Origin of the sequence: Microbispora sp. NPDC049633 (assembly GCF_040675265.1) — a bacterium.
GTDB lineage: Bacteria > Actinomycetota > Actinomycetes > Streptosporangiales > Streptosporangiaceae > Microbispora > Microbispora maris.
Genome location: NZ_JBFAOO010000035.1, coordinates 1 through 52,117 on the forward strand (window position 1 = coordinate 1; position 52,117 = coordinate 52,117).

The 52,117-nt window shown below is 71.4% G+C and carries 51 protein-coding genes; 28 read left to right on the forward strand and 23 right to left on the reverse strand.

What is annotated here, in order from left to right; all coding sequences use genetic code 11:
* The 11 genes from infB to AB0J39_RS12100 form a co-directional block, all read left to right on the forward strand.
* Positions 1-1,979: translation initiation factor IF-2 (gene infB, locus AB0J39_RS12050; protein ID WP_363463548.1), on the forward strand; the 1,979-nt coding region annotated here is incomplete at its 5' end.
* Positions 1,980-2,047: 68 nt separating this feature from the next.
* Positions 2,048-2,347: a DUF503 domain-containing protein gene (locus AB0J39_RS12055; protein ID WP_346227619.1), complete on the forward strand. Its 300-nt coding sequence runs from the start codon at positions 2,048-2,050 to the stop codon at positions 2,345-2,347.
* 47 nt (positions 2,348-2,394) lie between these two features.
* Positions 2,395-2,883 carry a 30S ribosome-binding factor RbfA gene (gene rbfA, locus AB0J39_RS12060; protein WP_363463551.1) on the forward strand — a complete coding sequence of 163 codons (489 nt, stop codon included), beginning with the start codon at positions 2,395-2,397 and terminating at the stop codon, positions 2,881-2,883.
* Complete coding sequence (locus tag AB0J39_RS12065) at positions 2,880-3,899, forward strand: bifunctional oligoribonuclease/PAP phosphatase NrnA (protein ID WP_363463553.1); 1,020 nt, start codon at positions 2,880-2,882, stop codon at positions 3,897-3,899. Before rbfA ends, AB0J39_RS12065 begins: the two co-directional genes overlap by 4 nt.
* Positions 3,896-4,810 carry a tRNA pseudouridine(55) synthase TruB gene (gene truB / locus AB0J39_RS12070; RefSeq protein WP_363463555.1) on the forward strand — a complete coding sequence of 305 codons (915 nt, stop codon included), beginning with the start codon at positions 3,896-3,898 and terminating at the stop codon, positions 4,808-4,810. Before AB0J39_RS12065 ends, truB begins: the two co-directional genes overlap by 4 nt.
* Positions 4,811-4,950: 140 nt before the next feature.
* Complete coding sequence (locus AB0J39_RS12075) at positions 4,951-5,895, forward strand: bifunctional riboflavin kinase/FAD synthetase (RefSeq protein WP_363463557.1); 945 nt, start codon at positions 4,951-4,953, stop codon at positions 5,893-5,895.
* 166 nt (positions 5,896-6,061) lie between these two features.
* A complete protein-coding gene (gene rpsO / locus AB0J39_RS12080) occupies positions 6,062-6,331 on the forward strand; it encodes a 30S ribosomal protein S15 (RefSeq protein WP_030510715.1) in 270 nt (89 codons plus the stop codon).
* A 282-nt stretch (positions 6,332-6,613) separates the two neighbouring features.
* Positions 6,614-8,938, forward strand: coding sequence for a polyribonucleotide nucleotidyltransferase (locus tag AB0J39_RS12085; RefSeq protein WP_363463559.1), 2,325 nt, complete (start codon positions 6,614-6,616; stop codon positions 8,936-8,938).
* Positions 8,935-10,245, forward strand: coding sequence for a pitrilysin family protein (locus AB0J39_RS12090; RefSeq protein ID WP_363463561.1), 1,311 nt, complete (start codon positions 8,935-8,937; stop codon positions 10,243-10,245). The genes AB0J39_RS12085 and AB0J39_RS12090 overlap by 4 nt, the downstream gene beginning before the upstream one ends.
* Before the next feature lie 210 nt (positions 10,246-10,455).
* Positions 10,456-11,193 (forward strand): 4-hydroxy-tetrahydrodipicolinate reductase, encoded by a 738-nt coding sequence (gene dapB, locus AB0J39_RS12095; RefSeq protein ID WP_363463563.1) that lies wholly within the window; start codon positions 10,456-10,458, stop codon positions 11,191-11,193.
* A gap of 394 nt (positions 11,194-11,587) precedes the next feature.
* The gene (locus AB0J39_RS12100; protein ID WP_363463565.1) at positions 11,588-11,965 is read left to right on the forward strand and encodes a hypothetical protein; all 378 of its coding nucleotides are present in this window, start codon (positions 11,588-11,590) and stop codon (positions 11,963-11,965) included.
* Between the two features lie 36 nt (positions 11,966-12,001).
* On the opposite strand, the gene AB0J39_RS12105 is transcribed toward AB0J39_RS12100, so the two are convergent.
* The 4 genes from AB0J39_RS12105 to AB0J39_RS12120 all read right to left on the reverse strand — a co-directional run bounded on the left by AB0J39_RS12105 (position 12,002) and on the right by AB0J39_RS12120 (position 16,488).
* Positions 12,002-13,897: a hypothetical protein gene (locus AB0J39_RS12105; RefSeq protein ID WP_363463567.1), complete on the reverse strand. Its 1,896-nt coding sequence runs from the start codon at positions 13,895-13,897 to the stop codon at positions 12,002-12,004.
* Positions 13,898-14,197: 300 nt separating this feature from the next.
* Positions 14,198-15,070 carry a 1,4-dihydroxy-2-naphthoate polyprenyltransferase gene (locus tag AB0J39_RS12110; RefSeq protein WP_363463569.1) on the reverse strand — a complete coding sequence of 291 codons (873 nt, stop codon included), beginning with the start codon at positions 15,068-15,070 and terminating at the stop codon, positions 14,198-14,200.
* Between the two features lie 231 nt (positions 15,071-15,301).
* Complete coding sequence (locus AB0J39_RS12115) at positions 15,302-15,904, reverse strand: GNAT family N-acetyltransferase (RefSeq protein WP_363463571.1); 603 nt, start codon at positions 15,902-15,904, stop codon at positions 15,302-15,304.
* Between the two features lie 38 nt (positions 15,905-15,942).
* Positions 15,943-16,488 carry a CGNR zinc finger domain-containing protein gene (locus AB0J39_RS12120; RefSeq protein WP_363463573.1) on the reverse strand — a complete coding sequence of 182 codons (546 nt, stop codon included), beginning with the start codon at positions 16,486-16,488 and terminating at the stop codon, positions 15,943-15,945.
* A gap of 102 nt (positions 16,489-16,590) precedes the next feature.
* Between AB0J39_RS12120 and AB0J39_RS12125 the strand changes: the two genes are divergently transcribed.
* Entirely contained in the window at positions 16,591-16,722 is a 132-nt protein-coding gene (locus AB0J39_RS12125; protein WP_363463575.1) for a hypothetical protein, read from the forward strand.
* A 2-nt stretch (positions 16,723-16,724) separates the two neighbouring features.
* Here the strand turns inward: AB0J39_RS12125 and AB0J39_RS12130 are convergent, their stop codons facing one another.
* Together AB0J39_RS12130 and AB0J39_RS12135 are read right to left on the reverse strand one after the other, a co-directional pair.
* Positions 16,725-17,522: a hypothetical protein gene (locus tag AB0J39_RS12130; protein ID WP_363463576.1), complete on the reverse strand. Its 798-nt coding sequence runs from the start codon at positions 17,520-17,522 to the stop codon at positions 16,725-16,727.
* A gap of 88 nt (positions 17,523-17,610) precedes the next feature.
* The gene (locus AB0J39_RS12135; RefSeq protein WP_363463578.1) at positions 17,611-19,023 is read right to left on the reverse strand and encodes a PLP-dependent aminotransferase family protein; all 1,413 of its coding nucleotides are present in this window, start codon (positions 19,021-19,023) and stop codon (positions 17,611-17,613) included.
* On the opposite strand from AB0J39_RS12135, the gene AB0J39_RS12140 reads away from it, so the two are divergent.
* The gene (locus AB0J39_RS12140; protein ID WP_363463580.1) at positions 19,022-19,960 is read left to right on the forward strand and encodes a DMT family transporter; all 939 of its coding nucleotides are present in this window, start codon (positions 19,022-19,024) and stop codon (positions 19,958-19,960) included. The genes AB0J39_RS12135 and AB0J39_RS12140 overlap by 2 nt on opposite strands.
* Before the next feature lie 97 nt (positions 19,961-20,057).
* Entirely contained in the window at positions 20,058-21,080 is a 1,023-nt protein-coding gene (locus AB0J39_RS12145) for a hypothetical protein (RefSeq protein ID WP_346227603.1), read from the forward strand.
* Positions 21,081-21,109: 29 nt separating this feature from the next.
* On the opposite strand, the gene AB0J39_RS12150 is transcribed toward AB0J39_RS12145, so the two are convergent.
* Positions 21,110-22,033: a LysR family transcriptional regulator gene (locus AB0J39_RS12150; protein WP_363463582.1), complete on the reverse strand. Its 924-nt coding sequence runs from the start codon at positions 22,031-22,033 to the stop codon at positions 21,110-21,112.
* 79 nt (positions 22,034-22,112) lie between these two features.
* Between AB0J39_RS12150 and AB0J39_RS12155 the strand changes: the two genes are divergently transcribed.
* From AB0J39_RS12155 to AB0J39_RS12180, 6 genes are all read left to right on the forward strand, one after another.
* Positions 22,113-22,979 carry a 4-hydroxy-tetrahydrodipicolinate synthase gene (locus AB0J39_RS12155; RefSeq protein WP_363463584.1) on the forward strand — a complete coding sequence of 289 codons (867 nt, stop codon included), beginning with the start codon at positions 22,113-22,115 and terminating at the stop codon, positions 22,977-22,979.
* 45 nt (positions 22,980-23,024) lie between these two features.
* Positions 23,025-23,510 (forward strand): MarR family winged helix-turn-helix transcriptional regulator, encoded by a 486-nt coding sequence (locus tag AB0J39_RS12160; RefSeq protein ID WP_363463586.1) that lies wholly within the window; start codon positions 23,025-23,027, stop codon positions 23,508-23,510.
* Between the two features lie 77 nt (positions 23,511-23,587).
* Entirely contained in the window at positions 23,588-25,018 is a 1,431-nt protein-coding gene (locus AB0J39_RS12165; RefSeq protein WP_363463588.1) for an MFS transporter, read from the forward strand.
* Between the two features lie 234 nt (positions 25,019-25,252).
* Positions 25,253-25,540, forward strand: coding sequence for a hypothetical protein (locus tag AB0J39_RS12170; protein ID WP_363463590.1), 288 nt, complete (start codon positions 25,253-25,255; stop codon positions 25,538-25,540).
* 123 nt (positions 25,541-25,663) lie between these two features.
* Positions 25,664-26,029, forward strand: a complete 366-nt coding sequence (locus tag AB0J39_RS12175; protein WP_363463592.1) for a ClpX C4-type zinc finger protein — start codon at positions 25,664-25,666, stop codon at positions 26,027-26,029.
* A 104-nt stretch (positions 26,030-26,133) separates the two neighbouring features.
* Positions 26,134-26,541, forward strand: a complete 408-nt coding sequence (locus AB0J39_RS12180; protein ID WP_363463594.1) for a VOC family protein — start codon at positions 26,134-26,136, stop codon at positions 26,539-26,541.
* A gap of 101 nt (positions 26,542-26,642) precedes the next feature.
* Here AB0J39_RS12180 and AB0J39_RS12185 read toward each other — a convergent pair whose 3' ends face one another.
* On the reverse strand, positions 26,643-27,959 hold the full coding sequence (locus tag AB0J39_RS12185; RefSeq protein ID WP_363463596.1) for an RNA polymerase sigma factor: 1,317 nt from the start codon (positions 27,957-27,959) through the stop codon (positions 26,643-26,645).
* A 5-nt stretch (positions 27,960-27,964) separates the two neighbouring features.
* Positions 27,965-28,306, reverse strand: coding sequence for a YciI family protein (locus tag AB0J39_RS12190; protein WP_363463638.1), 342 nt, complete (start codon positions 28,304-28,306; stop codon positions 27,965-27,967).
* A 195-nt stretch (positions 28,307-28,501) separates the two neighbouring features.
* On the opposite strand from AB0J39_RS12190, the gene AB0J39_RS12195 reads away from it, so the two are divergent.
* Both AB0J39_RS12195 and AB0J39_RS12200 read left to right on the forward strand, forming a co-directional pair.
* Positions 28,502-29,476, forward strand: coding sequence for a GlxA family transcriptional regulator (locus AB0J39_RS12195; protein WP_363463598.1), 975 nt, complete (start codon positions 28,502-28,504; stop codon positions 29,474-29,476).
* A complete protein-coding gene (locus AB0J39_RS12200; RefSeq protein WP_363463600.1) occupies positions 29,473-30,096 on the forward strand; it encodes a DJ-1/PfpI family protein in 624 nt (207 codons plus the stop codon). The genes AB0J39_RS12195 and AB0J39_RS12200 overlap by 4 nt, the downstream gene beginning before the upstream one ends.
* A gap of 76 nt (positions 30,097-30,172) precedes the next feature.
* On the opposite strand, the gene AB0J39_RS12205 is transcribed toward AB0J39_RS12200, so the two are convergent.
* The 3 genes from AB0J39_RS12205 to AB0J39_RS12215 all read right to left on the reverse strand — a co-directional run bounded on the left by AB0J39_RS12205 (position 30,173) and on the right by AB0J39_RS12215 (position 31,371).
* On the reverse strand, positions 30,173-30,355 hold the full coding sequence (locus AB0J39_RS12205) for a hypothetical protein (protein ID WP_363463603.1): 183 nt from the start codon (positions 30,353-30,355) through the stop codon (positions 30,173-30,175).
* A 94-nt stretch (positions 30,356-30,449) separates the two neighbouring features.
* Complete coding sequence (locus AB0J39_RS12210) at positions 30,450-30,842, reverse strand: alpha/beta fold hydrolase (RefSeq protein WP_363463605.1); 393 nt, start codon at positions 30,840-30,842, stop codon at positions 30,450-30,452.
* A gap of 196 nt (positions 30,843-31,038) precedes the next feature.
* A complete protein-coding gene (locus tag AB0J39_RS12215; protein ID WP_363463607.1) occupies positions 31,039-31,371 on the reverse strand; it encodes a DUF2306 domain-containing protein in 333 nt (110 codons plus the stop codon).
* Positions 31,372-32,232: 861 nt separating this feature from the next.
* On the opposite strand from AB0J39_RS12215, the gene AB0J39_RS12220 reads away from it, so the two are divergent.
* On the forward strand, positions 32,233-32,487 hold the full coding sequence (locus AB0J39_RS12220; protein ID WP_363463639.1) for a MerR family transcriptional regulator: 255 nt from the start codon (positions 32,233-32,235) through the stop codon (positions 32,485-32,487).
* A 228-nt stretch (positions 32,488-32,715) separates the two neighbouring features.
* Here the strand turns inward: AB0J39_RS12220 and AB0J39_RS12225 are convergent, their stop codons facing one another.
* The 6 genes from AB0J39_RS12225 to AB0J39_RS12250 all read right to left on the reverse strand — a co-directional run bounded on the left by AB0J39_RS12225 (position 32,716) and on the right by AB0J39_RS12250 (position 37,717).
* Complete coding sequence (locus AB0J39_RS12225; RefSeq protein WP_363463609.1) at positions 32,716-34,155, reverse strand: DEAD/DEAH box helicase; 1,440 nt, start codon at positions 34,153-34,155, stop codon at positions 32,716-32,718.
* 343 nt (positions 34,156-34,498) lie between these two features.
* The gene (locus AB0J39_RS12230; RefSeq protein WP_020545593.1) at positions 34,499-34,705 is read right to left on the reverse strand and encodes a cold-shock protein; all 207 of its coding nucleotides are present in this window, start codon (positions 34,703-34,705) and stop codon (positions 34,499-34,501) included.
* A 435-nt stretch (positions 34,706-35,140) separates the two neighbouring features.
* On the reverse strand, positions 35,141-35,620 hold the full coding sequence (locus AB0J39_RS12235) for a GntR family transcriptional regulator (RefSeq protein ID WP_363463612.1): 480 nt from the start codon (positions 35,618-35,620) through the stop codon (positions 35,141-35,143).
* A 44-nt stretch (positions 35,621-35,664) separates the two neighbouring features.
* The gene (locus tag AB0J39_RS12240) at positions 35,665-36,147 is read right to left on the reverse strand and encodes a GntR family transcriptional regulator (RefSeq protein ID WP_363463614.1); all 483 of its coding nucleotides are present in this window, start codon (positions 36,145-36,147) and stop codon (positions 35,665-35,667) included.
* A gap of 105 nt (positions 36,148-36,252) precedes the next feature.
* On the reverse strand, positions 36,253-36,927 hold the full coding sequence (radC, locus tag AB0J39_RS12245) for a DNA repair protein RadC (RefSeq protein ID WP_363463616.1): 675 nt from the start codon (positions 36,925-36,927) through the stop codon (positions 36,253-36,255).
* A gap of 52 nt (positions 36,928-36,979) precedes the next feature.
* A complete protein-coding gene (locus AB0J39_RS12250; RefSeq protein ID WP_363463618.1) occupies positions 36,980-37,717 on the reverse strand; it encodes a GntR family transcriptional regulator in 738 nt (245 codons plus the stop codon).
* A 733-nt stretch (positions 37,718-38,450) separates the two neighbouring features.
* On the opposite strand from AB0J39_RS12250, the gene dapA reads away from it, so the two are divergent.
* The 3 genes from dapA to AB0J39_RS12265 all read left to right on the forward strand — a co-directional run bounded on the left by dapA (position 38,451) and on the right by AB0J39_RS12265 (position 41,714).
* Positions 38,451-39,365 carry a 4-hydroxy-tetrahydrodipicolinate synthase gene (gene dapA, locus AB0J39_RS12255; protein WP_363463620.1) on the forward strand — a complete coding sequence of 305 codons (915 nt, stop codon included), beginning with the start codon at positions 38,451-38,453 and terminating at the stop codon, positions 39,363-39,365.
* A 101-nt stretch (positions 39,366-39,466) separates the two neighbouring features.
* Positions 39,467-41,152: a ribonuclease J gene (locus AB0J39_RS12260; protein WP_363463622.1), complete on the forward strand. Its 1,686-nt coding sequence runs from the start codon at positions 39,467-39,469 to the stop codon at positions 41,150-41,152.
* A 49-nt stretch (positions 41,153-41,201) separates the two neighbouring features.
* Complete coding sequence (locus AB0J39_RS12265; RefSeq protein ID WP_363463624.1) at positions 41,202-41,714, forward strand: DUF402 domain-containing protein; 513 nt, start codon at positions 41,202-41,204, stop codon at positions 41,712-41,714.
* Here AB0J39_RS12265 and AB0J39_RS12270 read toward each other — a convergent pair.
* From AB0J39_RS12270 to AB0J39_RS12290, 5 genes are read right to left on the reverse strand one after another with little or no spacing between them, the layout of a single operon-like run.
* A complete protein-coding gene (locus tag AB0J39_RS12270; RefSeq protein WP_363463626.1) occupies positions 41,707-43,251 on the reverse strand; it encodes a DHA2 family efflux MFS transporter permease subunit in 1,545 nt (514 codons plus the stop codon). The two genes, AB0J39_RS12265 and AB0J39_RS12270, sit on opposite strands and share 8 nt — an antisense overlap.
* Before the next feature lie 31 nt (positions 43,252-43,282).
* Positions 43,283-46,534, reverse strand: a complete 3,252-nt coding sequence (locus AB0J39_RS12275; RefSeq protein WP_363463628.1) for a BTAD domain-containing putative transcriptional regulator — start codon at positions 46,532-46,534, stop codon at positions 43,283-43,285.
* A 51-nt stretch (positions 46,535-46,585) separates the two neighbouring features.
* On the reverse strand, positions 46,586-47,707 hold the full coding sequence (locus tag AB0J39_RS12280; protein WP_363463630.1) for a hypothetical protein: 1,122 nt from the start codon (positions 47,705-47,707) through the stop codon (positions 46,586-46,588).
* Positions 47,704-48,963, reverse strand: a complete 1,260-nt coding sequence (locus tag AB0J39_RS12285; protein WP_363463632.1) for a glucarate dehydratase family protein — start codon at positions 48,961-48,963, stop codon at positions 47,704-47,706. Before AB0J39_RS12285 ends, AB0J39_RS12280 begins: the two co-directional genes overlap by 4 nt.
* Positions 48,960-49,862 (reverse strand): 5-dehydro-4-deoxyglucarate dehydratase, encoded by a 903-nt coding sequence (locus AB0J39_RS12290; RefSeq protein WP_363463633.1) that lies wholly within the window; start codon positions 49,860-49,862, stop codon positions 48,960-48,962. Before AB0J39_RS12290 ends, AB0J39_RS12285 begins: the two co-directional genes overlap by 4 nt.
* Before the next feature lie 390 nt (positions 49,863-50,252).
* Here AB0J39_RS12290 and AB0J39_RS12295 point away from each other — a divergent pair, with 390 nt between their 5' ends.
* Both AB0J39_RS12295 and AB0J39_RS12300 read left to right on the forward strand, forming a co-directional pair.
* Positions 50,253-51,056 carry an NAD(P)-dependent oxidoreductase gene (locus AB0J39_RS12295; RefSeq protein ID WP_363463635.1) on the forward strand — a complete coding sequence of 268 codons (804 nt, stop codon included), beginning with the start codon at positions 50,253-50,255 and terminating at the stop codon, positions 51,054-51,056.
* Positions 51,057-51,069: 13 nt separating this feature from the next.
* Positions 51,070-52,117, forward strand: a 1,048-nt coding sequence (locus AB0J39_RS12300) for an aldehyde dehydrogenase family protein (RefSeq protein ID WP_363463636.1), incomplete at its 3' end; no start/stop codon positions are given.

Consider the following 52,117-nt stretch of genomic DNA (forward strand, 5'->3'; position numbering starts at 1 on the left):
GCGGCTTCGCCGGCCGTCCGGGTGGCGGCGGCGGCCGTGGTCGCGGTGGCGGCACGGCGGGCGCGTTCGGGCGTCCTGGCGGCCGTCCGACCCGTGGCCGCAAGTCCAAGCGCCAGAGGCGCCAGGAGTTCGACAACATGCAGGCCCCGGCGATCGGTGGCGTGCAGGTTCCGCGCGGCGGTGGGCAGACCATCCGTCTTCCGCGGGGCGCGTCCCTGTCGGACTTCGCCGACCGGATCGGCGCCAACCCCGCGTCGCTGGTGCAGATCATGCTGCACCTCGGCGAGATGGTGACGGCGACGCAGTCGGTCAACGAGGAGACCCTGCAGCTGCTCGGCGCCGAACTGGACTACGACGTCCAGGTCGTCAGCCCGGAGGAGGAGGACCGCGAGCTCCTCGAGTCCTTCAAGATCGAGTTCGGCGAGGACGAGGGCGACGAGGCCGACCTCGCGCCGCGTCCGCCGGTCGTGACCGTCATGGGTCACGTCGACCACGGTAAGACGAAGCTGCTCGACGCGATCCGCCACACCAACGTGGTGGCCCGCGAGGCCGGCGGCATCACCCAGCACATCGGCGCCTACCAGGTGGGCACGACGCACGAGGGTGAGCCGCGGAAGATCACCTTCATCGACACCCCGGGTCACGAGGCGTTCACCGCCATGCGTGCCCGCGGTGCGCAGGCCACCGACATCGCGGTGCTGGTGGTCGCGGCCGACGACGGTGTGAAGCCGCAGACCATCGAGGCGCTCAACCACGCCCAGGCGGCGAACGTCCCGGTCGTGGTGGCGGTCAACAAGATCGACAAGGAGGGCGCGGACCCGACCAAGGTGCGGGCCCAGCTCACCGAGTACGGCCTGGTGGCCGAGGAGTTCGGTGGTTCCACCCTGTTCGTCGACATCTCCGCCAAGCAGAGCCTGGGCATCGACAACCTGCTCGAGGCCATCCTGCTGACCGCCGACGCCGAGCTGGACCTGCGGGCCAACCCGGAAATGGACGCCCAGGGCCTCGCGATCGAGGCGCACCTCGACAAGGGCCGCGGCCCGGTCGCGACCGTGCTCGTACAGCGCGGCACGCTCCGGGTGGGCGACTCGATCGTCTGTGGTGAGGCGTTCGGCCGCGTCCGCGCCATGCTGGACGACAACGGCGAGACGGTCGAAGAGGCCGACCCGTCGCGTCCGGTCCTGGTCCTCGGTCTGACGGCCGTCCCGCGCGCCGGTGACAACTTCATCGTCGTCACCGACGACCGGATGGCCCGCCAGATCGCCCAGCAGCGGGCGGCCAGGCAGCGGATCGCCGACATGGCGAAGTCCGGCCGCCGCCGCACTCTCGAGGAGCTGTTCAAGGACCTCGAGAAGGGTCAGGTCGACGAGCTCAAGCTCATCATCAAGGGTGACGTCTCCGGTTCCGTCGAGGCCCTGGAGGACGCGCTGCTCAAGATCGACGTCGGCGACGAGGTGCGCCTGCGGGTGCTCCACCGCGCGGTCGGCGCCATCACCGAGCACGACGTCAACCTGGCGATGGGCGACGACAACGCCGTCATCATCGGCTTCAACGTCCGGCCCGAGGTGCGGGCGCGGGACCTGGCCGAGCGCGAGGGCGTGGACATCCGGTACTACTCGGTCATCTACCAGGCGATCGAGGAGATCGAGGCGGCCCTCAAGGGCATGCTCAAGCCGGAGTTCGAGGAGGTCAGGACCGGCACCGCGGAGATCCGCGAGGTCTTCAAGGTTCCGAAGATCGGCAATGTCGCCGGTTCGATCGTCCGCTCGGGCGTGATCACCCGCAACAGCAAGGCCCGGCTCATCCGCGACGGCGTCGTGGTGGCCGACAACCTCACCGTCTCGTCGCTGCGCCGCTTCAAGGACGACGCGACCGAGGTCCGCGAGGGCTTCGAGTGCGGTATCGGTGTCGGCTACAGCGACATCAAGATCGACGACGTCATCGAGACGTTCGAGATGCAGGAGAAGCCGCGCGTCTGACGCATCGTGCCGCCGCCTCCGCCACGTGCGGGGGCGGCGGCCCGGCGTTCGGGACGTGGTGACAACCCATGTTCATCGGTGCTCTTACTCTGGACATCCTGCTGGGCGACGTCCGTTCGCTGAAGCAGAAGCGCTCGCTGGTCCGGCCGCTCATCGCCGAGATCCAGCGCAAGTACCCCGCCATCGCCGTCGCGGAGGCGGGGCATCTCGACCTTCACCGGCGCGCCGAGATCGGCGTGGCCGTCGTGTCGGCGTCCGCGGCCAACTGCGACGAGGTGCTGGACGCCTGCGAACGCCTGGTCGCCTACCACCCCGAGATCGAGTTGCTGTCCGCGCGACGGCGGCTCTTCAACGACCACGAGGAATAGACGGCCCGGCCCGCGCGTCAGCCGTACAGATACGAGGGAGCGTGAGCATGGACGCAGCGCGTGCCAGAAAGCTGGCCGACCGCATCCAGCAGGTGGTCGCGGAGATGCTGGAGCGGCGGATCAAGGATCCGCGGCTGGGGTTCGTGACGGTGACCGACGCGAAGGTCACCGCGGACCTGAGCGACGCGACCGTCTACTACACGGTGTTCGGCTCCGAGGCGGAGCGGGCCGACACGGCCGCCGCCCTGGAGAGCGCGAAGGGCATCATCCGGTCCGAGGTCGGCCGCCAGACCGGCCTGCGGCACACCCCCGGTCTCACGTTCGTGCACGACCCCCTCCCCGACAACGCGCGTCACATGGACGACCTGTTCGCGCTCGCCAAGGCCAAGGACGCCGAGGTCGCCCGCCAGGCGGAGGGCGCGAAGTTCGCCGGGGACGCCGACCCCTACCGCTTCGAGGAGGACCTCGACGCCGAGGCGGCCGAGGAGGAGGGCGAGGACGAGCCCTCCGGCCGGGCGGGACGCCCCGCACGGTGACCGCGATCGACGAGACGGCGATCGGCGAGACGGACTGGCGGCGGGCGGCCGATCTGATCGACGCCGCCGGCTCCCTGGCCCTGGCCTGCCACGTGTCCCCGGACGGGGACGCCCTCGGCTCGATGCTCGGTCTGGGGCTGGCGCTCGCGCGCACCGGGAAGAAGGTCGTGGCGTCCTTCGGCGATCAGGCCTTCGCGGTGCCCCGGCTGCTGCGGTTCCTACCCGGGCAGCGGCTGCTGGCGGAGCCGTCGGCCTACCCCGCCGAGCCCGCCCTGATGGTCACCTTCGACGCCTCCACGATGGAGCGGCTGGGCCTGCTCGCGCCCCACGCGGGCAAGGCCGGCGAACTCGTCGTGATCGACCACCACGTGTCGAACACCCGCTTCGGGACGGTCCACCTCGTGGACCCCACGGCGGCCTCGACCACGATGGTCGTCGAGGAGCTCATCCGCCGGCTCGGGCTCACGGTGGACCGGGAGGTCGCCACCTGCCTGTACGCCGGCCTGGTGACCGACACCGGCTCCTTCCGGCACTCCATCACCACTCCGGCCGCCCACGCCATGGCCGGGCGGTTGCTGGCCACGGGACTGCGCCCTGAGGAGATCGCCAGGGAGCTGTGGGACCGCTCGCCGTTCGCGTACCTGCGGGTGCTCGGCACGGCGCTCGGGCGGGCCGCTCTGGAGCCGGACGCCGCGGGCGGCCTCGGGCTGGTGTGGACCTACGTGAGCCGCGCCGACCGCGCCGCGGAGGGCCTGCCGTACGACGAGGTGGAAGGCATGATCGACGTCGTGCGCCGGGTCGACGAGGCGGAGGTCGCGGTCGTCCTCAAGGAGGACGACGAGGGCGGCTGGAACGTCTCGACCCGATCGAAGGGCGCGGTGGACGTGGCGCGGGCCTGCGCCGCGCTCGGCGGCGGCGGCCACCCGCGTGCCGCCGGATTCTCCTCGGCGCTGTCGGCGGCGGACACGCTGGCCGCCCTGCGTCCCCACCTCGCCCCGGAAGGGAGCCGGCCGTGAGCCCGGCCCAGCCAAGAAGGACACAGCCCAGAAGAACTCCTCCGCCGAGCGGTCTGATCATCGTGGACAAGCCGTCCGACTGGACGTCGCACGACGTGGTGGGCAAGATGCGCGGCGTCGCGGGCACCCGCAAGGTCGGCCACGCGGGCACGCTCGACCCGATGGCCACCGGCGTGCTGGTGATCGGGGTGGAGAAGGCGACCCGCCTCCTCGGACACCTCGCGCTGACCGAGAAGGTCTACGAGGCGACGATCCGCCTCGGCGTGACGACGAACACCGACGACGCCGAGGGCGAGGTGATCGCCACCACCCCGGCGGGGCACGTGACCGACGAGCAGGTGCGCAAGGGCGTCGCCGCGCTCACCGGCGAGATCATGCAGGTCCCGCCGCAGGTGAGCGCCATCAAGGTGGACGGTCAGCGGGCCTACAAGCGGGCCCGCGCCGGCGAGGAGGTCGAGCTGGCCGCCCGGCCGGTCACGATCCACGCGTTCGAGGCCGGGGAGATCAGGCGGACCCCGGAGACGGTGGACCTGGACGCCGTGATCACCTGCTCCAGCGGCACCTACATCCGGGCGCTGGCTCGCGACCTCGGCGCGTCGCTCGGCGTCGGCGGCCACCTCACCCGGCTGCGCCGCACCCGGGTCGGGCCGTACGGCATCGAGGCGGCCCGCACGATCGAGGACCTCGCCCGGGAGTGCGTGATCATGCCCATGGCCGACGCGGTGGCGGCGGCCTTCCCCCGCAGGGACGTGGGCGAGGACGAGGCGCGGCTGGTCGCGCACGGCGGCAGGCTGCGCGCGGCGGGGCTCGGGCCCGGCCCGATCGGCGTCTTCGGGCCGGACGGAGCGCTGCTCGCGCTCGCCGAGGAGCGCGGCGGGACGGCCCGGCCCCTGGTCGTCTTCGCCTCCTGACGCCGGGGCTGGTTCCCCGGCACCCTGGTTCCCCGGCACCCCCTGGGGCATGGCAGTCTTGTCTACTGCGCGCTTCCCACGCGAGGCGACTCAGGCGCCGTGCCGGAGACGCGGCAGATGAACACAGAAGCGAGGTCGAGGTGCAGAGCTGGCACGGGCTGGACGAGGTCCCCCAGGACTGGGGCAGGTCCGTCGTCACGATCGGTGTGTTCGACGGCGTGCATCTCGGTCACCAGCGGATGGTGGCCCGCGCGGTGGACATGGCCCGCGATCTGGGGCTGCCGGCCGTGGCCGTCACCTTCGACCCGCACCCCGACGAGGTCGTACGGCCCGGGAGCCACCCGCCGCGGCTCACCACCACCGCCCGCCGGGCCGAGCTGCTCTTCGCGCTCGGCGTGGACGCGGTGTGCGTGCTGCCGTTCACGCTGGAGTTCTCCCGGATGTCGCCGGACGAGTTCGTCCAGACGGCTCTGGTCGACCGGCTGCACGCCGCGGGGGTCGTGGTGGGGGAGAACTTCCGCTTCGGCCACAAGGCGTCGGGCGATCTGGAGACGCTGCGGACGCTGGGGGAGAAATACGACTTCACGGCCGAGGGAGTGCCTCTGGTCAGCGACGGCGACGCCATCTCCTCCACGTTGATCCGGGAGCGGCTGGCCACCGGCGACGTCGCGGGCGCGGCCGCCCTGCTGGACCGCCCGCACCGGGTGGAGGGCGTGGTGGTCCGCGGTCACCAGCGCGGCCGGGCGCTCGGCTTCCCCACCGCCAACGTCGAGTCGCCGCAGCACACGGCAATCCCCGCCGAGGGCGTCTACGCCGGGTGGCTGCAGTGCGTGCAGAGCCCCTCGCCGTACGAGGGAGAGCGCTGGCCGGCCGCGATCTCGATCGGGACCAACCCCACGTTCGACGGAGTGGAGCGCACGGTCGAGGCGTACGCGCTGGACCGCGACGACCTGGACCTGTACGGCGCGCACGTGGCGGTGGACTTCGGCGAGCGGCTGCGCGACACGCTGCGGTTCGACTCGATCGAGGCGCTGATCGAGCAGATGCACGCCGACGTGGCCCGGGCCCGGGAGCTCACGTCCTGAAGGGCCGGCGTGACGCGGTGTGTCCTACGGGCTGGTAGGATTGTATGTCAGCCATGTTCAGGTGGCGTTAGCCACCCGGCTGTCCTGTCACGGCGACTGTAGGCACGCACGGTCGTTCGCGGGCTGGGAAACGTTGCGCGTGCCATTTCACCAGAACGGAGAAGCAGTGTCGCTTGACGCCGCTACCACCAAGTCCATCATCGGCGAGTACGGCACCAGCGAGGGTGACACCGGGTCGCCGGAGGTCCAGATCGCGCTTCTGAGCAAGCGGATCAGCGACCTCACCGAGCACCTGAAGACGCACAAGCACGACCACCACAGCCGTCGTGGTCTGCTTCTGCTGGTGGGCCGCCGTCGCCGGCTGCTGAAGTACCTGCAGGCCAAGGACATCACCCGTTACCGCTCCCTCATTGAGCGGCTGGGCCTTCGCCGATAAGGTGAGGAAGGAGCGGCGATTCTTCGCCGCTCCTTTTCCATAACGGGCCACAATGGCCTGAGTGAACAACTGAATAGCCGAGACCAACTGCCCCGCGTCCGCAAGCAAGCCGCAGCGCGATCCCGCGGCGTGAGAGGGCCGGTCCTCGGTAGTGGCCCCCGGTCGGCACGGCGACAGCCGTTTGTACGGACCGGGCGCTTCGATCGAAGACCGGCACTGCACCTGAACGGGGAGCCCGGCAACCGAGGACGCGGGAGACCGACCCGAAAGAGGAGGTCCCCCGTGGAGGGTGTCCACAGCACAGAGGCCGTCATCGACAACGGTCCCTTCGGCACGCGCACGATCAGGTTCGAGACCGGGCGGCTCGCCCGGCAGGCGGCGGGAAGCGCCGTCGCGTACCTGGACGACGAGACGATGATCCTGTCCGCGACCACCGCGTCGAAGCATCCCAAGGAGAACCTGGACTTCTTCCCGCTCACGGTCGACGTCGAGGAGCGGATGTACGCGGCCGGCCGCATTCCCGGCTCGTTCTTCCGCCGGGAGGGCAGGCCGTCCGAGGACGCGATCCTCACCTGCCGCCTCATCGACCGGCCGCTGCGCCCGTCGTTCGTGAAGGGCCTGCGCAACGAGATCCAGATCGTCGCGACGGTCATGGCCCTGCACCCCGAGCACCTGTACGACGTGATCGCGATCAACGCCGCGAGCATGTCCACGCAGCTCGCCGGGCTGCCGTTCTCCGGCCCGATCGGTGGCGTCCGCGTCGCGCTGATCGACGGCCAGTGGGTGGCGTTCCCGACCCACACCGAGCTCGAGCGCGCCACGTTCGACATGGTCGTCGCCGGGCGCGTCCTGGCCGACGGCGACGTCGCGATCATGATGGTCGAGGCCGAGTCGACCCGCGACACGCTCAAGCTGGTCGCCGAGGGCGCGGTGGCCCCGACCGAGGAGGCCGTGGCCCAGGGCCTGGAGGCCGCCAAGCCGTTCATCAAGGTGCTCTGCGAGGCGCAGTCGAAGCTGGCCGAGGTCGCGGCCAAGCCGACCGCCGAGTACCCGATCTTCCTCGACTACCAGGACGACGCCCTGGAGGCCGTGGCCGCCGCCGTCAAGAGCGAGCTCGCCTCCGCGCTGACGATCGCCGGCAAGCAGGAGCGCGAGCTTGAGATCGACCGCGTCAAGCTGCTGGCGGCCGAGAAGCTGCTGCCGGACTTCGAGGGCCGCGAGAAGGAGATCGGCGCCGCGTTCCGGTCGCTCACCAAGAAGCTGATGCGCGAGCGCGTCATCAGCGAGGGCGTCCGCATCGACGGCCGTGGCCCGAAGGACATCCGGCAGCTCAACGCCGAGGTCCACGTGGTGCCGCGGGTGCACGGGTCGGCCCTGTTCGAGCGGGGTGAGACGCAGATCCTCGGCATCACGACGCTGAACATGCTGCGCATGGAGCAGATGATCGACACGCTCAACCCTGAGCGGACCAAGCGCTACATGCACAACTACAACTTCCCGCCGTACTCCACCGGCGAGACGGGCCGCGTGGGCTCGCCGAAGCGCCGCGAGATCGGCCACGGCGCGCTGGCCGAGCGGGCGCTGATCCCGGTGCTGCCGTCGCGCGAGGAGTTCCCGTACGCCATCCGGCAGGTGTCGGAGGCGCTCGGGTCGAACGGCTCGACCTCCATGGGGTCGGTCTGCGCCTCCACGATGGCCCTGCTCGACGCGGGCGTGCCGCTCAAGGAGATGGTCGCCGGCATCGCGATGGGCCTCATCGGCGAGGGTGACACCTACGTCACGCTGACCGACATCCTCGGCGCCGAGGACGCGATGGGCGACATGGACTTCAAGGTCGCCGGCACCAAGGACCTGATCACCGCGCTCCAGCTCGACACCAAGCTGGACGGCATCCCGGCCCACGTGCTCGCCGCCGCGCTGAAGCAGGCGCGCGGCGCCCGGCTGGCGATCCTCGACGTGATGCAGGAGGCCATCGACTCTCCGGCGGAGATGAACCCGACCGCGCCGCGCATCATCACGATCAAGGTGCCGGTCGACAAGATCGGCGAGGTCATCGGCCCCAAGGGCAAGATGATCAACCAGATCCAGGACGACACGGGCGCCGAGATCACCATCGAGGACGACGGCACGATCTACATCGGCGCCACCGACGGCCCGTCCGCCGAGGCCGCCCGTACGCTGATCAACGGCATCGCGAACCCGCACATGCCGGAGGTCGGCGAGCGTTACCTGGGCACGGTCGTCAAGATCGCCGCCTTCGGCGCGTTCGTCTCGCTGCTGCCGGGCAAGGACGGCCTGCTGCACGTCTCGCAGATCCGCAAGCTGCACGGCGGCCGGCGGATCGAGAACGTCGAGGACGTCATGAACGTCGGCGAGAAGATCCAGGTGGAGATCGCCGAGATCGACTCGCGCGGCAAGCTCTCCCTGGTGCCGGTCGAGGTGGTCGAGAAGGAGGCCGCCGAGAAGGAGGCCGCGGCCGAGAACGGCGAGGCTCCGCCCGCTCCGGCCGAGGCCGCCGACGCTCCGGCGGCGGAGGAGGAGCAGCCGCGGACGCCGCGCCGCAGCCGCAGCCGCACCCGTGGCGGACGTGACGAGCGCAACTCGTGACGACCGAGACGCTGTTCCCGGGCAAGGACGGTGCGGGGGTCATCCGCCGCACCGTCCTTCCCGGCGGCCTCCGGGTCGTGACCGAGACGATGCCGACCGTGCGCAGCGTGGCGGTCGGCCTGTGGGTGGGCATCGGTTCGCGTGACGAGGCCCCCGAGCACATGGGGGCCACCCACTTCCTGGAGCACCTGCTCTTCAAGGGCACGCCCACGCGCGACGCCATGGAGATCTCGGCGTCCATCGAGGGCATCGGCGGTGAGATCAACGCGTTCACCGCCAAGGAGTACACCTGCTACTACGCCCGGGTGCTCGACGAGGACCTGCCGCTGGCGATCGACGTGCTCGCCGACGTGGTGACCTCCTCGCTGATCACCGAGGAGGACGTGGAGTCGGAGCGCGGCGTGATCCTGGAGGAGATCGCCATGCACGACGACGATCCCTCGGACGTGGTGCACGAGCAGTTCTCCGCCGAGCTGTACGGCGACACGCCGGTGGGCCGCCCGATCCTCGGCAACGAGGAGTCGATCAACGCGCTCACCCGTGACCGCATCCACGAGTACTACCAGCGGTTCTACGTCCCGCCTCGCACGGTCGTGTCGGTGGCGGGCAACATCGACCACGAGCGGGTGGTCGCGCTGGTCGCGGCGGCGTACGAGCGGGCGGGCGCCCTGGGCGGCTCCGCCGCGCCCGCGCCCCCGCGTCTCGGCGGTCCCGGCGTGGACGTCCGCAGCGGTGTCCGGGTGCTCGACCGGCCCACCGAGCAGGCCAACCTGGTGCTGGGCATGACCGCCGTCGACCGCAACGACGACCGGCGCTTCGCCCTCGGCGTCCTGAACGCGGCGCTCGGCGGCGGCATGTCGTCGCGCCTGTTCCAGGAGATCCGGGAGAAGCGTGGCCTGGCCTACAGCGCCTACAGCTACACCTCCCAGTACGCCGACACCGGGCAGTTCGGCATCTACGTGGGCTGCCTGCCCTCGAAGGTGGACGACGTGCTCAAGATCTGCCGCGACGAGGTGGCCAGGGTCGTGGCCGAGGGCATCTCCTCCGAGGAGATCGCCCGCGGCAAGGGCCAGATGCGCGGCGGACTGGTTCTCGGCCTGGAGGACACCGGATCGCGCATGTCCAGGATCGGCAAGAGCGAGCTCGTGTACGAGCGCCTCATGACGGTCGACGAGGTGCTCGCGCGGATCGAGGGGGTCACCCCCGAAGAGATCGCCGCGATCGCCGAGGACATCCTCAACCGGCCGCTGACGCTCGCGGTGATCGGGCCCTACTCCGACAAGGACTTCGGCTTCGCCATCGCCTGACCGTGCCGCTGGAGGCCGCGCCGGCGCCGTCGTGCGTCGCGCGGCCTCTCGCGTCCCCGCGGCATGCGGGCCGCCCGCTCGTCGCGGCCCGGCCACGCGCACGCCCGTCACGGCTCTCGCCGCGGCGGCGCCTCCCGCCGTCGCGGCGACGGACGCGCCGGCCCGCTCCTCGCCGTCCCGGCTCCGGCCGTCACGTATAGCCTTGGGCGCGTGATTAAGGTCGGTGTTCTTGGCGCCCGAGGGCGCGTGGGTGTGGAAGTGTGCAAGGCCGTCGAGGCGGCCGACGACCTGGAGCTCGTGGCGGAGGTCGACAAGGACGACCCGCTCGACGCCCTGACCGGCGCCGAGGTGGTGGTGGACTTCACCCACCCCGACGTCGTCATGGGCAACCTCGAGTGGTGCATCTCCCACGGGATCCATACGGTCGTGGGCACGACGGGCTTCGACGCCGGACGGCTGGAGACCGTGCGGGGCTGGCTGGCCGCCAACCCGGGGACCAACGCGCTGATCGCCCCCAACTTCGGCATCGCCGCCGTGCTGATGATGCACTTCGCCGCGCAGGCGGCCAGGCACTTCGAGTCGGTCGAGATCGTCGAGCTGCACCACCCGCACAAGGCCGACGCCCCCTCCGGCACCGCCCGCCGTACGGCGGAGCTGGTGGCGAAGGCGCGGCACGAGGCGGGGCTCGGTCCCTCTCCCGACGCGACGACCACCGCCCTCGACGGCGCCCGGGGCGCGACGGTGGGCGACGTCCACGTGCACGCCGTACGGCTCGCCGGGCTGATCGCCCACCAGGAGGTCATTCTCGGCGGCGAGGGGGAGACCCTCACGATCCGGCACGACACGATGAGCCGGGCGTCGTTCACGCCGGGCGTCCTGCTGGGCGTACGCCGCGTGCCGGAACTCGACGGCCTCACCGTGGGCCTGGAGCGCCTTCTCGACCTGTAGCGCGCCCGGAGCGGCCGCGCCGCCCGGCCTGTCGTCGAGGGGACGGGCCGGGCGGCCGTTTCGACGACCTCGTCGCGGCGTGCCGGAAGCCTTCGAGGGCGGCGCCGGTCGGCGGTGCGATCCGCAGGTGGGAGCAGGTCAGAACCTGACGTCTTCGCGCGAAAGTCATGGTCGTGGGCATGGGTCATCCAGGGCAGTTCGTCGTGGTCTCCGGCGGAACGTGGACGCCGTATCGTGTCTCGACGCTGTATCTGCCCACCTGGTCAGCGTCGGACGGGCGGGCGGGGCCGTCACCGTGCACGCGGTAGGCCGGCCTCCGCTGAACTCATTGCTCGCCCGCGGACCCGAGCTCCTCCACCAGCTACCCGCGGCGCTGCCTCCGGGGCGGTTCCCGGTGCCGGTACCGCTCACCGCAGTGCACGTCGACCCGTCCGGCAGGCAGGTCACGGTGTGGGGGTACGAAGCCCCGCGCGGCGCGGACGCACGCTGGCCGGGCTGGCGGGTGGAGTTCCGGGGTGACCGCTTCGACGAACAGAACACCGCCTGCGGCGCCGTGGTCGTCGCGCCCCTGTCGCCGGCCTGGGCGTATCAGGCGCTGCGGCGCTGCCTGGCCGAGCCGATCGAGGAGGCCGTGACCGGCTACTCCGCGCGGATGCGCGCCTACTACGGCGACCTTCGAGTGCCGGGCTGGGACTACCGGCCGGAGGAGGTGACCGCCGCGGTGGCGGCGATCGACGCCGCTGCGCGATCACCCGCGAACGCGGCGGACTGAACCGTTGACCGAGGGGCCGTTGGCTGAGGGCCGCGGTCATACCTTCCTCGCCCCGGACACGAGACCACGCGGGGAGGCCAGCTCGTCGTCGATCAAGTCGAGCAGGTCCCGGGCGGTGACGATTTTCCTGTCCTGCTTCCCGGTCTGCTCCCCGGCGCGGCCGGCGAGCAGGGCCTTGGTGTAGGCGATCCGTTCCATCGCCTTCCTGTCGATCTCGTCCGCCTTCTCGATCGGGAGCCTGGCCGCCAGGAACACCAGCCTCAGCTCCGTCCTCGACACCCCGTCGAAGTGTCCGAACCAGTTGAAGGGCAACCGCCCGCAGTGCCGGTGCAGGAGCGCCAGCCGCGGCAACGGGTACCTGCGCAGCATCGGCGTCCGCTCCGCCAGCAGTAGCGTCCGCACGATCAGCGCCTCGATGTGCCGGCGCTGCCGGGCGAGGTCGCGGCTTGTCCACCACTGGCCCCAGATCGCCACCCACGGCGCGGCGAGCCAGGCCCACCATCGGTTCCATTCGACCTGATACGGCACCCGTGGCCTGCGCCACGAACCACGCTCCGCCGCGAGCGCCGCCGCGTCCCAGAGCCGGGCGAAGCGGCCGGCCAGTTCCTGGTCACGCTGCTGCCAGATCTCGCCCGCCTGGTCGTGGTCGTGCTCCTGCGGGTTCTTCTCCCTCGACGCCGCGGCGTCGAGACGCATCCGCCTCAGGCCGCGGACGGACGACAGCCGCCAGGTGGTCGTCGGCCACCTCCACAGCGCGGGGACCGTGATCCCGGTGCGAAGCAGTTCCAGTTCCCGCGTGGACGACAGGGTCAGATACCGCTCCAGCATGCGGAACGTGCGGTGGAACCAGGCCGACCCCATGCGCCGCAGCCAGACGGAGTACGCCCAGGAGCCCATGACACCCGCGCCCAGTACCGCGAGGATCGCCCAGGTGTGCGGCTTGAGTCCGGTGGATCTGCCCTTCGTGGTCTCCATGAAGACCTCGGTGACGTTCCACTGATCGACGTTCATGAAGAAGTCCATGAACGTCAGCACCGCGAAGGCGCCCAGGGCCGCGCTGAGCCAGAATCCCGCCCGCTGCAGCACCTCCAGCTCCCGGACGCGGCGCTCGTCGAAGGCGTGCGCCATCGCTTCGAGCAGGTTCTTGTACTGCTCCGTGGCCCGGTCCGCAAGGTCGCGGGTACGCGTCCCGAGTCGCCTGAGAGTCGTGAAATGACTCGCGTCGTCCAGCGCCTCGCGCAGCCCACGGCCGGCCCAGCCGAGCGTCTCGGCGAACTGCTCGTCGGCCAGGTGCTCCAGTCGTTCGATCCGGCTCACCCGCTCGTCGACGTGACTGGCCACGTCGGCGCGGTCGGCCATGCCCTGGAGCAGTGTCAGGTGGATGAGTTCCACGGCCCGGTGCGCGCGGTTCAGCCTCAGCCAGCGCCAAATCGGCAGATGGGAGGCCGCTCCGTCCCACAGCGCGCTCAACGTACGCGCGGTGTGCTGGTAGATCATGGCGTGTTCCCGCCAGACCTCCAGATGCCACGCCTGCCGCTCGTAGGCCAGGAACCACTCGTGCCAGGTCTTGCCGCCGTTCTCGGGCAGCGACGACCAGCCGAGAGCCTTGACCGGTGCCCAGGCGGGATCACCGGCCCAGAAACTGACCCCGACCACCAGGATTCGAGAGCTCCAGCGGTTCCGGAACTGGATGTCGAACAGAATCCATGGCTTCTGAGTGCCCTTTATCTGCTGGAACGTTCCCACCTGGTGCTTGGGATGGATCAGGACGTGGTACCAGGGGAAATCGTCCGCCACGTCCAGGTAACCGGCCTCGATCTCCCGGATCGCCTGGTCGGCGTCCTTGTTGCCTTTGCCGAGTTCATCCAGAGCCTTACCGCCGGTAAGCCATTTGTCCTTTTCGAGCAGGCCCTTCGGGCTTTCGCGAGCCACACCATGGGCTCGTTGTCGACGCTGGATTCGAGTCGCTTCCTGACTATTTCGTCCTGGGCCTCACCGCCGTCCCGGGACAACGGCCGCCACTCTCGCCAGTACGTCACCAGATGGACTAACTGTACGGATAGCTCCGCAGGCTCCACGTGTGCCTCTCCAATCCCCCCTTTTCCGAAGATGATCCAGAATTTAGATCGTTCCATCACATATGAGAAACAATCTGGTCATGCTGCCTCGTGGTCCGACGGCCGCTCACGTACGGATGCTCCTGCACAGGTGCCCCGCCGGCGCCCCGGAGGGTCAGAACAGGGCGAGACCGAGGGTGAACAGGGCGCCGAAGACGAGTTGCAGGCGGCCGGTCTGCTGGAGCGTCGCGATGAGCGCGGGGCCGGTCGCGCCGGAGCGGACCGTCCTGATCGGGGCCACCACGAGGGGGAGCGCCAGCACGGTCAGCGCGGCGAAGGGCCTGACCGGCACCAGGGCGAGCGCGCACACGAAGGGCAGCACCAGGGTCGCCGAGTAGGCCAGGCGTGTGCGGGCGTCACCCAGCACCACGGCCAGCGTGCGCTTGCCGGAGGGGCCGTCGGTCACGATGTCGCGCAGGTTGTTGACCACGAGGAGCGCGCAGGCGAGCAGCCCCACGGGCACGGCCGCGGCCAGCGAGAGCCAGGTCAGCCGCTCCACCTGGACGTACGTCGTCCCCGCGACGGCCACGAGGCCGAAGAACACGAAGACCGAGATCTCCCCGAGCGCGCGGTAGCCGTACGGGCGGGAGCCCCCGGTGTAGAACCACGCGGCCAGGATGGAGGCGAGGCCGACGAGCAGCAGCCACCAGGCGCGGGTGGCCACCACCAGGACGAGACCGGCCACCGCGGCGGCGAGGAAGCAGCCGAGAGCGGCGGCGAGCACCTGCTTCGGGGGAGCGACGCCCGAGCCGACCAGCCGCAGCGGTCCCACCCGGTCCTTGTCGGTGCCCTTCACGCCGTCGCTGTAGTCGTTGGCGTAGTTGACCCCGACCTGCAGCGCCAGGGCGACGAACAGCGCGAGCGCCGCTCGCCACCAGACCGCGCCGCCCTCCGCGACGGCGGCTCCGGTGCCGACGGCGACCGGGACGACGGCGGCGGGCAGCGTACGGGGGCGTGCGCCCGCTAACCATTGAGCTGGGGTGGCCACGTGACTCCCTTTTCCTACCTGTGCGTAGCCGGTGAAGGCGTACCTAGTCTGGCCAATCCCCCGTCATCCCTTGACGGCGGGGTTGGCGGACGCGACGCCGCCGGGGGGCGGAACGCCCTGCGGACGGGCAGGAAGGGGAGGGGTGAACGTGGTCCGGTGCGGGTTCGCAGTGCGGCGCGGGCGCGCTCTGCGGATGGCCGTGGTCAGGACGACCGTCTCCGCGTCGAGCTCTCAGCTGATGTCGGTGGTGAGGCGGATCATCCTGATCGGGCGGCCCATGTCGAGGACGCGCTCGGCCTCGTCCTCGCCCCATCCGGCCGACTCGAGGAAGCCCAGCATCGGGTGGTTGTCGGCGAAGACCCAGGTGACCACCGTGCTGTAGCCGTCCTCGCGCAGGTGGTCCACCGTGGCGTTGAGCAGTCTGCTGCCGTGTCCGCGCCTGATGTGGTTGGGATCGACGAGCAACGTCATCAGCTCGGCCGTCGTGGCGGGATGGAGATCCGGGTCCTCGGCGGGTCCGTGCGAGGCCAGCCCCACGACCCGGTCGGAGGCGCGCTGCGCCGCGGTCGCCAGGATGCCACCGGGCCCGAGCGCGGTGAACGCGTCGGTGTCGGGCACCACTCGCTCGACGGCGACGAGCAGGCGGTGACGCGGCGAGGGCGGGGAGAGGATCGCCTCCTCCCACTGGCGGCGCCACATCTTCTCCGCCGCCGGCCCGGTCATCTGCTCCAGCGGGATCGGTGGCAGGAAGTCGCGATAGACAGCCTTCCACGCCCGGATCTGGGTGCTGGTCACCGCGTCGACGTCCTCGAGGCGGGCAGCTCTAACACCCATTCGGCGGGCTCCTTTCTTAGCCTGTAACACCGTACTGGTCAGGAGGGCCTCGGCGTACCTTCCGCCTGGCGTCGTGCCCGATATGCCCGGGTTTTTGTGCGGTTTCCGCAGACGCGCATGGAGCACCAGGAGCGAGACCGGTTTTTCGAGGAGTCGATGAACGCCCATTGACAGGTGCTCTCGGCGCACACCTTCAGCCGCGGCCAGGTGCCGTCGGCGTGGGCGGCCGGGATCAGCGCCGCGAGCCGCGCGAGCCCGCCCGCCACTCCGGGCACCGCCGGCTCCAGGACCGGCGTGCCCGCGGAGAGCGTCACCCGCACCGGCAGCCCCGCCAGCGCGGCGTCCAGCCCTTCCGGCACCTCGTACGAACCCCCGTCGTGGTTGCCGCGCAGCGCGGTCCGCAGCCCTTCGCGCAGCTGGGTCGCCACGGCGAGATCCTCGTCGGCGGCACGGTCGTCGCCGCCGATCAGCCCCCGTTCGCGCAGCCAGACGGACAGCTCGGCCGGCGAGGCCAGCTCGTCGGCGTCTCCCTCGACGTCGTAGGTGTTCACGAAGTCGCGGAGCAGCTCCGCCGGGCCCGTCATGATCGATCACCCCTCGTGACCACTGTACGACAGTCGGAGGTCGCGGAATAACAACACCTACGTAAGCGTTTCACTGGTGTCGGTCATTCCGAGGAGGATCTCATGCGTGTCAGCTACCTGGCCTATCTGGCCCTGCGCAACAGCGAGCGCCGCGAGCGTCTGTCGCGGGCCGATCGCCGCGGAGAGCGTGGAGAGCGCGGAGAAGAGCCCCGGTCCGGCCGCGAGCGCCACTGAGCTCAAAGGCCCAGCCGTCGCACGGCGGTTCGCCAGTTCTTGGCGATCGCCTGCTGCGCCTTGGCGAGCGGCACCTCGCCCCGGCAGACCGCCCGCCACAGGGTGAGCTCGACCGCGTCCTTGGCGGCCGGGGTCTTCCCCGTGCCGGCCAGCATCGGCTGGGGCCACAGGTTCTTCGCGCTCTTCGGCGATCCGCCGAGGGACAGCGGGATGAGGTGGTCCTCCTTGTAGTGCGAGGGCTTCCTGTCCGCGTAGCCGTACTGGGCGATCTGCGTCACACGCAGGGCCTGCGTGTAGCTCGCCGGGGGTGCGACCTTCCTGCCATAACCGGCCGTGCAGATTGTCGATTTGATCGACTTCTGGGTGACCGCGGGGTTGCGCGCCCCCGGCTGGCACTTCGGGTCCGGCAGCGGCAGGTACTTCTGGGAGCACTTCGGCCCCGTCGGCTTGGCGGTCGGGGTGGCCTTCGGCGTCGGCTTGGGGGTGGGCTGTTGGGTGGGGCCTCCGGAGGAGCCGGCCGGCTTCCACCGCCAGGCCGAGCCGTCCTGCGCGCACCGGTAGTGGTCCCCGTCCTCCGAGTACCCGTCCCTGCCGTGGGCCGCCGCCGGGCAGAACGCGCCGGGCGTGACGCATTCCCAGTGGTCCCCGGCCTGGCGGTAGCAGCCGGTCGAGGCCGGTGCCCGGGCGGAGGCGGCCCCGGCGGTGAAGGGAGCGGCGATCGGAGCGGCGATCGGAGCGGCGAGCGGGCCGGCCGACGCGAGCACGGCGCATGACGCGATCGACATGAATCGGACGCGCACGGTGTCTCCTCTGTGAAGGGGGGGCGATAGGGCGACAGAGAAGAGACGGCTCAGGCGGGGCGGAGGTTGTCTGCCGGGGCTGGTGTGACTAGCCGGGCGTTCGGGCGGGTGGGGCGAGAATCGGGCCGAGGCGGCGGACGCCCTCGTCGAGCTCGGGCAGGCCCGTCGCGGCCGTGTGGGTCAGTCGGAGCCGCGGACCCGGCGGCTCGGAGGGGTAGTAGATGCGCCCCGGGCTCACCAGCACGCCCTGTGCCTGTGCCGCCTCGACCACCTCCGCCTCGTCGGTGCCGGGCGGGAGCCGCACCCAGACGTGCAGGCCGCCGGCGGGCACCAGATGCACTTCGGCGGCGGGCGCGTGACGGGCGAGCCCGGCCAGCAGCGCGGCCTGCCGTACGCCGATCTCCTGGCGGACGGTGCCGAGGTGGCGCCGCCAGGCGGGGGAGCCGACGAACTCGACCGCCGTCTCCTGCAGGGGCCGGGCGACGAAGAACGACTCCACCACCTGGCAGGCCCGCAGCCGGTGCGCGGCCGGGCCCCGCGCGATCAGGCCGGCCACCCGTAGGCTCGGTGAGGTGATCTTGCTCAGCGACAGGACGTGGACCACCGTGCCGTGGGCGTCCACGCTCACCATGGGCGGCGGGACCGCGCCTGTGGCCAGGTATCGCGCGTAGTCGTCCTCGATCACGAACGCCCCCGCGGCCCGGGCCACGGCCAGCACCTGTTCCCTGCGCTCGCGGGTCAGCGTCGCCCCGGTGGGGTTGTGCAGCGTCGGCTGGCAGTAGAACACCCGCGCCCCCGTCATCGCGAACGCCTCCGCCAGCAGGTCGGGCCGTACGCCGTCCCGGTCGAGGGGCACCGCGCTCGCGCGCAGTCCGGCGGCCTTGGCCGCCGCGAGCGCTCCCGGGTAGGTGGGGGTCTCGACGAGGACCGGCGAGCCGGGGGCCGCCAGTGCGCGGAACGCGAGGGTGAGCGCCGACTGACCGCCGCTCACGACGAGCACGTCGTTCTGCGTCACCGCGCCGCCGACCTCGGTGGCGAACCAGCGGCGCAGCTCCGGCAGGCCGTTCAGCGGAGGAATGCTCCACGCCTCCGGACGGCGTACGGCTCGCGCGGCCGCCGCGGCCAGAGCCCTGACCGGGCGCAGCTCGGGGTTGAGGTAGCCGCCGGTGAGCGGCACGACGCCGTCGGCGGGCTGGGCCAGCAGGCTCGCGGTCGCCGAGTCGTCCACCACCCGGTCGCCCAGGGCGACGGTCTGCCAAGACAGGTCGGGCGCCTCCGCGACCGGCCGCCGGGCCGGGGCCACGAACACCCCCGCGCCGGGCCGGGTGACGACCCGCCCCTCCGCCGCGAGCTGCGCGATCGCCCGCGAGACCGTCACCGGGCCCACGCCGTGGCGGCGCATGATCTCCCTGCTCGGCGGCAGCCGCTCGCCCGGCCGCGCCCGTTCCGTCTCCTCCCTCAGGATCGCGGCGAGACGGGCGATACTGCTATCGTCATTCATGAAAATTGACAATAGCGCTATCGACATCCTCTCGATAGCGGACTCCCCTCGCCGTTCCGCGTGGCGGGGCAGCCTCCTGGCCGGCGTGGGCGTGCTGTCGTTCTCGGGGTCGTTTCCCGCGACCGTGTTCGCGATGCGGGGGTTCGATCCGTACCTCGTCGCGATCGGGCGCGCGGCCATCGCGGCGCTCGCCGCCGTGATCTGCCTCAAGGCCGCAGGTGCGCCGCTCCTGCCGCCCCGCGCCCACCTGCGGTCCTACGCGATGATCGTGCTGGGCGTGGTCGTCGGCTTCCCGCTGTTCAGCGGCCTGGCCCTCGACGGCGGCGCGAGCACGGCCCACTCCGCCGTCGTCATCGGCCTGCTCCCGGCCGCCACGGCCGCGTTCGCGGTGCTCCGGGCGGGGGAGCGGCCGCGGCCCCTGTTCTGGGCGGCCTGCGCGGCGGGCGCGTTGTCGATCACCGTGTTCACCCTGACCCGGGGGACCGGTCGTTTCGCCGGGGCGGACGTGCTCCTCGTGCTCGCCCTGCTGTCGGCCGCCGTCGGCTACACCGAGGGCGGGCGCCTGGCGCGGGAGACGCCCGGCTGGCGGGTCATCTCGTACGCGCTGGTGCTGGCGGCCCCGCTCACCGTGCCCGTGACGGTCGTGCTGGCGGTCACCACACCCGTGGAGCCTTCGGCCGTGTCGCTCGCCGGGTTCGCGTACGTCGCGCTGGTGTCGATGTTCCTGGGGTTCATCCCGTGGTACGCCGGGCTCGCGATGGGCGGGATCGCGCGGGCCGGGCAGATCCAGCTCGCGCAGCCGCTGCTCACCCTGGTGTGGGCCTGGCTGCTGCTGGACGAGGAGATCGGCGTCGCGACGATCGTGGCGGCCGCCGCCGTGCTGGTGTGCGTCGCGGTCACGCAGGGCAGTCGCGGACGGCGAGGTGTGGGCGCTTGAGCGGTGTGGGCACTTGATTGGTATGACGGTGCGGCGCAGGATGAGGCTGACGCTGTTACATGGTGATGTGAGTCACAGGTGCGGGGATGGTGAGACGATGTCGGACGTCGTGGTTCCCGAGGGCGGTTTCTGGCCGGCTCCCGAGATCCCGCAGCCCAACATCTACCCGATGGAGTGGCGGGTGGAGACCGGGAAGCTCGCGGCGATCTACGAGAAGTCCAAGCGCATGGTCTGGAACCCCGCCGACCTGCCGTGGAACCTGCTCGATCCCGGCGAGTTCACGGCCGAGCAGCGGCTGGGGATCATGTACTGGTTCTCGGTGCTGGCCAACTTCGACGCCTCCGGCCCCGCCGTCTTCGCCCGCGCCACGATCCAGGCGTTCGAGAAGCACGAGGAGGATCCCGTACGCAAGTGCTTCTTCTCGATCACCCGTGACGAGATGAACCACGAGGAGTGCTGCCAGCGGGCGATCGCGCGGCTGTGGCCCGGCGGCCCGCTGGACTGGCAGCCCTCCACCGACCTGGAGCGGGCGGCGCACAACAACATCGGCTGGCTCTACCACAACGGCGGGCGCTACTGGAACGGCTACAACGCGGCCGTGGGCAAGTATTCGCTCGCCGTGCTGTTCACGAGCTTCATGATGGGGGAGATGGCGGCCTCGACGCTGTTTCGCGGGATGGCCTCGGGCACCGAGCACCCCCTGTTCTCGGACATGTTCCACAAGATCGGCCGGGACGAGTCGCGCCACCTCCAGATCTGCATGACGATCCTGGAGAACGAGTGGCCGGGGCTCACCGACGACGTGCGCGGGCTGATCACGCGCCAGTTGCGTGCCGGGTTCGTGTTCCTGTCGATGATCCTGTGGGAGCCGCCGGAGGGTTTCTGGGAGCTCCCGCCGTACTTCCTGCACAACCACCGGGTGCTGATGGACCACGCGCGCGAGGGCGGCCTCGGCGTGCTGTCGTACGAGGAGCAGGCCGACAACTGGCGGCTGGCCATGGCCCGGGTACGCGCGATCGTCGAGCGGTGGGGCATCGAGTTTCCCGCGATCCCCGAGCTCGACATCGACGGCGTGGAGGTCGACGTCATCGACCCGGAGGACATCATCCCGGTCTTCTGACTCCTATCGGACGGCCGGTCTTCTGGCTCCTATCGGACGGCGGAACGCAGGGCCGCGATCAGGGCGACGACGGCGGGGTGACCGCCGGCGCCCCTGCGGAAGGCGACGCGGGTGCGGCGGCGCATGGACAGCGCGGTCAGCGTGACGCCTCGGGGCGGATCGGCGGCTCCCAGCTCCGGCACGAGCGCCACGCCCTGCCCGACGGCGACCATGGCCAGGACGGTGGCGAAGTCGTCGATGTGGTGACGTACGCGGGGGGAGAACCCGGCCGCCTGGCAGGCCCGCACGGTCATCGCGTGGCACAGGGTGCCGGGAGTGGAGGCGATCCAGGGCGCTTCGCGGCAGGCGAGAAGCGTGGCCGCGTCGCCCTCGCCGCCGACGGCGTGCGGGGTGGCCAGGTACATGAACTCGTCGAGGAGGGGGACGGCGTCCAGGGCGAGGTCGGGCTCGGCCGGGACGAAGTCGTACTCGTGGACCAGGGCGACGTCGAGCTCGCCGGCGCGCAGCCGGGGCGCGACCTCGGCGGGATCGACCTCGTCCACCATCGGATCCAGGCCGGGGTGGCTCCGCGCGAGCGCCGCCAGGGCCGCGGGCAGGATCGCGCGGGTCGCGGTGGGAAAGGCGCCGATCCGTAGGATCCCGGCCAGATCGGTTCCGGACGGATCGCTCCTGGCCGCGGCGAGTTCCGCCGCCGCCTGCTCCAGTCGTTCGAGCACGGCCTCCGCGTGCCGCACCAGCGCCACTCCGGCGGGGGTGAGGGCGACCCGCCGTCCCGTGCGCTCCAGCAGGGCGACCCCCGCTTCGCGTTCCAGCGCGGCGAGCTGCTGGGAGACGGCCGAGGGGGTGAACGTCAGCGCCTCGGCCACCGCCGCGATCGTGCCCCGGTGGGCGAGTTCACGAAGCAGGCGGAGCCTGCGGACATCGAGCATCAGAGCGGGCGGGGTCGGTGGCAATCGAGCATCAGTTCAGCTTAACGGTCTCGACAGAAATGCGAACTGGACCTACACGGTTGCTCGCCGGAAGGATCGTGGCATGACTCTTTCCGGTGTTCACGTCCCCTTGATCACTCCGTTCGCCGAGGACGGTGAGATCGCGGCCGACGCGCTCGAAGCCCTGGCGCACGGCGTGCTCGACGACGGCGCGTCCGGGCTCGTCGCGCTCGGTACCACGGCGGAGGTCGCCACGTTGGCCGAGGAGGAACGGCGCGCGGTGATCGAGATCTGCGGCCGGGTCTGCCGCGAACGGGGCGCCACGCTCACGGTCGGCGCGGGGTCGGCCGACACGCGGAGCACGGCCGAGGCGCTGCGCGCCCTCAAGGGGGAGGCGGACGCGGCGCTGGTGACGGTCCCGGCGTTCGTCCGGCCGTCCGAGGCGGGCGTGCTCGCCCACTTCGCCGCGCTGGCCGAGCAGACCCCGGTGCCGCTGGTCGTCTACAACATCCCGTACCGGACCGGGCAGTCCGTGGGCGCGGGCACGCTGCGCCGGCTGGGGGAGCTGCCCATGGTGGCCGGGGTCAAGCACGCGGTCGGCGGCGTCGACCTCGACACGATCGCCCTGCTCGCCGACCCGCCGGCCGATTTCGCGGTGCTCGCCGGGGACGACCCGTTCCTGTCCGCGCTGCTCGCCCTGGGCGCGTCCGGCGGCATCCTCGCCTCCGCCCACCTGCGTACCGGTGATTTCGTGGAACTTGTGCGGGCCTGGCAGGCCGGGGAGGTCGAGCATGCCCGCTCTCTCGGTCACCGGCTGTCGCTCATGTCGGCGGCCATGTTCGCCGAGCCCAACCCGACCGTCCTGAAGGGTGTCCTGCACGCCCAGGGCCGGATTCCCACCGCCGCCGTACGGCTCCCGCTCGTCCCGGCGGGTCGGGCGTCGATCGAGGCCGCCCTTCGGATGCTGTGACCTTTGGAGATAATCCGCAAACGGACGAATTGGTAGCCTGGGTGTATGACAGCCATGGCGCCCTCGCGTAACGAGCCCGATCTGTCCTTCCTGCTCGATCACACCAGCCACGTGCTGCGTACGCGGATGGCGGCGGCCCTCGCCGAGATCGGCCTGACGGCGCGCATGCACTGCGTGCTCGTCCACGCGCTGGAGGAGGAGCGTACGCAGATCCAGCTCGCCGAGCTCGGCGACATGGACAAGACCACGATGGTGGTCACCCTCGACGCCCTGGAGAAGGCCGGCCTCGCCGAGCGGCGCCCGTCCAGCACGGACCGGCGCGCCCGGATCGTCGCGGTCACCGAGAAGGGCGCGGAGATGGCGAAGCGGAGCCAGGAGATCGTCGACGGGGTCCACCGAGCCGCTCTCGGGTCGCTGCCGGAGGAGGAGGCGGAGGTGCTCGTCCGTGCGCTGAACCGCCTGGTCACCGGGCATCTGGACATTCCGGTGGAGGCGCCGCGGCCGGTCCGGCGGGCGCGTCAGCGCGCCTGATTGGTCCGTAGGGGATCGTCTACAACAAAACTATCTGCTACGGTCGATCCTGTTCCCCACGAACAGGAGGCGACCCCTTGTCGCGCATATCCCGATCCCGTCGGCTCGTGCTGGGCGTGCTGTCCGCCACGATGCTGATGACGGTCCTCGACGGCAGCATCGTGACCGTGGCCATGCCCGCCATCCAGCGGGACCTCGGCTTCGCGCCCGCCGAACTGAGCTGGACCGTCAACGCCTACCTCATCGCGTACGGCGGCCTGCTCCTGCTGGCGGGCCGGCTGGGTGACCTGGTCGGCCGCCGGGCCATGTTCCTGGCGGGCAACGCCGTCTTCGCCGCCGCGTCCCTGCTGGCCGGAGCCGCCACCGGGCCGGGGATGCTGATCGGCGCCCGGTTCCTGCAGGGCGTCGGCAGCGCCATGGCCTCGGCGGTCGTGCTCGGCATCCTGGTGACGACCTTCACCGACGCGGGGGAGCGGGCGAAGGCCATCGGCGTGTTCAGCTTCACCGGCGCCGCGGGGGCGTCGCTGGGCCAGGTGCTCGGCGGAGTCCTCACCGACGCGCTGGGCTGGAACTACATCTTCCTCGTCAACGTGCCGATCGGCGTGGTCACGATCGCGCTGGCGGTCCGGGCGCTGCCGGCCGACCGAGGGCTCGGCCTGTCGGCGGGCGCGGACGCCTTGGGCGCCCTGCTGGTCACCGCCGGTCTGATGCTGGGCATCTACGCCGTGGTCCAGATCGAGCGGTTCGGCCCGCGCTCCCTGTGGTTCGGCGCGGTGTCGCTCGCGCTGCTGGCCGCGTTCCTCGTCCGCCAGGCGACCGCCCGCACCCCGCTCATGCCGCTGCGGATCCTCCGCTCGCGCGCCGTCGCCGGGGCCAACCTGGTGCAGGTCCTGACGCTGGGCGCGATGTTCGCCTTCCAGATCATGGTGGCGCTGTTCATGCAGCAGGTGCTCGGCTATGGGGCGCTCGGCACCGGCCTGGCCATGCTCCCGGCTGCGCTGGCCATCGCGGGGGTGTCGCTGTTCGTGTCCCCGCGGCTGAGCACCCGCTTCGGCGCGCGCGCCGTGCTGCTGGGCGGTCTGGCGCTCCTGATCGGCGCGATGGCCTGGCTCACCCGCGTCCCCGTCGACGCCCGCTACGTGACCGACCTGCTCCCCGTGATGGTGCTCATCATGGGCGGGGGCCTGGTGCTTCCGGCGCTGACCACGCTCGGCATGTCGGGTGCCCGTTCCGACGACGCCGGCCTGGTCTCGGGGTTCTTCAACACGACTCAGCAGGTCGGGATGGCCGTCGGTGTCGCGCTGCTGTCCACGCTTGCCGCCACCCGTACGCAGGGGCTGCTGGCGGGCGGGGCGAGCGAGGCGGTCGCGCTGACCGGCGGCTACCGCCTGGCCTTCACGGTCTCCCTCGCCCTGCTGATCTCCGCCTTCGCGGTCGCGCTCGTCGTCCTGCGGCGGCCCCAGGCGGAGGTGCGGCAGGCGGCGGCGCTCCAGCCCGAGCGGGTCTGAGGGCCGCGGCCCGGGGCCCTGTGGCTCCGATGCCCTGTGACTCCGAGTGCCCTGTGACTTCAATGACCTGTGACTCCAATGAAACGGGGCCCGGTTGTCACCGGTGCGCGGCCGTGCGGCGTCCTTTCCCGTGCGACCAGTGCTGACGGGAGGCGGCGATGCGAGTTCCCTCGCCGATGCGGGCGAGGACCCGTCGCCGCCTCCCGCACTGCGTCGCCCGGCCGGTGAGTGACGGTGACCGCGCCCCCGCGCGACCGGCTTCCGTACTACGGCGGCGTGTCCGTCGCCGGTCATCCCCCGAACTACGGAGCCATGGTGGATTCGCAGACCGTTCTCATTCTCGTCGCAGCCTTCTTCGGCATCTGGCTCGTCTCCGACTACATCCGCAACTACCTGTCCAAATGTCCCAAGTGCAAGGGCAGCGGCACACTCAAGGCCACCTGGTGGTCCGGGCGATACCGCCCCTGCCCGCGCTGCGGACGCAAGGGAGAGGTCCCGCACGCCTTCGGTCCCAAGAGCTGACCCGGAAACGAGCATGCGGGAAACGTCGCTTTCCGGATGATCCATTGTCAGGCTGATCCTGACGGGACTAGTCTCGGTGTCGACCGTCAGGAACAGCCTGACAGAACATCTCATGGAGGCGACATGCCGGCTCCTTCTCTGGCGGAACAGGACATCCGCTGCTCGTTCTGCTCCAAGCCGAAGACCGCCGTGGCCAAGATGATCGCCGGTGCCGGCGTCTACATCTGCAACGAGTGCGTCGGGCTCTGCGCCGAGATCCTGGCGGCCCAGTCCGTCGAGGCCCCGGAGATTCCGTACACCGAGAGCATGACGGTCGAGCAGATCCTGGAGTTCCTGCCGCGGATCGCCGCGGTGAGCGAGCAGGTCGAGGACAACCTGCGGGTCTGGGTCCAGCGGGCCCGTGACCGGGGCGCCACTTGGGCCAGGATCGGCGCGGCGCTCGGCATGACCCGCCAGTCCGCCTGGGAGCGGTTCTCCGGCGAGGAGTGACGCTCGCTCAGGTGGAACTGTCGGTACGGCATGCCACCCGGGCCGCATGATCGGTACCGCGGCCGGCCGCTGGAATGTCGGTGGCGCGAACTAGGGTGCCGCCCATGACCACGGATGACGCTCTTTTCTCCGCGATCGGCCGCATGGTGGTGCTCGTCGACGATGCCGACGAGGCGGTGGCCTTCTACCGCGACGTGCTCGGCTTCGCCGTGCTGCACGACTATGTGGCGGGCGGCTATCGCTTCCTGCACGTCGGCCTGCCGGGACAGGAGGGGGTGGGGCTGTGGCTGATGCCGACCACCTCCGATCGGCAGCGTGAGCTCGTCGGCGGGCAGACCGGCGGGCAGCCGCTGCTCGTCCTCTACACCGCCGATCTCGGCGTGGTCGCCAAGCGGCTGCGCGAGCAGGGCGTACGGGTCTGGGACGAGCGTGAGGACCCCGACAGCCGCTCCCTGCACTTCGCCGACCTGTACGGCAACGTCATCGTCGTGGCCCAGTTGCTCGCCGCCTGAGGCCGCGCCTCGGTGGCCACCGGCGCCGGGCCGGCAAGGCGAGCCGAGTCCGATCTACGAAGACGCGCCCAGGGACGTCGGACGTAGGTGTCCGCCGAGCGTCAGGTGTCCCTCGCGCAGTCCGGGCAGTCTGTGCAGTCTGTGCAGTCCGGGCCGTTCGGGGCGGGCGATCCGGTTGTGCCGAGCCTGCGCCGCAGGTGGGCCCGTTCGGGTTCGGTGCCTGCCAGGTCGAGGGCTCGGCGGTAGGCCGCCGCGGCCTCGGCGAGCCGTCCGAGTCGCTGCAGTAGCTCTGCCCGGGCGGCGTGGTAGGGGTGGTAGCCACGCAGCCGCTCCTCGCCGGCCAGCTCGTCGAGCATTGCCAGGCCCGCTTGCGGGCCGTCGCGCATCGCCACGGCCGCCGCCCGGTTGAGGGCGATGACGGGGGACGGGTCCAGCGCGAGCATTACTTCGTAAAGGGCCACGATCTGGGGCCAATCGGTGGTCGCCAGATCGGCCGCCTCGTCGTGCAAGGCGGCGATCGCGGCTTGCACCCCGTACGGCCCGGGCGGACCGCCGGTCAGTGCGACGGGCACCAGCGCGAGGCCCTCCTCGATCATGGCGCGGTCCCAGCGGCCGCGGTCCTGGTCCCCGAGCAGCACGAGCTCCCCGTCCGGGCCGGTGCGGGCATCGCGCCGGGCGTGGACCAGCAGCATCAGCGCCAGCAGTCCGGCGACCTCGCGCTCGGCGGGCAACAGCCGCCGCAGGATCCGCGCCAGCCGGATCGCCTCCTCGGCGAGATCCGGCCGCTGCAGATCAGGGCCCGAACTGGCCGCGTACCCCTCAGTAAAGACCGAATACAGGACCTGGAGCACGCCCGGCAGACGCCCCGGCAGCTCGTCGGCCCCGGGCACCCGGAACGGGATCCGGGCCTCACGGATCTTCTTCTTCGCCCGTACGATCCGCTGCGCCATCGTGGCCGGCGGGACGAGATACGCCCGCGCGACCTCCGGGGTGGTCAGCCCGGCCAGGCAGCGCAGCATCAGAGCCCCGCGCGCCTCATCCGGCAGGGCCGGGTGGGCGCAGGTGAAGAACAGTTGCAGTCGTTCGTCGGGAAGGTCGGCGTCGGCGTCCGCGGGCGGAGCGGGATCGGCCCGGTCCGCCTCCACCTGCAGCACGGCGAGCCGGGCGGCGTAGGTCTGGTCCCGGCGCAACCGGTCGACAGCCTTGCGCCGGGCCGTCGTCAGGAGCCAGGCGCCGGGTTTGGCGGGGACGCCCTGCGCCGGCCAGTGCACCAGCGCCGCCTCGATCGCCTCGGAGGCGACCTCCTCGGCCAGGTCCAGGTCGCCGAACCTCTGCACGAGAGAGGCCAGCAGGCGCCCGTGTTCCTCCCGGAACACCGACTCCACCGCCCTGCCGGTGCCGGACGCCTGCTCCCGCACCGCGCTCAGGCTCCGAAGTCGGCGACCGGCCGCACCACGACCGAACCGCTGCCGCGTGCCCCCGGGCAGCGGGCCGCCCAGTCCAGCGCGACGTCCAGGTTCGGGACGTCGATGACGTAGAAACCGCCGAGGACCTCGCGGGTCTCCGCGAACGGGCCGTCGACGACGGACCGCTGCCCGTCCGGGCCGACCCGGACCGTCGTGGCGGTCACGAGGTCCGCCAGCGACTCACCCGAGACCCAGATCCCCGCGTCCCGTACGGCCTTGTCGTAGTTCACCCATTCCTGGAAGTCGCCCTCGGCGCCCGCACCGTTCGCGTCGGCCGCACCGGCGTTGATCAGCAGCATGTACTTCACAGCCCGAACTCCTGTCATGTCCCGTCGTTCCCTCACGCGGGCGAGGCGCCGCACATGATGACGACGAACGAGAGGCGACGATATCGACAGCGCCCCCGATTCTTTTCAGACGGGCCGACGGTCATGGCGTAATGTGCAATATCTGTGTCGTTGACGCCATGAGGCCATGGTCGCGAGCATTGAGGCATGCAGCGACGCGTGGTCATCGTGATCTTCGATGGCTTCCAGATGTTCGATCTCGCCGGGCCGGCCGACGTCCTCACCACGGCGAATCTGCTCGTGCCCGAGCCCGGCTACCGGGTCGAGGTGACGGCCGTGCGTGCCGGGGCCGTACCCGCCCAGAACGGGATCGCGACACTCGCGGAGACGTCGCTGGACGAGGTCGCGGCGCCGATCGACACGCTGATGGTCGTGGGCGGGCTGTCGGTGCCGGAGCACCTGCGCGATCGGGAGCTGCTCGCGGGCGTCGCCCGGCTGGCGGCCGGGGCTCGGCGGGTCGCCTCGGTCTGCAACGGCGGCTTCCTCCTCGCGGAGGCGGGACTGCTGGGCGGCAGGCGCGCGACCACCCACAGGCTGGTCGCGGGCGAGATGGCGGATCGCTATCCGGACGTCGAGGTGGACGCCGATCCCATCTACATCCGCGACGGGAACGTCTGGACCTCGGCCGGGGTCAGCTCGGGAGTGGACCTCGCGCTGGCGCTCGTCGCCGACGACCACGGTCATGCGCTCGCCCGTGACGTCGCCCGTGGGCTCGTGGTGTACCTGCACCGCCCGGGCGGGCAGAGCCAGTTCAGCGCCCCCATGCGGGCCGCCGTCCCACGCGCCGAGCCGCTGCGCGAGATCCAGGCCTTCATCGACGCCAACCCCGCCGAGGACCTGAGCGTTCCGGCGCTCGCCCGGCGGGCGGGGATGAGCGAGCGGCACTTCTCCCGGGTCTTCACCGAGCAGACAGGGGTCTCACCCGGCAGGTACGTCGAACGCAGCCGGGCCGACGCGGCGCGACGGCTGCTGGAGACCACCGCCCATCCTCTCGACAGGGTGGCCAGGGAGTCGGGACTCGGCGTGCCCGAGACCCTCTACCGGGTCTTCCGCCGCCATTGGCGCGTCTCACCCGGCGACTACCGTCGCCGGTTCCGATCGAAAGAAAGCAGCAGAGCATGAACATCGCGATTCCGCTCTATCCCCGCTTCACCGCGCTCGACGCCGTCGGGCCGTACACGGTGCTGGCCTTCGCGCCGGGCTGCACGGTCACGTTCGTCGCGGCCGAGCCGGGGCCGGTGCTCGACGACCGGGGCAGCCTGAGCCTCGCGGCGACCGCGTCGTACGGCGACCTGCCCGCGCCGGACGTCGTCGTCGTGCCCGGGGGACCCGGGACGATCGAGGCGTTGTCCGACTCGGAGCTGCTGGGCTGGATCGCGCGGGTCCACGAGCGGACTCGATGGACGACCTCGGTGTGCAGCGGCTCGTTCCTGCTGGGCGCGGCGGGGCTGCTGAAGGGCCGCAGGGCGACCACCCACTGGGGATGGCTCGACCAGCTCGCCGGATTCGGCGCCGAGCCGGTCAGCGAGCGCGTGGTGGTCGACGGCAAGGTCGTGACGGCGGCGGGCGTCTCGTCGGGGATCGACATGGCCCTGACCCTGCTGGCCGCGATGCGCGACGAGGAGACGGCGCAGGCCGTTCAGCTCGCGATCGAGTACGCCCCGCGGCCGCCCTTCGACGCCGGCAGCCCGAAGACCGCCCCGGCGGGCCTGCGTGACCGGGCGCTCGCTCTCATCGACTGAGCGCCGCTGTCCGTCCACGCGAGCGCCGGGAGGAGGTTCGCCCTGCTGGGGCGCGCTCAGGTGGGGCCGCGGCGGGTCAGCGGGGGAGCCTGTCGAGGAAGGGGATCACGAGAGCGGCGAGGCGACCGGCGGCGCTGTAGTTGGCGTTGTACGGGCTTCCGGGCACGACGGCGAGTTCTCCGCGCGGCAGCGACGCGGCCACCTCCCACGCCCACCGTTGTGACACCAGCGGCTCACGCTCGCCTCTCGTCACCAGCACGGGCACGCCGACGGCGGGCAGCTTGCGCGCGATTGGATGGCGCAGGGAGATCTGGAACGTACGGGCGATCCGCAGGGGTCCGGCGTCCAGGACGTCACGCAGGAGGATGGGCGCCTGGAAGGGATCCTCGCGCGGCAGGTCGCGCAGCCAGCGCAGGATCTGCCGGGGGCGCGCTGCGGGCGTGGGCGTCCGTGATGGGCCCGGCCAGGACGAGCCCTCGGGCCAGGGTGGGGTGGCGGACGGCGACCTCCACGGCCACCTGGCAGCCGAATGAGTTCCCGAGGAGCACGGCGGGGGCGGCGTCGGCCGTCTCCAGCCACTCGGCGAGCCGGTCCGCCATCTCCGGCAGGTCCAGGGTGCGCGCGGGCTTGCCGCTGAGGCCGAAACCGGGCAGATCCACCACCCGCACCGGATGCCGCGCGGCCAGCCGTACGGCGAGCGGCATCATGTACCGGTGCGAGACCGCCAGGCCGTGCACGAGCACCACTGTGGGGCCTCCCGACGGGGGCGCCGAGCGAGGCGCGGTGATGGATGCGGATCCCGCACACGTCCGTCCAGCGGCTCTCGAAGCCGTGCGGAATGCGCGTTCGCAGTTCTCCCACGCCGACGCCCGATCGGTGCCGGGCGGCGCGTGGCCCTCTCGCCGCCTGTCGGATACCGGCGGGGGAGGGGCAGGGCTCCCGTCACCGTCCGGCCGCGGGGCGGGTTACGGCCTGGCGACGCCGCCCGATGACGGTCTCGACCACGACCAGGTTGACGATCCAGACCAGCGTCTGACCGATGGGGATCATCGAGGTCGCGAGATCTCCTGTCGCTTCGGCTCCGCGGAAGGGGGTCTGGACCAGCAGAAGCAGGGGAACGAGGATGCGCGCGGTGACCGCGAGGAACGTCAGCGCGTAGTTGCGCATCATCCAGTCGCGGTGGGCGGTGAAGTCGCGCCGACGGGCGGCCCGGTACGCGAGGCCGCCGGTAATCAGCCACAGGACGGCCGCGGTCGTGAAACCGATCTGCGTCATGAGGCGGCCCGACCACAGCGCGACCGGGCGCGATCGAGTGTGTTTTGTCGGCCCTTCGACGGCGGCAGCCGGACGAACGTGGACCTCGTCAGGTGACTCCCCATGCCCGAGGAAGCGCGGAGGGGATTCGAGAAGTGGCCTGACGTTCGCGGCTACGCGTCGAGGCCCTCGCTCTTGGCGATCACCGCAGCGAGCTCGCCGGCCGGCGATGGTGGCGTTCGAGCCGGTCAACGGCGCCGCCGGAAGGCCTGCCGTGCCCGGCACCGAAAATCTGTGATCGCCACGATAGACATTCGTTGCTACTGGGGCTAGTGTTTCTCGCATCGTAAGGAACGGTTCGGCCGGGCAGCGGAAGTACTGGCACCACGATGAACTGCCCGGAGCACGATGAAGTCGGAAGTTGTGGCAGAAGGTCGGACGTGACGGGCCAGCGCAGTGGTTAGGGGCCCTGATCGTGGACGCGCTGCCGTAGGTGAAGCCGGACATCGGTCCGAAAGAAAGAGATGAAGGGAGTGTTGACGCCATCAGGATCGCCCGTTGCCGGCTGAGTCTCGCCGCTCGGGTACCGCAGTTCCACAGATGGGAAGGTGGTCTACGGTCACGCATCCGCGATCCCCGCGCCACCGCCGCTCAGTACGGCGGACGCGGAAAACAGTGAGCCGGTCAGATGGCCGGTAGATGGTGTTGAACTCTTCGGGGCCCCGGCGCGACAGGTGCCGGGGCCCCCTGTTGGCATGATGAAAGGCATCTATGGATCAAACGCACCCAGCCGGTGACAAGCGCGCTGCCGCCAGGATCACACACACCTCGGCGCATAGCGCCGAAGACCGGTTCGATGATGAGGACTACCCCGCCTACAGCATGGGCGCGGCCGCGGAGATGCTCGGGGTCAGCCCGTCGTTTCTACGCGCCCTGGGCACCGCCAAACTGATCGAGCCGAAACGCTCCAGCGGCGGCCACCGCCGCTACTCCCGCTACCAACTGCGCCTGGCTGCGCGCGCCCGGGAACTGGTGGACCAGGGCACTCCTGTGGAAGCCGCCTGCCGGATCATCATTTTGGAAGACCAGCTCGCCGAGGCGCTGCGCATCAACGAAGCCCGCATGACCGGAGAATGACACCGGCGGTTTCGTCACCCCTGCGCCTGATTGTCAATCGCGTGACCGGCATGTGGGAGCTGTGCCTGGCTGCCGCAAGGAGCCAGGCCAACCTACGCCATGGTTCATGAGGAGTCGATCTCCTCGTTCGATGGTCCCGGCCGGGACGGCGCCTGCACCACCTGGACGGTCTCCTCCACCGGATGGCTCCGCCCGGAACTACTGTGTCGCCGGGCGGTCGTCCAACTGCTACCCGAATCGTCGGCCGTTCCGTCCCCGTCCGGTTCGGCGATCTGCAACCGGTGCGGTGATGGTCACGGGGATCCCCGAGGGAGCCTGGGCGCCCGTGATACGTCGCAGTTCGGCCTCACCCGAACAGACCTGACTGGTCTGCGGGACGATACCGGCGTCGGCCATCAGGCGGGTCACGGCACGGCGCTGGTTGGGCAGGACGAGGGTGACGACGCTGCCGGACTCGCCTGCGCGGGCGGTGCGGCCGCCGCGGTGCAGGTAGTCCTTGGGGTCGCTCGGCGGGTCGACGTTGACGACGAGGTCGAGGTTGTCGACGTGGATGCCGCGGGCCGCGACGTTGGTCGCCACCAGCACCGTGACGTGGCCGGTCTTGAACTGGGCGAGGGTGCGGGTGCGCTGGGGCTGGGACTTGCCCCCGTGTAGCGCCGCGGCGCGTACGCCGCTGTTCAGGAGGTTCTCGGTGAGCCGGTCCACGGCGTGCTTGGTGTCCAGGAACATGATCACTCTGCCGTCGCGAGCAGCGATCTCCACAGTGGTGGCCTGCTTGTCGGCGCCTTGGACGTGCAGCACGTGGTGCTCCATGGTGGTGACCGCACCCGCCGAGGGGTCGACCGAATGGACCACCGGGTCGGTCAGGTAGCGGCGTACCAGCAGGTCGACGTTGCGGTCCAACGTGGCGGAGAACAGCATGCGCTGGCCCTCGGGGCGCACCTGGTCGAGCAGGTAGGTGATCTGAGGCATGAAGCCCATGTCGGCCATCTGGTCGGCCTCGTCCAGCACGGTGATGCCGACCTGGTCCAGGCGGCAGTCGCCGCGCTCGATGAGGTCCCTGAGCCGTCCGGGGGTCGCGACGACGACCTCGGCACCACCGCGCAGAGCACTGGCCTGCCGGCCGATCGACATTCCGCCGACGACGGTGGCCAGCCGCAGCTTCAATGACCGGGCGTACGGGGTGAGCGCGTCGGTGACCTGTTGGGCCAGTTCCCGAGTGGGAACGAGGATCAGGGCCAGCGGCCGCCGCGACTCGGCGCGCTGTCCGGAGGTGCGGACGAGCAGGGCCAGGCCGAAGGCGAGAGTCTTGCCCGACCCGGTGCGCCCCCGCCCGAGGACATCCCGGCCCGCCAGGGAGTTCGGCAGCGTCGCCGCCTGGATCGGGAACGGCTCGTTCATACCCAGGCTGGTGAGCACCTTCATCAGCGCGGGCGGCATGTCCAGTTCAGCGAAAGTCGCGGCTGCCGGCAGGGCCGGGGTAACGGTGACCGGCAGTGCGAACTCCCCCTGAAGCGCGGCGGGACGCCGCCCGTGACCGCCAGAACGCCTGGGGGTGCCTGAGCGGCCCAGAGCCGGCGAGCCGACTCGGTCACCCCTGCCGGGGTTGGCAGAGCCGCCCGTACGGGTGGAGGAGTAGCGGTCGTGCTTGCGAGTTGCATGGTTCATGCAGAACCTTCCTCGATGCGGCACGTGTCGAGTGATTCCCGGCGCGACGAGCGGCACAAGAATGGCGAGCACGGGCCGAAGAAAGACGAGCCGAGCCGGCGGATGACAGCCTGGCCTCGTGTGTCGAAATGGTCGGCATCCGGCCGAGAAGAACGGCGACTGCGATGCCGATCAGAGAGCTGGATCGGATCAGGCCCGAACCGGCACCATCAGTGGTCTATCCGGTGTGCGGCGGAAGAACGGACATGTTTGTGAGGCCGTCACGGCACAACGGGTACCACAAGAGCAACGCGCTGGGGCCCACACCTTACGGCGCGGGCCCCAGCTGCGTGATGCGTCGGTGTCAGGCGGGAACGATGTTCTCGGCCTGCGGGCCCTTCTGGCCCTGGGTGACATCGAAGGCCACCTTCTGGCCCTCGCGCAGCTCGCGGTAGCCGCCGTTCGCGACGATGTTGGAGTAGTGCGCGAAGACGTCGGCGCCGCCGCCGTCCTGCTCGATGAAGCCGAAGCCCTTTTCCGCGTTGAACCACTTCACGGTGCCAGAAGCCATGTTTATCTCCTCTTGATGGGTGTAGCCGAAATCCGCACTGTCACGAATCCCGCGTTGCCGCGATAGAGGCCCACACCCGGAGAAGACCGGCAAACAAAAAATGCACCTGAGGCTACGTACCGTCAGGCGCACACAAGTTTATTATGGGTACCACAACTGCAACTACGTTCAGCCTAGCACACCTGAGGCGTGATACCCACCCCGCCGCCATCCGCCTGGACGAATCGCATTTTCGCGCGGCGTCGCGCCCCAGCCCCCGCATCCCGGCCCAGTGCTTGCGAAGCCGCGGAGAGGGGCAAAGCGGGCTGAAGCTGGTCGGTGAGAACGGGCTGCTGGGCAGCCCGCAGTAAGAACAAATCGAAGGCCGTCGTGGTCAAGCGACACTCCTTCAGGAGCCGGACGCCCCGATGTGACGCGTCTTCTCAAGTCGCGTGGTCAGTCCTGCGGCCAGTTATCCGGAGATGACACATAAGTGCCGCGATGGGGGACGGTGAAGACGTAGCCCTGGTCCCGGAGGAAGCCGACGGCCAGTCGCACGGTCACCTTGGCCACGCCGTACTGCTGCATAAGTGACTTCTCGCTCGGGATCGGCCGGTTCGCTTTCAGCTCCCGGCGCTCGATGCGCTCCGCGACCTCTCTCGCGATCACCTCGTACAGCGGTGGCTTGCGTCGGGGACGGTAGACGGTGCCGTCTCCGACGAAGGTCCCCATTCCCTGCACGGTACGAACGAGACCGAGTTCCCTCAGTTCTCGGGCGACTCGCCGTGCCGTGGGGCGAGCCACCCCGTATTCGGCCTCGATCTCCGCCTCGCTGGGGATGGCATCGCCGTCGATCAACTCGCCCCGGCGGATCTGTTCCTGGATCAGGTCGGCGATCTGCTTGTAAACGGGTACCGGTCCGTCACGGTCAAGCATGGATCGACCGTAGACCGACCGGGACGACTAGACGACGGAAACCGCTAATCCGCCGGCCACTTGTCCTCAGGTGACACGAAGCTCCCTCGTTGCGGGACGGTGTAGACCCAGCCCTGTTCGCGGAGACGGCCGATCGCCCTGCGTACCGTCTCGCGTGCCACCTCGTACTTCTCAACCAGTGCCGTCTCGCTCGGTATGGGACGACGCGGCCGCAGGTCGCCGTTGCGAATTCCTTCGACGATGTCGTCTGCGATCTTCCGGTACATCGGAATCTTCCGCGGCTCTCGTGGCGCGGTGCCCGGTGAGGTCACGAACGTGCCCTCGCCCTGCACCGTGTAGATCAGGCCTTCTTCCCGCAGCATGTGGAAGGCGCGCCGTGCCGTGGTCCGGGCCACGCCGAACTCACTCTGTATGGCGGCCTCGCTGGGAATGGGGTGTCCAGGCGGGAGGTCGCCTCGCTGGATCTGTTGCCGGATGATCTCGGCGATCTGCACGTACAGATGCGTGTCACCGTCGTGGTCGAGCACGCCCGCAGCCTAGACGACCCATTACGAGGGCATCTGTATGGCTATGTCTGATCAGGCGTTGTGTTTTGTCCTGGGCAAGGCAATACAACTAGACGTACTATGCAACTATGCATTCTCGAGAGGAGGCCAAGGGACGCGGCGCCAGGCGGCGTCGGTGACGATCACGTGGTCGAGGAAACGGAGGCCGACGGTGTCGGCGGCCTCGTGGAGGCGGGCCGTGACCTCGACGTCGGCGGGGCTGGCGTCGAGCGATCCGCTCGGGTGGTTGTGGGCGAGGCCGAAGGCGGCTCCGCCGGAGAGGAGAACGGTGGTGACGATGTCGCGGACGGGCGCGGGGGTGTGGTCGCTGCCGCCCTCGGAGACCACGGTCCGGCGCAGCACGGCGCCGCGGCCGTCGCACACCACCACGACGAGCCGCTCGCGCGGCTGCCCGTGGAGCAGGGGAGCGGCAGCCGAAGCGATGTCGGCCGAGCAGGTGATCCGGCTTCGCTCCGGCTCCGCCTGGGCCCGCCGTACGAGGTGGAACGCGGCCGCCACGCGGGCGGCCTTGGCGGGACCCACGCCGGGGACGGCGAGCAGCCGATGGGCCTCGGATCGGGCCAGCTCGCCGAGGTCGCCGCAGTGGGCGATGAGCTGGGAGGCGAGTTCGACGGCGCTCACGCCCCTGCTGCCCGAGCCGAGCAGCAGGGCGAGCAACTCCCTGTCGGCGAGCGCCGCGGCTCCGGAGGCCAGCAGCCGCTCACGCGGCTGGTCGGCCAGGGGCATGTCCTTGACGCGCATCGGCACCTCCGGATGGGGGATCCGGATCGGTTGTACCAGTGGGCACCGACAGTCAGAGAGGGCTGGGAATGCCGTAGACCAGCCGGAACCTGTCGCCGGGCACCACGGCGTCGCTGGTCTCCACCGGCCGCTCGCCGGCCCAGTACGTGCGCTCGATCTGGAGCACCTGGACGCCGGAAGGCAGCTCCAGCAGGTCGCTCTCGGTGGGCTGGGGAACGCGGACGTGCACGGTCTCGCTGATCTCGGTGAGCGGCATGCCGCTCGCCGCGAGACGGAAGGCCGCGCTCCTGCGCTCGTACGTGCCCTCCTCGGGCGCCTGACTCTGCCCCGGCTCGACCGGTTCGTACGTCGTGAGCAGCTGCACCGGACGACCGTCGCCGCGAAAGACGTATCGGGTCCGGATCACCGGGCTGCACTCGCCGATACGCAGTCGATGGGCGATGTCGGGAGGGGCGTCGGCGAGCTCGCTGCGCCAGCTCCAGCTGGGTTGCCGCCCGCCCGCCTGCATGTCGCCGACGAAGGCGGCGTGCGGTTCGGGGAGACGGCTGCGGTTGAGCGGGAGCAGGATCGGTTTCTCTCGCACGCGGTGCCCGGAGCCCACGCGGCCGATGATGAGGCCTTCCTGCGCGAGCACGCGCAGCGCGTGGCGGGCGGCCGTCTCTCCGACGCTGTATTTCCGGGTGATCTGGTGCCGCGAGGGGATCGGTGCGCCCGGGGGGAGCGTGCCGTCGACGATCTGGCGGCGAATGTCCTCGACTACGCGCAGGTAGACCGGATCAGAGTTTGCCATCAATCCATCCCTGAGGGGGTGACGGGTCTTCCAAATCTTGGCGTATTCGCCGGGCCACCGAGAGTGACGGGAACGGCCTGTGACTCCAACTTTGCCTGGTGAAAGGGCTGCTAATGGGTGATATTGCCGCTAAGCGGCCAGGTGCTGATATTCCCCTCCCGCCGCCCTATCACGGCATCCATGCCAGCCCTCCGAGGGACAGGCATCGGAAGATCGCGTGGTCGAAACCCACCAATCGCAGCGATCGGGTGCGGGTGCACAGGCACACGTGTGAGTGCAAGGCGACGATCTACGAGCTTTGCTCGGCCGGCGGACTGATGTTCATCCGGCGGACGAAACGGGGCGTGAAGATGGAGATCCGCGAGAGCGAACGGCTCGTCTCCGCGCGGATGCAGGAGTTGTGGGTGCGGCTGCTCGCGGGGGAGGCCCACTGATCCGTCTGCGGCCCATGCCTGCCGATCCGCCCGCGGTTCACCGATTCGCCGCCTAACGGCCTGGGTATCTTCCGCCCGTATGGTGTACGACCGGTCGTATACGACCTTCCGGAAAAATTTCGCCAGCGGCGTGTAACGTCCGCGTAAGGCGCGGCGATTCCCGGTTAGAGGTCGCTGATGTGTGTACCCCCGAGCACATATCGGCGGCCTCTTCCGCTGTCGGCGGCATCGCGGACGGTACTGGACATAACGGGGTGGCGAGGTCCATCACCCCAGCGGATCCGGGTACCGTTCGGTCTATGGCATCGCCTACTGGAACTTCCGACGCCCCCTTCGGTCGCACGCTGACCGCGATGGTCACACCGTTCACCTCGAACGGCGCCGTCGACTATGAGGGCGTCCAGCGGCTCGCCGCCTATCTCGTGGACGAGCAGCGCAACGACGGGCTGGTCGTCAGCGGTACCACCGGGGAGTCCCCCACCACCTCCGACGAGGAGAAGGACCGCATCCTCCGCGCGGTCGTCGAGGCCGTGGGCGACCGGGCCACGGTCGTGGCCGGCGTCGGCACCAACGACACCCGGCACAGCGTCGAGCTGGCCCGGGCCGCGGAGCGCGCCGGTGCGCACGGTCTCCTGGTGGTGACCCCGTACTACAACAAACCGCCGCAGGAGGGCCTGCTCCGGCACTTCACGACCGTTGCGGACGCGACCGGCCTTCCGGTGATGCTGTACGACATCCCCGGCCGCGCCGGGGTGCCCATCACGACCGAGACCCTGTTCCGGCTGGCCGAGCATCCGCGCATCGCCGCCGTCAAGGACGCCAAGGGCGACCTGTTCGCGGCCTCGCAGGTGATGTCCTCCACCGACCTCGTCTTCTACTCCGGTGACGACCTGCTCAACCTGCCGTGGCTCTCCGTCGGCGCGGTCGGGTACGTCAGCGTCGTGGGCCACGTGGCGGGCGCGGAGCTGGCCTCGATGGTCGACTCCTACCGGTCCGGCGATGTCGAGAACGCACTTGCCGTCCACCGTCGGCTCCTCCCGGTGGTCTCGGCGATCATGACGCGCACCCAGGGCGCGATCATGGTCAAGGCGGCGCTCACGCTGGTGGGCCAGGACGCCGGGTACGTCCGGCCGCCGCTCGTGGACGCCACCCAGGAACAGATCGCGGCGCTTCGCGAGGACCTCATTACGGGGGGTCTCAAGCTTGTGGATTAGATCAGCAGATGGAGTCGAATGAGCGACGTGTACAGAGAAAACGAACATAGGGAACGACGCGTGGGCGCCGACGGCGAACGGCGCGGGGCGAAGGGGGCGGCATGAGTCATCCGCATCCCGAGCTCGGGCCGCCTCCGCCGCTGCCGGAAAACGGTCTGCGCGTCGTCGCACTGGGCGGTCTCGGCGAGATCGGCCGCAACATGGCGGTCTTCGAGTACGACGGCCGTCTGCTCGTGGTGGACTGCGGCGTGCTGTTCCCCGAGCCGGACCAGCCGGGCGTGGATCTCATCCTGCCCGACTTCGACTACATACGGGGGCGCCTCGACGACATCGAGGCACTGGTGCTCACGCACGCCCACGAGGACCACATCGGCGCGGTGCCGTACCTGCTGCGGGAGCGGCGCGACATCCCGATCGTCGGCTCGCGGCTGACCCTCGGGCTGATCGAGAGCAAGCTGACCGAGCACCGGATGCAGCCGGTCAAGGTCGAGGTGATCGAGGGCGAGCGGCGCACGTTCGGGCCGTTCGAGTGCGAGTTCGTCTCGGTGAACCACTCGATCCCCGACGCGCTGGCCGTGGCGATCCGCACCCCTGCGGGTCTCGTCCTGCACACCGGCGACTTCAAGATGGACCAGCTCCCGCTGGACGGGCGGCTGACCGACCTCGGGGCGTTCGCGCGGCTCGGGGCCGAGGGCGTCGACCTGCTGATGTCCGACTCCACCAACTCGGAGGTGCCGGGCTTCGTCACCAGCGAGCGGGAGATCGCGCCGGTCATCGACGACGTCTTCCGCAGCGCGTCCAAGCGGATCATCGTCGCGAGCTTCGCGTCGCACATCCACCGTGTCCAGCAGATCATGGACGCGGCCGAGAAGCACGGCCGCAAGGTCGCGCTCATCGGCAGGTCGATGGTCCGGAACATGGGCGTGGCACGCGAACTCGGCTACCTGAAGGTGCCCGGGGGCCTGCTCGTGGACTCCAGGGAGATCGAGGAGTGGCCGCCGGAGGACGTGGTGCTGATCTGCACCGGTTCCCAGGGCGAGCCGATGGCGGCGCTGTCGCGCATGGCCAACCGCGACCACCCGATCAGGATCGCCGAGGGCGACACGGTCCTGCTCGCCTCGTCGCTGGTGCCGGGCAACGAGACGGCGGTCAGCAAGGTCATCAACGGCCTCAACCGCTGGGGCGCGCGGGTGGTCCACAAGGGCAACGCACGCGTGCACGTCTCGGGCCACGCCGCCGCGGGTGAGCTGCTGTACGTGCTCAACCTCACCAAGCCGTCCAACTTCATGCCCGTGCACGGGGAGTGGCGGCACCTGCGGGCGCACGCCGCGCTGGCCGAGCTGACCGGCGTCCCCCGGGAGAACATCGTGATCGCCGAGGACGGCGTGGTCGTCGACCTCGTCGACGGCCAGGCGAGGATCACCGGCGCGGTCCCGTGCGGGTACGTCTTCGTGGACGGCACCTCCGTGGGCGACATCACCGACGTGGCCCTCAAGGACCGGCGCATCCTGGGCGACGAGGGGTTCATCTCCATCGTCGTCGTCGTGGACTCCACCACCGGGAAGCTCACCGGCGGGCCGCAGATCACCGCCCGGGGCTCGGGCATCGATCCCGACGCGTTCGACGCGGTCATCCCGCAGCTCGAGGCCGCGCTGCAGGAGGTCGCGGCGGCGGGGGTGGCCGACGAGATGCAGATCCGCCGGACCATCCGGCGTACGGTGGGGCGCTGGGTCAGCGACACCTACCGCCGCCGCCCGATGATCATTCCGGTGGTCGTCGAGGTCTGACGGACAATTCCGTTGTACTCGGAGACGGGCGTGGCGTAGCGTCCCGCCCGTGTCCGAGGTGAGGATCATTTACCGCAAGTACGGCGGTTCGCTGCACTGGCACCACCCCGCGCGGGTGCTGGGCGAGGACGAGCACGGCGTCTGGGCCGGCTGCCCCGCGGGCACCGCCGGCCGGCGGGGGAGCGAGCCGCCGGTGGTCTGGGCGGACCCCTTCGTGATGCTGTTCCCCCGCCACTCGTGGTGGACGGCCACGTTCAACGCCCGGCCGAACAGGTGCGCGATCTACTGCGACGTCACCACGGTGCCCGTCCGCGGCGACGGCCGGATCACCATGGCCGATCTCGACCTCGACGTGCTCCGGATGCGGGACGGCCGGCTGATCCTGGACGACGAGGACGAGTTCGCCGAGCACCAGGTGCGGTACGGATACCCGGAGGAGATCGTCCGCCAGGCGGAGCGGTCGGCCGCCTGGCTGATGGAGGCCGTGGGCGCGCGCACCGGCCCCTTCGGCGGCGCCCACGACCGCTGGCTGTCCCAGGTCACTCGAGCCGGGATCACGTGACGGAGACCGGCTCGTCCACGGACTCCTCCTCTGTCTCCGGGATCACCTTGGGCACGCCGCGCAGCGCGAACGGCACGGCGACCGCGAGGACGAGCAGGATCGCCGCGCCGGTCAGCACCGTGACGTGGATGCCCTCGACGAACGCCTGCCGCGCGGCCTGCGCGACGGCCCCCGCGGCGTCGCCCGGCAGCGTGGCGGCGGCCTTCAGGGCGCCCGCGAGCGTGTCGCGGGCCTCGGCCGCCGCGCCGTCGGGCAGCCCGGGCGGAAGCACGAGGCCGTTCCGGTAGGCGCTGGTCAGCACGGTGCCGAGCACGGCGATGCCGAGCGCGCCGCCCATCTCGTGGGCGGTCTCGGAGATCGCGCTCGCCGCGCCGGCCCGCTCCTTTGGCACCGAGGCGAGCACCGTGTCGCCGGTCACCGCGAACGTGAAGCCCATCCCGACGCCCTGGATGAGCATGGCGGCGAGCATGTAGAGATAGGGCGTCTCCATGCCGATCCGGCTGAACAGGATGAACCCGATCGCGGTCAGCACGAGCCCGAGCCCGACGACCGGCCCGCGTCCCCACCGGTGCACGAGCACCCCGGACAGCGCGCCGCCGACGCCCCCGGCCAGGCCGCCCGGCATGCCGGCGAGCCCGGCGGTCAGCGGTGACCAGCCCATGACCAGCTGGAAGTACTGCGCGAAGACCACCGACATGGCGAGCATCGCGAAGACCGCGACCAGTTCGGCGCCGACCGTGGCCGCGAACGCGCGCCGCCGGAACAGCGCGATGTCGATCAGTGGCTCGGCCAGCCGGGTCTGCCGGCGGACGAACACGATCAGCGCGGCGACCGCGATCACCGCGGCGGCGATCACGGAGGGCCGCGCGACACCTCCGGTCGTGGCCTCCTTCATCGCGTAGATCAGGCCGAGCACGCCCACGGCGGACAGCGGGACGCTGACGAGGTCGAGCCTGCCGGGGCGGGGGTTGCGCGACTCGGGCAGCACGACGAGCCCGGCGGCCAGGACGACCGCGACGACGGGCACGTTGATCAGGAAGACCGAGCCCCACCAGAAGTGGTCGAGCAGCAGGCCGCCGACGATGGGCCCGAGGGCGAACCCGACCGCCCCGACGCTGCTCCAGACGCCGACCGCGGTGGTCCGCTCTTTGGGGTCGGGGAACACGTTGCGGATCAGCGACAGCGTCGAGGGCATGACCGTCGCGCCGGCCACGCCGAGCAGCGCGCGGGCCGCGATCAGCAGCGGGGCGTTCGGCGCGTACGCCGTCAGCACCGAGGCCGCGCCGAAGGCGGCCAGCCCGGCGAGCAGCAGCCGCCTGCGCCCGATCCGGTCGCCGAGGTTCCCCATGGTGACGAGCAGCGCGGCCAGCGCGAAGCCGTAGATGTCGGCGATCCACAGCAGCTGGGTGGCCGAGGGGGCGAGGTCCTCGCCGAGCTTCGGCAGGGCGAGGTGCAGGACGGTGAGGTCGACGGACAACAGGAGCATGGCCAGGCAGGCGATGACCAGCGTGCCCCACTTGCGGGAGGTGTCGTTCATGGCAGTCAGCGTGCGCCCGGGCGCTGACCGTTCATCCACCGAGCGCTGACAGGTGCCCTTCGACGATGGTCAGCGCCGCGGTGTCCGTGCTCCCCGTGATGCCCCCCGCGACCGGCACCCGCTCCTGTGCGTAGGCGCGGCCCTGGGCGTACGCCCGGTCGAAGGCGTCAGCGCCGAGGACGGTCCGGCAGCCCGCCTCGATCCGGGCGACGTCCGGGTCGCCCGCGGCGGGTGCGCCGCGCAGGGCGGCGGCCACGCCCAGCAGCCAGGCCGCCCGCCCGCGGTCTCCTTCCAGCAGCGCGACGCCGGCGACCCCCTCCGCGACCCCGGCGGTCATGCCGAGGCTGCGGGTGCCGGGCAGGGTGGTGAGGGCGCGCCGGTGCCACGCCAGCGACTCGAAGGCGTCGCCCGACAGCTGTGCGGCCCAGCCGAGCGCCAGGTAGACGCGCGAGCGGGTCTCCTCCGCGCTGAACCACGCGCTCGTGCACTCCGCCAGGGCCGCCTCGTAGTGGCGCCGGGCCCCGGTCACGTCGCCCGCGAGCCGGGCGAGCTCGCCGAGCCCGAGGAGCGCCGCCGCGAGGGTCTCCGGGCCGCCGGTCCGCCGCGACAGCTCGGCGGCGCGCTCGAAGTCGGATCTCGCGGCGTCCGCGAGTCCGGAGCGCATCCGCGCCCAGGCGCGCCGGCAGAGGGTCTCCGCGACGTCCGACGCGGCGCCCAGCCGCTCGGCCAGGTCGAGCGCCTCGTTGGTCAGCGCCTCGACCCGCTCGTGGTCCCCCCGCTGGTCGGCGACGTCCGCCATGGCGGACAGCACCAGCACCCGGAGCCAGATGTCCCCCACGGAGCGGGCCTCCCGGAGCGCGCCGGTGAGCTCGTGTTCGGCCTCGGTGAGCCGGCCGTCGAACACCTTGAGATAGGAGAGGCTGAAGCGGCTGAGCGTCCGCGTCCACGGGTCGCGGTCGAGCACGCGGAACAGGTCCTCCATGGTGTGGAGCTGCTCTCGCGCGGGGGGACCGCTGATCATCGCCTGCAGCACCAGCAGGAACGGCTGCCGTGGCGGCATGGGCAGGACGTAGGTCCGCCGGACGGTCTCGGCCACGAGCCCGTCCACGGCGGGGCCGCCCGTCCCGCCCCAGGCCACGAGGCAGGCGCACACGACGTGCTCCTCCTCCAGCCCCTCCGGTGGTGTGGCGCCGATCCGGCCCAGCAGCTCGGCGGCCGGCCTGGCGGCCTCGCCACGCAGCCCGCGCAGCAGCCAGTAGCCGGTCGCCGCCGACAGCAGCCGCAGCGCGGGCGCCACGTCACCGGCGCGTACGGCGCGGCGCAGCGCGGCCTGCAGGTTGTCGCGCTCGCCGTCCAGCCTGCGCAGCCACTCGACCTGGTCCGGTCCGCGCAGGTGCGGGTCCGCCGCGGCGGCCAGGTCCAGGATGTACGCGAGGTGGGCCTGCCGCGTGGACTCGCTCTCGCCGGCCTCGGCCAGCCGTTCGGCGCAGAACGCGCGGATCGTCTCCAGCATCCGGTAGCGGTCGTCCACCACCTCGACGAGGGACTTGTCCACCAAGGAGGCGAGCACGCCGTCGGTGTCGGGCAGACCGCACACCCGCTCGGCCGCCTCCAGTGTCGCGCCGCCCGCGAAGACGGTCAGGCGTCGCGCGAGCGCGCGTTCCGGCTCGTCGAGCAGGTCCCAGCTCCACTCGACGACCGCGCGCAGCGTCCGGTGGCGCGGCTGCGCCGTACGGCTGCCGCGCGACAGCAGCGCGAAGCGGGGGGCGTCGCCCTCCGGTCCGGGATCGCCGGTGCCGAGACGGGCGGCGATCTGGGCCAGGGGCAGCGAGCGCAGCCGGGCGGCGGCCAGTTCGAGCGCCAGCGGCAGCCCGTCCAGCGCCCGGCAGATGCGCAGCACGTGCCCGACGTCGCCGGGCCCGAAGGCGATGCCGGGCCGTACGGCGGCCGCCCGCTCGGCGAACAACCGTACGGCCGGATAGGCGAGCGCGTCCTCGACATCATCCTCGCCGCCGGGCGGCGGGACCCGCAGCGGGGGGACGGGACACAGGCGCTCGCCGGTGATGCCGAGCGCCTCGCGGCCGGTGGCCAGCACGCGCAGGGCGGGGCACGCCGCGAGCAGCCGGTCGGCGAGCCGGGCCGCCTCGTCCACGACGTGCTCGCAGTTGTCGAGCACGAGCAGCACCGGCCGCAGGGTCAGGGCCGCCACCAGGCGGGCGACGGGATCGGCGGTGCTCGGCCGAGTCCCGGGGCCGGGGATGGGCACGGGGATGGGCACGGCGCTCTCCCGCAGCCCGAGCGCGCCGAGCACGGCCTGCGGCACGTCGGCGCCGTCGGTGAGCGGGGCGAGTTCCACGACGCACACCTCGCCCGGCCATCGGGCGGCCGCCTCGATCGCCAGCCGGGTCTTCCCGGTGCCGCCCGGGCCGGTGAGCGTCACGAGCCGGGCCTCGGCGAGCAGCGCGCCGATGCGTTCGAGCTCGGTGTCGCGGCCCACGAGTGAGGTGAGCGGCACCGGCCGCGCGCCGGTCGCGGCGGGTGGGGGAGCGAGCGCCGGGTCGGAGCGCAGCACCGCGAGGTGGATCGCCGCCAGCTCCGCCGACGGGTCGGCGCCCAGCTCGCCGGCGAGCACCCGCCGGGCGTCCTCGAAGACGGCCAGCGCCTCCGCCGGGCGGCCCGCGGCGTACAACGCGCGCATGAGCTGCCCGCGCGAACGTTCCCGCAACGGATGCGCGGCGACCCGTTCCTGCAGCTCGGGCAGCAGGTCGCGGTGCCGCCCGAGGGCCAGGCCCGCCTCGGCGAGGTCCTCGGCCGCCGACAGGCGCAGCTCCTCCAGCCGGGCCGCCTGGGCGGGCGCGAACGGCGCGTCGGGCACGTCGGCCAGCGCCGGCCCGCGCCAGAGGGCGAGCGCCTGGCCGAGCAGGCCGGCGGCGCGGGCCGGGTCGCCGGCGTCGAGCGCCCGCCGTCCCTCGGCCGCCAGCCGTTCGAAGCGGGACGCGTCCACGTCGTCCGGGTCCACCGCCAGCCGGTAGCCCGCCGGCTCCCGCACGACCAGGTCGCCGAGGTGCTGGCGGAGCCGCGACACCTGGGCCTGCAGCGCGTTCGTCGCCCCCGACGGCGGCTCGGCGCCGTAGAGGCCGTCGATCAGGCGGTCGGTGGTGACGACCTTCCCGGCATTGAGGAGCAGCAGGCCGAGCAGCGCGCGCAGCCCGGGCCCGCCGACCGGCACCGGGCGGTCGCCGTCGAGCCGTGCCTCTGTCGGGCCGAGGATGCCGAACCGCATGTCCATGATTGTCCCGCATCGCCGGCCGGGCGCGGTGGGGAGCGGTGCGGCTCAGCGGCGGATCGCCGCCGCGATCGCCTTCAGCCGGGCCCTGGAGGCGAGGCCGCCGTGGTACCAGTGGATCTCGGCGGCGCCGGCCGCCGTGTAGGCCTCGGCCAGGAACGACAAGGCTTCGCCGTCCGCCGGGCGTGGGGGCAGGGCCAGCACGTACGCGCCCACGCGGGGGCCGAGCCGGCCCAGGGCGCGCAGCCCCGCCTCGTCCACCTCGGGCGCGTTCCAGCAGTTGCCGACGAGCAGGTCGGCGTCCACCCCCTGCGGGACGGTCGCGAACGGTCCGGTGGCCCACGGATCGGCGTTGGCGTGCAGGGCGATCCTCAGGTCCGGCCGGATCGCCCGGGCCTGCGCCAGCAGCAGGTCGCGCAGCTCGCCGGCCAGACCGGTGCGCAGGTCGCGCACCGGGTCCGCGAGGTCGCCGAGCGCGTCCTCGACCGAGCCGGGCGCGCCGTCGACACCGGCCCGGACCCGCGCGCGGACCTCGGCGACGTCCAGTCCGGCCGCCTCGTAGCGGCGTACGCAGGCCGCGCAGAAGCACAGCGACAGCAGCGCGAGCTGGGCGGGCGACCAGTCGGCGCCGTCGGTCTTCTCGTGGTGCCCGCCGTGGCGGAACCCGAGGGCGCCGCACGCCTCCAGGATCAGCGCGTCGGGGTCGCCGACCTCGACGATCTCGTGGACCAGCGTGCGGCAGTAGTCGCGCACGTCGGCCGCCGCCGGGCACAGCGCGTAGGGGTAGGTCTCGCCGAAGGCGTTGGTGACGACGAGGCCGGGGTTGGCCGAGCCGAGCAGCGTGTTGTGGGTCAGCACGGTCCACGCCTGGACCGGCAGGCCCACGGCGCGCAACGCGTCCCTGGCCTCCCCGAACGGATCGTCCGCGTCCACCCACGACGGCGTGCCGGGCACGAGCCGGTTGCCCTTCCACGCCTCCTCGCGTACGGGGACGTAGCAGGCCGCGTGCCGGGCGTCGACCAGCCGGTGCGCCGGATGCAGGGGAGTCGCGGCGCGGGTCGTGTGGTAGGACGCGGCGAGCGCCACCGCGTCGACGCCGAGCGCCTTGAGGCGCGCGGCGGCGCCGGGGTCGCCGACGATGTCCCAGGGGTAGGCGTAGATGACGTTCACCAGCGTGGCCTCCGTGCGGAGAAGGACGGGTCGACGGACCGCATGTACGTCGTGTCGTCGCGGGAGCGGACCCCGCACTTCTCATACTGCTCGTTCATGATTGCGAGGGCGTCGCGGTCGAGTTCCACCCCGAGTCCCGGGCCGTCCGGCACCGGGACCGCGCCGTCCACGAAGCGCAGCGCGCCGGGAGCCACCACGTCCTGTCCGTCCTGCCAGGGGGTGTGGGTGTCGCAGGCGTGGGTGACCGACGGGGTGGCGGCGGCCAGGTGGGTCATCGCGGCGAGGCTGATCCCGAGGTGGGAGTTGCTGTGCATGGACAGCTCGATGCCGAAGGTCTCGCACAGCGTGGCGATGTGCGCCGAGCGCACCAGACCGCCCCAGTAGTGGTGGTCGGTCAGCAGCACCCCGATCGCGCCCTGACGTACGGCGGGCGGGATGTGCTCGGGGGTGACGACGCACATGTTCGTGGCGAGCGGCATCGGCACCTCGGCGGCGACCCGCGCCATGCCCTCGATGCCCTCGGTGGGGTCCTCCAGGTATTCGAGCACGCCGTCGAGCTCGCGGCCGACCCGGATGGAGGTCTCCACGCTCCAGACGGCGTTGGGGTCGAGGCGCAGCGGATGCTCAGGGAAGGCCTCCCGCAGCGCGCGGACCGCCTCGACCTCCTGCTCGGGCGGGAACACGCCGCCCTTGAGCTTGATGGAGCGGAAGCCGTACCTGCCGATCAGCAGGCGGGCCTGCTCGACCACGCCCTCGGGGTCGAGGGCGGCGCCGAAGCCGTCGTCCGGCGCGCCCGGGTGCCCGGCCCACTTGTAGAACAGGTAGGCGCTGTACGGCACGGCGTCGCGCACCCGGCCGCCGAGCAGGTCCACGACGGGCCGGCCCGCCGCCTTCCCCTGGATGTCGAGGCAGGCGACCTCGAAGGGGGAGAAGATCCGGTCGACGGTCTTGGCCCGTGAGGAGGTGCCGGTAAGGCCGTGCAGGTCGGTGACGACGTCGGCCCCGACGAGGCCGGCCACGGTGGCGTACATCGCGTTGCCGCCGTAGACGTCGTGGCCGATCAGCGCCTCGGCGGCGGCCCGCACCCGGACGAGGTGGTCGAGGTCGCCGTAGGTCTCCCCGAGACCGGACAGCCCCTCGTCGGTGACGACCTCCACGATCGTGCGCAGCGCCCACGGCTCGTGGACGCCGGCGGCGTTGAGCAGCGGCGGGTCGCGGAAGGCGACCGGCGTGACGTGGATCTCGCGGATCCTCATCCCACCAGCTCCAGCCCGGTCGCGATGAGCTTGTCCAGCCGGGCGACGTGCTCGGGGGCCGGGTCGACGAGCGGCGGCCGGACCCGGCCCACGTCGAGGCCGCGCAGGGCGACGCCCGCCTTGACGAGCGAGACGGCGTAGCCGGGCACGAGGTCGCGCAGCTCGACCAGGGGCCGGTAGAAGCCGCCGAGCAGGCGCCGCACCAGGTCGTCGTCCCCGGCGGTCACGGCCTTGTGGAAGGCCAGGGCCACCTCGGGCAGGAAGCAGAACACGGCGGAGGAGTACAGGCTGACGCCGATGCCCCGGTAGGCGGGCACGGTCATCTCGGCCGTCGGCAGCCCGTTGAAGAACGTGAAGTCGCGGTCGGTCGCCTCCCGGACGGCGAGGACGATCCGTTGCATGGCGTCGATGTCGCCGAGGCCGTCCTTGAACCCGGCGACGTTGGGGATCTCGGTCAGCGCCGCCGCGGCGGCGGCCGTGAAACGGGCGTTGGCCCGCTGGTAGACGATGATCGGCAGGTCGGTGGCGGCCGCGATCTCGCGGACGTAGCGCACCAGCCCTTCCGCGGGCGCGCTGACCAGGTACGGCGGCAGCAGCAGCAGGCCGTCCGCGCCCGCCTCCGCGGCCCTGCGCGCGCACTCGCGGGCGAACGGGAGCGAGCCGCCGGCGCCGGACAGGACCGGAACCCGTCCGGCCGCCGACTCGACGGCGATCCGCACCACCCGCGCGTACTCGTCGATGCCCAGCGCGTTGAACTCGCCCGTGCCGCAGGCGGCGAACACCCCGCCCGCACCCTCGGCGACACCGCGCGTCACGTGCGTGGCCAGCACGTCCTCGGCCAGCTCACCGTCCGCGCCGAACGGTGTGACCGGAAAGAAGAGAACGCCGTCGAGCTGCATCCGCCCACTCCCTTGGGTGTCCATATACATGGACAAAGTTCTTAAATATGTCCACGACGCTAGCTGTGCGATCTCGCGAAAGTCAACCGAGGTCATCTCGCGACGGCTCGTCGTCACGTCGGCCCCGTCCTGTTCGTGTACTCGAACGGGCTCCGCAATTGCGGATGCATGTCAGCAAGACGATAAGAATTGGCAACAGTTGCGTCAAGGAACGATCTCGGGTCAGATATGTGAATCATGCCCGTACTTGTGAACAGCTGGGAATTGCTGCGAGACTGACGCCGTTCGCCATTGACACGGTCCGTACGCCGCGCGGACGATCACGGGGCGCCGCCCACGGCGCGGGCGCCCGGGCCGCGCATGCCGCAGGGCCGCTTCGACAGGAGGCACATGCGAATTCTCATGACCGGCGCGGCGGGCGGCGTCGGCACTCTGCTGCGACCCCGGCTGGCCGGGGAGGGGCGCGTGCTGCGCCTGCTCGACGTCGTCCCGCTGGAGGCGGGGCCGGGTGAGGAGGCGGTGACCGCCGACATCACCGACCCCGAGGCGATGGACGCGGCGATGGACGGCGTGGACGCGGTGCTGCACCTGGGAGGCCACAGCCTCGAACAGCCGTGGGCGGACATCCTGCAGGTCAACATCAACGGCACCTACGTGGTGCTGGAGGCCGCGAGGCGGGCCGCGGTGCGCCACGTCGTGCTGGCCAGCAGCAACCACGCGGTCGGGTTCCACCCGCGCGAGGCGGGCGAGGCCCCCGACTACCTGTTCCCGCGCCCGGACACCTTCTACGGCGTGAGCAAGGTGACCAAGGAGGCGCTCGGCTCGCTCTACCACGACCGGTACGGCATGCACGTGACCTGCCTGCGGATCGGCTCGTGCTTCAAGAAGCCCAGGGACGTGCGCATGCTGTCGACCTGGCTGTCGCCGGACGACTGCGCGCGGCTGGCCGAGGCGTCGCTCGCGGCGGAGGGCTTCCACGTGGTGTGGGGGGTGTCGGCCAACACGCGCCGCTGGTGGTCCCTGGAGGAGGGCCGGGCCATCGGCTACGAGCCCAAGGACGACGCGGAAATATACGCCGATAAGCTCATCGCCGAGCACGGCGAGCCCGATCTCGGGGAGCTGCCGCACTCGCTGGCCGGGGGAGCCTTCTGCGGCCCCCGCTACGACGTCGAGAATCTCACAGCGGGGGGCTGAGGTGACTGACCAGGTGAACACTGACCAGGTGAACGACGCCGTCCAGTCGGCGGTGGAGCGGGCCGCCGCGGCGGGCGAGGCGTGGCGGGCGACGCCCCCGGCCGAACGCGCCGCCGTGCTCGAAGGCGTCGCCGACGCCCTGCTGAAGCACACCGAGGAGCTGTGGCCGGCCGCGGCGGAGGAGACCCGGCTGCCGGAGGCGCGGCTGCGCGGGGAGATCGCCCGTACGGCCGCGCAGTTCCGGCTGTTCGCCGAGGTCCTGCGGGACGGCGGATGGGTGGAGGCGGTGATCGACCACCCCGACCCCGGGGCCACCCCGCCGCGCCCCGACGTGCGGCGGATGAACCACCCGCTCGGCGTCGTGGCCGTCTTCGCGGCCAGCAACTTCCCCTTCGCGTTCTCGGTGGCGGGCGGCGACACGGTGTCGGCGCTGGCGGCCGGCTGCCCGGTCGTGGTGAAGGCCCACGAGGGGCACCCCCGCACCTCCGACCTGACCGCCTCCGTCGTACGGCAGGCCCTGCCCGACCCCGGCCTGCTCGGACTCGTGCACGGGTTCGAGACGGGAGCTCCGCTGGCGCGGCACCCGCTCGTCACGGCGGTCGGCTTCACCGGCTCGGTCGCGGGCGGGACGGCCATCCAGAAGCTGATCGACGAGCGCCCCGACCCCATCCCGTTCTACGGCGAGCTGGGCAGCGTCAACCCGGTCGTCGTGCTGCCCTCGGCCGACCCCGCCGAGGTGGCCTCTGGGTTCGCGGCGTCGCTGACGCTGGGGGTGGGGCAGTTCTGCACCAACCCCGGCCTGGTGTTCGTCCCCGCGGAGGGAGGCTTCGAGCAGGCCGTCGCCGAGGCGGTCGGCGCGACCAGCGGCGGGCCCATGCTGACCGACAAGATCCGCGAGGGCTACCTGCGGGCGTCCGGCCGGCTGGCCGAGCGGCTCACCGTGCTGGCCGGCGGGGGCACGGTGGACGGCATCACCCCGCAGGTCTTCGCCGCCGACCTGGAGGCGTTCGCGGACGGGCTGCCCGAGCTGGCGGAGGAGTGCTTCGGCCCGGCGGCGATCG

Bases quoted from the DNA above. Each gene is read 5' to 3' on its own strand.
- AB0J39_RS12055 (WP_346227619.1), top strand. From the start codon at position 2,048: ATGTTCATCGGTGCTCTTACTCTGGACATCCTGCTGGGCGACGTCCGT.
- rbfA (WP_363463551.1), top strand. From the start codon at position 2,395: ATGGACGCAGCGCGTGCCAGAAAGCTGGCCGACCGCATCCAGCAGGTG.
- AB0J39_RS12115 (WP_363463571.1), bottom strand. From the start codon at position 15,904: ATGGGTGTTAGAGCTGCCCGCCTCGAGGACGTCGACGCGGTGACCAGC.
- AB0J39_RS12120 (WP_363463573.1), bottom strand. From the start codon at position 16,488: ATGACGGGCCCGGCGGAGCTGCTCCGCGACTTCGTGAACACCTACGAC.
- AB0J39_RS12125 (WP_363463575.1), top strand. From the start codon at position 16,591: ATGCGTGTCAGCTACCTGGCCTATCTGGCCCTGCGCAACAGCGAGCGC.
- AB0J39_RS12140 (WP_363463580.1), top strand. From the start codon at position 19,022: ATGAAAATTGACAATAGCGCTATCGACATCCTCTCGATAGCGGACTCC.
- AB0J39_RS12135 (WP_363463578.1), bottom strand. From the start codon at position 19,023: ATGAATGACGATAGCAGTATCGCCCGTCTCGCCGCGATCCTGAGGGAG.
- AB0J39_RS12145 (WP_346227603.1), top strand. From the start codon at position 20,058: ATGTCGGACGTCGTGGTTCCCGAGGGCGGTTTCTGGCCGGCTCCCGAG.
- AB0J39_RS12155 (WP_363463584.1), top strand. From the start codon at position 22,113: ATGACTCTTTCCGGTGTTCACGTCCCCTTGATCACTCCGTTCGCCGAG.
- AB0J39_RS12160 (WP_363463586.1), top strand. From the start codon at position 23,025: ATGACAGCCATGGCGCCCTCGCGTAACGAGCCCGATCTGTCCTTCCTG.
- AB0J39_RS12175 (WP_363463592.1), top strand. From the start codon at position 25,664: ATGCCGGCTCCTTCTCTGGCGGAACAGGACATCCGCTGCTCGTTCTGC.
- AB0J39_RS12180 (WP_363463594.1), top strand. From the start codon at position 26,134: ATGACCACGGATGACGCTCTTTTCTCCGCGATCGGCCGCATGGTGGTG.
- AB0J39_RS12190 (WP_363463638.1), bottom strand. From the start codon at position 28,306: ATGCTGCTGATCAACGCCGGTGCGGCCGACGCGAACGGTGCGGGCGCC.
- AB0J39_RS12195 (WP_363463598.1), top strand. From the start codon at position 28,502: ATGCAGCGACGCGTGGTCATCGTGATCTTCGATGGCTTCCAGATGTTC.
- AB0J39_RS12200 (WP_363463600.1), top strand. From the start codon at position 29,473: ATGAACATCGCGATTCCGCTCTATCCCCGCTTCACCGCGCTCGACGCC.
- AB0J39_RS12215 (WP_363463607.1), bottom strand. From the start codon at position 31,371: ATGACGCAGATCGGTTTCACGACCGCGGCCGTCCTGTGGCTGATTACC.
- AB0J39_RS12220 (WP_363463639.1), top strand. From the start codon at position 32,233: ATGGGCGCGGCCGCGGAGATGCTCGGGGTCAGCCCGTCGTTTCTACGC.
- AB0J39_RS12225 (WP_363463609.1), bottom strand. From the start codon at position 34,155: ATGAACCATGCAACTCGCAAGCACGACCGCTACTCCTCCACCCGTACG.
- AB0J39_RS12230 (WP_020545593.1), bottom strand. From the start codon at position 34,705: ATGGCTTCTGGCACCGTGAAGTGGTTCAACGCGGAAAAGGGCTTCGGC.
- AB0J39_RS12235 (WP_363463612.1), bottom strand. From the start codon at position 35,620: ATGCTTGACCGTGACGGACCGGTACCCGTTTACAAGCAGATCGCCGAC.
- radC (WP_363463616.1), bottom strand. From the start codon at position 36,927: ATGCGCGTCAAGGACATGCCCCTGGCCGACCAGCCGCGTGAGCGGCTG.
- AB0J39_RS12250 (WP_363463618.1), bottom strand. From the start codon at position 37,717: ATGGCAAACTCTGATCCGGTCTACCTGCGCGTAGTCGAGGACATTCGC.
- dapA (WP_363463620.1), top strand. From the start codon at position 38,451: ATGGCATCGCCTACTGGAACTTCCGACGCCCCCTTCGGTCGCACGCTG.
- AB0J39_RS12260 (WP_363463622.1), top strand. From the start codon at position 39,467: ATGAGTCATCCGCATCCCGAGCTCGGGCCGCCTCCGCCGCTGCCGGAA.
- AB0J39_RS12270 (WP_363463626.1), bottom strand. From the start codon at position 43,251: ATGAACGACACCTCCCGCAAGTGGGGCACGCTGGTCATCGCCTGCCTG.
- AB0J39_RS12275 (WP_363463628.1), bottom strand. From the start codon at position 46,534: ATGCGGTTCGGCATCCTCGGCCCGACAGAGGCACGGCTCGACGGCGAC.
- AB0J39_RS12285 (WP_363463632.1), bottom strand. From the start codon at position 48,963: ATGAGGATCCGCGAGATCCACGTCACGCCGGTCGCCTTCCGCGACCCG.
- AB0J39_RS12290 (WP_363463633.1), bottom strand. From the start codon at position 49,862: ATGCAGCTCGACGGCGTTCTCTTCTTTCCGGTCACACCGTTCGGCGCG.
- AB0J39_RS12295 (WP_363463635.1), top strand. From the start codon at position 50,253: ATGCGAATTCTCATGACCGGCGCGGCGGGCGGCGTCGGCACTCTGCTG.